This window comes from Deminuibacter soli, assembly GCF_003412455.1.
GTDB lineage: Bacteria > Bacteroidota > Bacteroidia > Chitinophagales > Chitinophagaceae > Deminuibacter > Deminuibacter soli.
This window is the reverse complement of the sequence record NZ_QTJU01000007.1, coordinates 1-57,671: the sequence shown is the minus strand read 5'-3', so window position 1 is coordinate 57,671 and position 57,671 is coordinate 1. Positions and strand designations below refer to the sequence as shown.

The window sequence follows — 57,671 nt, the reverse complement described above, 5'->3', positions numbered from 1 at the left end:
GGCTGCCCACGCACCCGGAACATTTTTATGCGATCCGCCGCATAAGCCTGCCGGCACAAACCGGTTATCACCAGGTATACACCACCGGCAAATGCCACCTGCTGATGGTAGTGGAAGGCGATCATGTTCAGCTGAAAACAAAGCAGGGCAAAACAGTAACCATGCGGTATGCAGAAACCTATGTAGTGCCTGCTGCTGCTGAATATTATGTACTCAGTAACAATAATGAAGCGCCTGCTAAAATTGTACAGGCTTTTGTAAAATAAGCAACGGTTATACAGTCATTATCCTTTGAAACCTTGCCGCGTAAAACGGCATCATTACCAAAACCTAAAGAAGCACGTTGTATGAAAAGAATAGCGATGTCCCTGGTTACTTTCTGCCTGTTTTTCACCGCAGGCAAACTAAACGGGTACGCACAGAACCAACCGGCATTGCTGTGGCAGATAGGCACAGCAGACAACAGCAGTAACGAACTGGCACTGGCGCCGGAGCATTATGCAAAGTTTACCAAAGATGCCTTTTACAGGGTTGGCCGCTCAGTAGCAGCCAAAGACTGGCCTTATGCGCAACCCGGCCCTGATGACGGGTGGGCAGGCAACACCACGCATACCAGTTCCATCTTATTCGCACTTCGTGATAAACCGCTGCCCGGCAATTACCAGTTGCAGGTAAAAACCATAGATGCAGGCCATAGCCAGGTGCAGCTGCGCATCAGCGTTAACGGAAAAATATTCACACAAACGCTGGCTTCCGGCAAGGCAAGGGGTATTCATGGTAACAGGCAGCCAGGCTCGCCTGCTTCATTCGATATCAATATCACTGCAGATGATCTGAAAGCCGGGAACAATATCATCACCATTACCACGGAAAAAGGGAGCTGGTTTGTGTACGACTGGCTGGGTTTCAGCGCCCCTGCAGGTACCAGGCTACAGGCCGTGCAGCCCGGCATTACTGCTGAATCATGGCAAGCCCTTCCCTTTCTGCAGGAAAAGAACGGGCAATCGTTTCAGCCCTGCCTGCTCAGTATTGCCAATAACAGCGATACAGGCAATATAAAGATTGGCTTAGCCGGCAAACCGGGCACCAGCTACCCACTTACAGCCGGGCTCAACAACATAACATTAGCACTTCCTGCAGTTACGCAAGACAGCACGGTAACCATCGCCGTTGCACAGAAAGGAAAGCAGCTGTTTACAAAAGATATCCGGCTGTCACCTGTAAGAAAGATGACCGTTTACATTCTGCCGCATTCACACAACGATATTGGTTACACCGAAATACAAACCAATGTGGAACGCAAACAGATGAACAACCTGTTAACAGGCATAGCCTATGCCAAACAAACCCGCGACTATCCTGCCGGAGCACGTTTTGTATGGAATCTTGAAGGTGTGTATGCCGCCGACTTGTTTATGAACCGGATGAACGCACAGCAAAAAGCCGACCTGGTTGCTGCCGTGAAAGATGGCGGTGTTGCCCTCAATGGCATGTACCTGAACACGCTTACCGGACTTTGCCGCCCGGAAGAGCTTTTGCAGCTCTTCCGTTATTCCAACAAGCTTGCCGCACAATGCGGTACTACCATACAATCTGCCATGATCAGCGATGTACCCGGTTATACCTGGGGCACCGTAACGGCCATGGCTCAGGCTGGTATCCGTTATTTCTCTGCTGCACCCAACTACTTCGACCGCATTGGCGATATACTTGTACAATGGGAAGACAAACCTTTCTGGTGGTTTGGTCCTTCGGGCAAAGACAAAGTACTGGTATGGATACCCTACCGCGGTTACGCCATGTCGCATGGTTTGCCCAATGGTCTCACCACTTCATTCGTAGGCAGCTATATGAAAGAACTGGAGCAGAAAAAATTCCCCTACGATATTACCTATATCCGCTGGAGCGGTCATGGCGACAATGCCGTACCCGATCCATCCATCAGCGAATTTGTAAAAGACTGGAGCAGCAAATATACCTGGCCCAAATTCATCATCTCTTCTACCACCACAGCCTTCCGTGCATTTGAAGACAAATACGGCACACAGCTGCCCGAAGTACATGGCGACTGGACTGGCTACTGGGAAGATGGCGCAGGCTCTTCTGCACTGGAAACCGCAGAGAACCGCGCATCCTCTTCGCGCCTTACACAGGCAGGTGCCTTGTGGGCCATGACTGCACCGGATAAATTCCCGGCAGACAGCTTTCATGAAGCATGGAAAAACGTAATCCTGTATTCTGAACATACCTGGGGTGCAGATGAAAGCGTAACAAGACCATTGACACAGAAAACCATGGAGCAATGGATCATCAAAAAATCATACGCTACCAATGCAGATAGTCTTTCACTGGCACTTACACAAGGCGCACTCAGCAAGCAAAGCGGCACCGCAGTAGCCAATGCGGTGGATATTGTAAACACCAGCTCATGGCCACGTACGGAGTTGGTTACCTTGTCGCGCGAACTTTCAGCAGCAGGCGATATTGTAAAAGATGCTGCAGGCACCATCATTCCATCGCAACGGTTAACCACCGGCGAGCTGGCGTTTGTTGCGAAGAACATTCCGCCCTTTGCCTCCGGCCGCTTCTTCATATCGGCAGGTAAGGCAGCCACCACCAGCAGCTTTACTACCGGGCAATATATGCTGGACAATGGCATTATCCGCTTAACCATCAATCCGCAAACAGGCGCAATCAACAGTTTGAAGCATGCCGCATTGGGTAACGATTTCGCAGATACCACTTCCGGCGAGGGTTTGAATGATTACCTGTACCTTGCAGGCAAAGACACTACTGCCCTGCAGCATATTAAAGAAGTTACCGTACAGCTCCGAGAAAACGGCCCTGTACTTGCTTCACTGCAAATACGGTCACAAGCCCCCGGCTGTACCCAATTGCTGCGCGAGGTAACACTGGTAAAAGATTTCGGCTATGTTGACATTGTGAATCATCTTGACAAGAAACCTGCAGAGCTGAATCCCTATCCCGGCGATTACGGATGGGCCAATACGCAAGGCAAGGAAAGCCTGAACATTGCTTTCCCCTTTCATGTACCCGGCGGTGAAATAAAAGTAAACATTCCCATGGCAATGATACGTCCCGGTAAAGACCAGATACCCGGCGCCTGCAAAAACTGGCTGGAAGTGGGCAACTGGGCAGATGTATCCAACAGCAACATGGGCATATCGTGGGTATCGCTCGATGCACCGCTCATAGAAGTAGGCGGCATCACTGCTAACCTGCTGGGCGGACAAACCAACCCGGCCGTATGGCGCAAAACCATTGAGCCTACGCAGAAATTCTACTCATGGGCATTGAACAATCACTGGGAAACCAATTACAGGGCCTACCAGCTGGGACATATTTATTTCAGGTATGCCCTGCAACCGCATGCCGCCTTCGATGCCACAGCAGTAACAAAGTTTGCAACAGGCAAGGCAGAACCGCTTATAGCAACACCGGCATTGGGCGAAGGCCTGCATACCTCATTGCTGCAACTGAGCAATACACAACTGGTTACCCTGGCGCTGAAACCTTCTGAAGATGGTAAGGCATGGATGGTAACCCTGTACAACCCCGGCAGCAGCGCTGCTGCTACAACACTGCAATGGAGCGCACCTGCCGGCAGCCAGTATTTCAGCAACACAGCCGAACAACCGGTAAAAGAAGCAGGCAAAGATATAACGGTAGATGCGCAGGGCGTTGTAACATTGCGCGTTGAAAAACGCAGCGGTGCAGTCACCACACGATAAACACAAACGAACACACCATACGCTAAACGATTCGCTATGCTATATAGAAAAGCCGTACCCGTATTCCTTGGCTTTTTTGTGATGGGATTTGTTGACCTGGTAGGCATTGCCACCAATTATGCGAAAGTAGATTTTGGCCTGCGCGACAGTGTGGCCAATCTGCTGCCGCTAATGGTGTTCATCTGGTTTGCCCTGTTCTCCCTCCCATTCGGATTGCTCATGAACCGTATAGGCCGCAAAAGCCTGGTAATACTGGGTATGGGATTCACCGCAGCTGCATTGCTGGTGCCTTATTTCCTGTACCATTTCTCCGTATTAATGGCAGGCTTTGCCCTGTTGGGCATTGGTAATACCATGCTGCAGGTATCACTCAACCCCTTGCTCGGCAATGTAGTGCCACCCGGTAAACTGGCGCCTGCATTAACCGGCGGGCAGCTTATTAAATCATTGTCATCCTTTCTTGGCCCGGTGCTTACTGCAGCCATGGTACAAATGGGTGGCAACTGGCGGTTAACCTTTCCGTTGTTGGCCTGCGTTACCCTACTCAATTTGTTATGGCTCACGCGCACCAGTATTCATGAAGAAGCACCCGCAGCAGGCCAGTCTTCTTTTAAAGATTCACTTGCATTGCTTCGCCGGCCTATAATACCCTGGCTGCTGGCAGGCGTAACTGCTATTGTGGCCATCGATATCGGTTTAAATACGACCCTGCCCAAATTGCTGCAAACACGCTTCTTGCTGCCTTTGCCAAAGGCAGGACTGGCCACCAGTATTTATTTCGTAGCAAGAATGACCGGCTCATTGCTGGGTGTATTTTTCCTTTCCTCCTTTAAAGAAAGAAGCTTTTTACTGCTCAGCGCCATTGCCGGTATTGCAGGCATGGCAGGCATTCTATGCTTTCATCAACTATGGCTGCTGGGTGTTTGCATTTTTATAACCGGTATGGCAGTAGCCAATATATTCCCCATCTTGTTCTCTGCAGCACTGCAACGCGTGCCGGGTATGGAAAACCAGGTATCCGGTTTACTCATCATGGGTGTATCAGGCGGTGCATTGTTACTGCCACCGATGGGCCTGCTGGCCGACTGGCAGGGGCAAGCCTGGTCACTATCACTTCCCCTGCTGTTATGGATTTTCCTGGCCGGCGTAGCCTGGCTGTTAAAAGAACGGCAATAACTTTCCGGCTTGCGTAAGTCGTTTTCCTGATTGTATAAATGAGCGTACCGTAATTAGTGCAATTTCGCTGTATGGAAATTTCAATATGAAGGTCATGTAACGATCAGGCCGCTGTAGTCCTGCACCGGCTTTTCAAAACTGCTGCTTCCAAAAAGCTTAAGCCCGGGTATGCGGTATTGATCCTGCCTGAAAGAAATTTACCTGCAGCCCGGCACTAATTTATTTCATCACTGTACTTTCTGCACATCGAATCATGATACACAATAAGCTTAAAAAGGGCGCAAGCGTCCTTTTTAAGCTCCCGCTGCCCTCGCCGGTGTCCCCACCGGCGAGGGCTACCCCCATCACCTCACCCCTTCGTTTTTTCCTTATATTCAGACGGCGTTACCTGCAGCTTGGACTTAAAAACCGTAGAGAAATAAGCCTGGGAAGAGAACCCCACCTTGCTGGCTACTTCAGATATGGAAAGATCTTCATTGCTCAGCAGGTAGCGGGCGCGTTGCAGGCGCACGTTTAATATATAGTCGTTTACGTTAATGCCCAGCAGGGCTTTTACCTTCCTGTTCAGCTGGATGCGCGAGATGCTGATTTCCCGGCAAATTTCTTCCGCAGAAAAACATTCATTGCCGATGTTCTTTTCTACGATAGCGGTGAACTCGTTCAGGAATTTACGGTCAACTTTAGCGCTGGCGCTGCGCGCACTGCCGGTGCCATCGCTGGTGTAATGCTCCTGTAACATTTTACGGCTCTTCAGCAGGCTTTTAATGGTTTCTTCGAGGTGCTGCAGGTTAAAGGGCTTGGAGATAAAGGCATCTGCATTGAGCTTGAGGCTGGCTATCTGTTTCTCCATGCTGTTGCTGGCCGTTAATATGATGACGGGTATGTGCGATGAGCGGATATCTGTTTTCAGGGTTTGGGTAATAGATAACCCGTCTTTCTCCGGCATCAGTATATCGCAGATAATGAGGTCGGGAATTACCTCATAAGCCATGGCCAGACCACTGTTGCCATCCCCTGCTTCAAATATGGTAAAGTTGAGCGACAACCGTTGTTTCAGGAAATTGCGCAGGTCATCACTGTCTTCAATAATCAGTATCGAGTATTCTTTGGCTTCACCTGCTATGTCTTCTGCATGATAAGCCGGCAGCTGTTGTTCTGCCGTGTATATTTTCATTTCCTCGTATACACCGCGTTCACTCACGGGTTCATGTACCAGCTCGTCTTCCTGCAAATGCGCTGCGCCCAGTGGCAGCAATATTTCAAACCGGGTACCCTTCCATTTTTCGCTTTCCAGTACAATTTTGCCGCGGTGCAGCTCTATCAGTTCTTTCGATAAAGACAAGCCAAGGCCCGTACCTTTGAATGAACTGCCACCCTCCTGGTAAAACAGATCGAATGCATGTTTGGCCGTAGCAGGCGTCATGCCTATGCCAGTGTCTTCTACTACAACAACCGCTTCCCTGCCTGACGGGCTTTTGTTAATGGATACCGTAATGTATCCATTTTCCCGGGTAAACTTCAGTGCATTGGATAACAGGTTAAACAATACCTTGTCCAGCATATTGGCATCGAACCATACCATCAGGTTCGGCATGCGGGTGTTCACCTGCAGTGTGATGTTTTTCTTCCTGGCATTTTCTTTAAACGAGTAAGTGATCTCTTCTACAAAATGCACCAGGTCATTTTCGGTGGCGCGCAGCTTCATTTTCTGGTGTTCAATCTTCCTGAAGTCCATCAGCTGGTTTACCAGCCGCAGCAGGCGCAGTGCGTTTTTGTTGATCATATCCAGGTCACTCTTCAGCGAGAAATGCAGTTTGGGATTGGCCATTACATTTTCGAGCGGACCAAAGATGAGCGTCAGCGGTGTTCGCAGCTCGTGCGATATATTGGTAAAGAAATTAAACTTGGCTTCCGTGGCTTCCCCTGCCCGTGCAGTCATTTCAATAAGCTGGTTACGCTGCCGCGATATTTCTTCGTTGGAAGCAGCCAGCCGTTTGTTGATGCGGCGTTTGCTGCGCCAGGCTACCAGCACTACGGCACTGAGAAAAGAGGACAAGATCAATGCAGCAATGGTGATGTACAAAAACGTTTGCTGGCCACGGTAAATATTGCGCTGCTCCTGCAACAGGCTTTGCTGTTTCTCGATGTCTTTTTGCTGTTCATCAATTTTGGCAGATTGCAGCTGCATCAGGTGCACATTGGTAGAATCAATCACCAGTGTTTGCAGCGTATGCTGCTTGTCGAACATTTCACCGTTGAGAATTTTAAACGCTGTTTGCACCGCTTCCTTACCGCCGGTGGGGTAAAACATGGTGGCATTGATAATTTTGTTATTTACCAGGTCAAGTCCGCCGCCAGGCACAGCCGTTCCGTCAACCCCAATGATCTTTACCCGTTTCTCTATACCCAGCTCTTTGCACATATTGTAAGCCCCCAGTGCCATTACATCGTTATGGGCATAAATAAGGTCGGCCTGCAACAACTCATTCTTTATGCCGGTGAGCGCAGTGGTCGCCTTGTCTTTCAGCCAGTAACCATATACTTCGCGCGTAATATGAATGCCGGGGTATTTATCGATGCTTTGCCTGAACCCGTTTTGCCTGCCAATGGCAGGGGTCGATCCCGGCCTGCCGATCACCTCCACAATATTGCCCTTGTGGTGCAGCAGGTCAGCAGCATAATCGCCTGCCATTTTACCCAGCTCAAAATTGTCTGCACCAATAAAACTGGTATACAACTGCGAGGCAATGGTGCGGTCAATCACAATAACAGGAATGCCTTTATTAAACACCTCTTCCACAACACCGGTTAAAGGCTGCGCTTCATTGGGTGAAATAATCAGCAGGTCAATATCCTGCTTCATCATTTGTTTTACCTGTTCTACCTGCAGCTGGCTGCTGTCGCTGGCATCCCTGTATAATAATTCCACATCGGGGTGAAAGGCGAGTTCCCGTTTAATATCGGCCAGCATCTGGCGGCGGTAATTGTCATCTGTACATTGGGAAAAGGCGATTTTATATTTCCGGTGGGTGGTACCCTTGCTGCAGGAACAAAGCGCAATCAACAAAAAGGCAATACAGGCAAGCAGGCAGTTGCGTTTACAGTAGTAAATCATAAGACAAGCATTATTCGTTATTCGTTGGGCAATGTCGTTTAGTGAGCGGCTTCTTTGCGGTAAAAAATATCAATCATACTTAAACTAAACAACATTGATTGGTTAGGCTGCAGGCAAAGGTTGTTCTTTTTAAAGGAACGGGTTTATAAAACAGCAGCAATTTTTTTAGAAAGCCGCATACCCGCACTATGTACTACCTGCACATCGCTTGTACTGATGTTCAGAAATTGAAAATGCAGGTACAGAAATCGAAAACCGCCCAACAAATAAAAACATTGCCATATATAAAAGATGCTACGCACTAAACAATTAAGCCTTTTCACCGGTCATGCGCCATTTTAAATGATTTCCCTGCCCTATTGAAAGGCTCAACCTGCTGCAGCATGTTAAGCTTGTAGTCAAAACAGGCCATATGAACGGGAACAAGATTTTACGCTGGTCTATCGTGATTGCTTTAGGCGGCTTTCTCTTTGGTTTTGATACCGCAGTTATCTCCGGCGCAGAGCAGTACATTCAGCGCTACTGGTCGCTCAACGCCTTTCAGCACGGGTTAACCATTTCCATTGCACTCATCGGCACCATCATCGGCTCGCTTGGCGGTGCCTATCCTTCTGATGCGCTGGGCAGAAAAACGACCCTGTACCTGGTTGCAGCCTTGTACCTCGTCTCTGCTCTCGGCTGCGCCCTTTCTACCAACTGGTACCTGTTTCTCGCTTTCCGGTTGATGGGCGGGTTGGGCGTTGGTGCTTCTTCCGTTACCGCACCGGTATATATATCAGAAATCGCGCCTGCTGCCAAACGGGGCAGACTGGTAGCACTGTTCCAGTTTAACGTGGTATTCGGCATCCTCGTTTCCTATCTATCCAATTACCTCATTGCGTCACTGGCAGGCGAATCGTGGCGACTGATGCTGGGCATACAGGCCGTGCCCTCGCTGGTATTTCTGCTGCTGTTGTTCCGCGTGCCCGAAAGTCCGCGCTGGTTAATCCTGTACAGGAACCGCGTACAGCAGGCCAGGCATATATTAAACACCATTGACGCATCCACTGCAGAAGCCATTGTACAGAACATTGTGCAGGCAGCCACTGAAAAGCAAATGGGTAAAAAACCCAGGCTGTTCAACGCCAGTAACAAAGTGCCCATTGTACTCGCGGTAATGTTTGCGGTATTCAACCAGGTATCGGGCATTAATGCCATCATTTATTATGCGCCGCGCATTTTTGAAATGACTGGTCTTGGTGCCAGTTCCTCCTTACTGTCAACCGTGGGCCTGGGTGTCATCAATTTCATCTTCACCCTGCTGGCCTTAAACCTCATTGACCGTTTTGGCAGAAGAACACTCATGCTCATCGGTTCCTTTGGCCTCATTGTTACGCTGGCCCTGGTATCCTGGTGTTTTTACAGCGGATCAGGCGGCATTACCGTGGCGGTGTTCCTGTTCATCTACATCGCCTTTTTTGCCTTTTCGCAGGGGGCAGTCATCTGGGTGTTTATTTCCGAGATCTTTCCTTCTTCCGTACGCGCCAAGGGGCAAACCCTGGGCAGCACTACCCACTGGCTGATGGCAGCCATTATCGCCTTTGCCTTTCCCTATGTGGCCGAACGTGCAGGCGGCGGTACCACCTTCCTGTTCTTCGCGGTAATGATGATTGCACAGCTGCTGTTTGTATGGCGCGTGATGCCCGAAACCAAGGGGCGCCCGCTGGAGCAGCTCGAGCACCAGCTGATATTGCATTAACCCTACACACTTCACCATTAATCACTACGTATGTCAAATAGTTTACACCAGGTTGTTTGTTTTGGCGAAAGCCTGTGGGATATACTGCCTTCCGGTAAACAGGTGGGTGGTGCCCCTTTGAATGTGGCCTACCACCTGCACAAGCTGGGCCAGCGCCCGGCCATTATATCCCGCATCGGGTTCGACGATCACGGGCAACAACTCATTCAAACAATGGAACGTCACGGCGTATGCACCGACTATTTCCAGGTAGATTACAACAAGCCCACCGGCGTGGTAACAGGCCAGTTAAAAAACGAACAGGAAATGGTGTATACCATTGCACAGGATGCCGCGTGGGACCACATTGAAAAAGAAACAGAAGCCGCACAGCTGGTACAGCAGGCACAATACTTCGTGTATGGCAGCCTGGCTGCCCGCAGCACCGCCTCTGCCGCCACCCTGTTCAGCCTGCTCGACCTGGTGCCCTGCAAGGTGTTCGACATGAACCTGCGCGCGCCCTTCTACAACCGCAATACACTGGAATTGCTCATGAACAGGGCCGATATACTGAAACTGAATATCGACGAACTGGAACTGGTTACCGGCTGGTTTTCCCCGCTGCTCAATATAACAGACCGCATCAAAAGCCTGCAAACCCGCTTCGGCTTTCGCATGCTCATTGTTACCTGCGGAGCAAAGGGCGCCATTGTAGCCTGCGGTGATGAATGGTACAGCTGTAAAGGCCTGCCTGTGAAAATTGCCGATACCGTTGGATGCGGCGATGCCTTCCTGGCAGCACTCCTGTGCAAACAGCTGGAAGGCGCTACAGTAGCCGATTCACTGGCATTCGCCAACCAGCTGGCTGCCTTTATAGGCACACAGCAGGGCGCCTGCCCCGACTATCACCCCGCCGATATCAGCCCCCAACTGCAATAACCCCCAAACCCTCAAACTTTAAACGTTAAACCCTTAAACATCAAACAGTAAAAACGCTTGCCATGCGATATACAAACACATTCACTGCCTGCGGTTGCCCTGCGCACCCGCCACCTTACCCCTGTTGCTGCAAAACAGCGATACCTGCAACCCCCATCCTGATTATCAGAAAACCAAAATTCAACTATTTATGACACGTCTACTGATTGTACTGGCCCTGCTGCTGGTAACAACAGCACAGGCCCAGCAAAAAAACATAAGCGGTACTGTGCTCAGCAAATCAACCGGGCAACCGCTTCCCGGCGTATCTGTTAAAAGCAGTATCACTGCTGTTTTCACCGATACCAGCGGCCACTTCTCCCTTGCAGCTGCAGCGAATGATGTACTCACGTTCGCCTTTGTGGGCATGACAGATCTGCAAATGAAAGTAACCGCGCAAACCCGTGAACTCAACATTGCACTGGAAGAAAGCAGCACCAACCTGAACCAGGTAATTGTAGTAGGTTATACCTCGCAACGCAAAAAAGATTTAACGGGCGCCGTTGCAGTAGTAGAGCTAACCCCTTCCGTGCGCAACAACACATCGGGCAATACGGCACAGGCATTACAGGGCCGCGTTGCCGGTTTGTACATTGAAAAAGACGGCTCACCCAACGGTGCTACCAGCAGGATACTGATACGCGGCGCCAACACACTCGGCAACAACGATCCCCTGTATGTAATAGATGGCATACCCACAACCAGGCCCGAAGTGTTTCAGAACCTGAACCCATCAGCCATTGCCTCGGTGCAGGTGCTGAAAGATGCCTCCGCTGCTTCTATATATGGCTCACGCGCTTCCAACGGTGTTATTATTGTTACCACCAAAAACGGCGGCAATACCAATGGCAAGGTAGAGTTCCAGCTCAATTCCAACATAGCTGCACAATCAGAAAAATCCATGCGGTTTAAAATGCTCAACTCACTTGATCGCGGTAAAGCATTGTGGCAGGCATCGGTAAACGACCGGCAGGATCCAGCTGCAGGTTATGGAGAGATCTACAAATTCGACTGGAACGGCAACTATGATAATCCTGTATTAAACAGCGTGGCCGTACAACCTTTTGTTGGTGGTGATCCCAATACACCGGCAGGCAATACCGACTGGCAATCCGTCATGTATAAAACTGGTCTGGTAACCAACACCAATCTCAACATCTCTGCAGGAAGCAAAAACAGCTCCCTGCAGGTTGGATTGGGTTACCTGAAAAACACCGGCATGCTGCGTTATACCGGTTACGAACGCATCAGCGGCAACATCAACGCCATTACCAGGGCCTTTAACAACAAGGTCACTTTCGGCGTAAACCTCAACATCGCCAACTCTAACGAACTGCTCACCACCAACGACCTGGGTGGCGCAGCAACTACCGGGCTGGCAGTAACCCTTGCCCCCACCATTCCGGTGTACCAGAAAGATGGCGTAACCTTCGCAGGTGAATCGGGTGCCGGTTATTCAGACCGCAACAACCCGCTGCACATGCAGTACCTCGCGCGCTGGAACAATGCCAACCGCCTCAGCACTTTCGGTAATGTGTTTGCAGAAATACAACCTGTAAAGAACCTGTACTTTAAAACCACATTCGGTGCAGATGACGCGCGTTACCTAAGCAAAGTAATTGCACCCACCTTTACCGAAGGCGCACTGAGCAGAACCACCAATAGCCTCACTTACGATCAAAACCATTTCCTCAGTCTTACCTTTTCCAACACCCTGCGGTACGATCTCTATTTCGCCAAAAGCCGCTTCAACTTCCTGCTGGGTACAGAATATATTAAAACAGACCTCGACTTCCAGAACACCGTAAAACAGGGCTTCTCCATACAAACGGAAGATTACTTCACGCTTAATGCAGCCACAGGCAATACCGCGGTATCCGGCAGCACTACCGGCAACCGTTTATTCTCCCAGTTCGCGCGGGTTGATTACAATTTAGATGATAAATACCTCGCTGCCGTAACCCTCCGCCGCGATGGCTCTTCACGCTTTGGTACCAATAACCGTTATGGTATTTTCCCCGCCGCTTCTGTGGGATGGCGTATTGACCGCGAGCAGTTCATGCAGCGCAGCAACCTGTTTTCAGAACTGAAGCTGCGCCTGGGCTGGGGTCGTGTAGGCAACCAGCAGATTGGTGACATATCCCGCTTTGCCCTGTATGAAGCACGTTATGGTCTTACCCAAAACCAGCTCACACCCGGCTTCTGGGAACCGTACATGAACATCGGCACCGCCTACTCCTTAAGCGGTGCCAATACCGGCGCATTGCCTTCAGGCTTTGTACAAACACAGGCAGGCAACCCCGACCTGAAATGGGAAAGCACACAGGAACTAAACAGCGGTCTTGATTTCGCCATACTGCATAACAGGATATACGGATCGTTCGATTATTTTTCCCGCAAAACAAGCGGCATCCTCATTACACCACCGGTAGCATCTGCATTGGGTGAAGGACAAACAAGACCGGTAAACGGCGCCACCAAAACCAACAAAGGCTGGGAACTGGTGCTGGGTTACCAGGGCGAAGGCACAGGTAACTTCAAATATGATATCAAGGCCAACTTCGCCCACTTCAGGGACAAGATTACCGTGCTGCCCGAAGAAGTGCGCCCTGCCTATCCCGGCAACCTGGTGAACACCATTATCGGGCATTCACAGTTTGACATTTTTGGTTACCAGACCATGGGCCTCTTCCAGTCGCAGGCCGAGGTAGACAAAGCACCCACGCAAATTGGCGCAGCACCCGGCAGGATAAGATATGTAGACATCAATGGCGATGGCAAAATAGACGACCTCGACCGCACCTGGATAGGCAGCACACTGCCTTCACTGGAATACGGACTGCGCATAGATCTCCGCTATAAAAATTTCGACCTGTCTGTATTCGGTTCAGGCGTAACCGGCAGAAAAGGATTTGATGTGTACTCACTGTACAACAACCTCATGAGAAGCCGCGAGAATGTTGGCCCCGGTGTATTTGACGGCTGGACACCACAGCATACCAACACCAAAATACCTGCACTCACCCTGAAAGACGACAACAACGAAGGCCGTACATCAGACTACTTCATGGTAAACACATCCTACTTCAAAATGCGCAACATACAGCTGGGCTATAACCTGAAACCCCGCAGCGTATTCAACAACCTGCGTTTCTACCTCATGGCAGAAAACCTGTTCTGGTTTAAAAGCAGCCAGTACCAGAGCCCCGACCCCGAGCGCATAGATCTTGGCCCCGTGCCCATTCCCAAGACCTACACCTTTGGTATCAACGCATCCTTTTAAGCAACCAAAAACATCACACAATGAAAAAGAGAACAACGATCTATATTTCCGCAGCGCTGCTGATGCTGGCCTCCTGCAAAAAAGCGCTGGACTATACACCCGCCGGCGTGCTGTCTTCTGCTGACCTCACTTCTGCCACTGCAGCAGAAGGATTGGTAACAGCCGCCTATGCTGCCATCGGCAACGGCGACCCCATTGGCCCCATCTTCAGCAAATGGGCTTACGGCAGTGTACGTTCCGACGACGCCTACAAAGGTGGCGGCGGCACCGGCGACCAGGTAGAAGTAGACCAGATGGAACACTACAACACCGTAACACCCACCATGGGCATCTACATCAACCGCACCTGGACCAACTACTACAAATCTATCTCACGCGCCAATGTTGGCCTGCGTGCAGTAAATGCCCTTTCTGAAGACGTGTTGCCCAAAAAGAAAGTGCGCCAGGCAGAACTGCGCTTCCTGCGCGGGCATTCCTTCTTCTCACTGAAGCAGCTGTATAAAAACATCCCGATTTTTGATGAAACTGCTACCAACGATGACATCCTTAAAGTGTCCAATGATTTAAGCAATGATGCAGCATGGGATAAAATAGCAGCCGACTTTGAGTTTGCTGCACAGAACCTTCCCGAAACACAGTCAGAGCTGGGAAGAGCGAATAAATACGCAGCAGAAGCTTACCTGGCCAAGGTAAGATTGTACCAGGCATACGAGCAGGATGACCGCCACCAGGTAGTCAACATCAACCAGGGCAAACTGCAGCAGGTAGTATCGCTGCTGGAAGACGTGGTATCATCCGGCAAATACTCGCTTGCACCCGATATCAGCGACAACTTTCTGCCTGAAACAGAAAACGGACCGGAATCCGTATTCGCCATACAATTCACCATCAACGACGGCACCATCAACGGCCGCCTTGATTATGAAGAAGGCGTTACCTACCCCAGCGGCGCACCGCAATACGGCTGCTGTGGTTTTCACATGCCCAGCCAGAACATGGTGAATGCCTTTACCACAGATGCCAATGGCCTGCCCAACTTCAACACCTTTAACAATAGCATTGCCGACTTCACAGCACAAACCTTCGATGTGCGTGTTGACCACACCGTAGGCGTTGACGGACACCCCTATAAATACGACCCCACCACGCCATTCAGCAACAGCTGGATACGCGACCCGGGTGTATACGGCAATTTCCACAGCATGCGCACGCAATTACTTTCCACCAGTTCCTCCTATTACAAATTAGGCCCCTTTATGGGCTCTGCCTTAAACGTGGTAGTTATTCGCTACGACGATGTATTGCTGATGCTTGCCGAAGCATACATCGAAACCGGTCAGCAGGATAAAGCCCTGCCATTGATTAACCGCATCAGGGCACGCGCAGCCGCCAGTACAGCCAGGCTCAAAAAAATAGACGGCACCTTCGCCACTGTATACAATGTAAAAGAATATCCCGGTACAGGCTGGACACAGGACTATGCACGCAAAGCACTGCAATGGGAACGCCGCCTGGAATTTGCCACAGAAGGCTCACGCTTCTTCGACCTCGTGCGCTGGGGCATTGCAGAACCTACACTCAACGCCTACATCAACGTAGAAAAAAACAGGCGTACCTTCCTGGCAACAGCAAAATTCACCGCAGGCCGCGATGAGTACCTGCCCATACCACAGGCAGAGATTACATTCACCAAGGGCCTGTATAAACAAAATCCCGGCTACTGATAAACAGGTTGGCTTATATTTAGCACCACGGTTTGTATGGACTATTCAATTTGCCTGAAATGAAAAAGCTTGTCATACTTCTATCGCTATTGTTGTGCACCTGCATTATATGCAGTGCCCAAACACCACCGCCTACCATCACCATGGGCAGCCTGCTGCAGGAGATGACCGATGCGGAAACAGTTACCCGTTACCCTTCTCCCGCCTACACGCTGAAACAGGCAAGCAGTTACGACCGCAAATCTGTTTCACCCGACCAACCAGGATGGTTTGCCAACGGAGACGCCAACCAGTTTATCAGGGAAGAAAAGAAAGCAGCTCACAGCGAGTTTGTGTTGCTGGATGCAGATGGCCCCGGTGTAATTGTACGGTTCTGGTTAACCACGCTCGCTAAAAAAGGCATCATGCGTTTTTACTTTAACCATGAACCCACACCCTCACTGCAAATACCTGCATTTGATTTAATGAAAGGCGGCTTCAATGCAGGGCAGGGATTACTGATACCACACTCCAGTTACGAACCGGAGGGCAAAGGCGGCAATACATTATACCTGCCGCTGCCTTATCAGCAACATTGCAAAATAACCTGGCAGTTTGCAGACAGCGCCAACCGTAAAACACCACACTACTACCAGGTAAACTACCGTACCTACGCACCAGGCACAAAGGTGGAAACCTTTACGCCTGCACTGCTGCAACAGTACAAAACAGCAATCGATAAAACCAGCACGCTGCTGCTGCACCCCGCTGCACCGGAAGGCAAATCCGTTTCGCAGCGGGTACAGCTGGCGCCCGGCGATTCCATCGCCATACCAATGCCCGCAGGTGCTGCAGCCATTCGCCAACTGCAGCTGTCACTTGCTACAAACAACGAAGCAGGCAAAGAACAGGTATGGCAATCCACCATACTCGGCTTACAATTCGACGGGCAACAAACTGTACTGTGCCCTGCAGGCGATTTTATCGGCAGCGGGTATGGCGGCAAACCTATCACCAGCTGGTACAGGGAGCTAACCGCTTCCGGTACACTCACCAGTCGTTGGGTAATGCCCTATCAGCACACAGCCACGCTCACCGTAAAGAACAACGGCACCGGCACCCTCACCGTTCAGCTACAGGCAATAGTAAGTGCGTATACATGGAACAACCGTGCTATGTACTTTCACGCTGCGTATAAATTTGAGCAGAACATTAAAGACGCCAAATGGGACTATGACCTAACCAAAGTAGCCAAACAGGATACTGCCGCACCCATTGACTGGAACTTTGCCACCATACGCGGCAAAGGCGTATACCTTGGCAACACCCTGTCCGTTAACAACCACATGAAATCATGGTACGGCGAAGGTGATGCAAAGGCATATGTAGATAACGAAGCCTTCCCTTCTGAATTTGGTACTGGTCTGGAGGATTATTACAACACCTCCTGGGCGCCCGTAGTATTGTACCAGACACCTTTTGCCAACGCACCGCGTGCAGATCAGCCTTCTTCAACCGGGTACAATACTTTTACACGTACACGCATATTAGATGCCATACCCTTTACCAACGCCTTTTCATTCGATATGGAAATGCTGAGCTGGGATGGCGGCACCATTGATGCTGCCGCTACCACGTATTGGTATGGCTTCACCGGATCAACAGACAAATAACCTTTATTATGAAAAAATTACTGCTTTATTGCTCGGCCTGGTTCTCCTGTTTTACCCTGGCCGCACAATCAGACACACAACCAACACCGCAGTGGCGGCCTGTTTATCACTTCACCCCTGCAAAAAACTGGACCAACGACCCCAATGGTTTGATCTATTTTAACGGTGAATACCACTTGTACAACCAGCAAAACCCTTTTGAAAACAAATGGGGGCACATGAGCTGGGGCCATGCCACCAGCAAAGACCTGCTGAGTTTTAAACACCTGCCCGTAGCCATACCCGAAACCATTGACCGTGATACCAACTGGCGCTTCTCCGGGTGCGTGGTTTACGATAAAAACAATACCAGCGGCTTTGGTAAAAACGGCGCGCCCCTGGTGGCCATATACACCGTTGCACAACCCAACAAACACCTGCAAACACAATGGGTAGCCTACAGCAACGACGGTGGAAACAACTATACCAACTACGAAAACAACCCGGTACTCAACCTCAATAAAGAAGACTTCCGCGACCCCAATGTGCGCTGGAATGAACAGCTGAAAAAATGGGTAATGGTAGTAGCCATGCCTGCCGAACATGCCGTGCGTTTTTACAGCTCACCCAACCTGAAAGACTGGACCCTGCTCAGTGAATTTGGCAATAACAAGGAAGGCTTTCATGAACGCGCATGGGAATGCCCCTTCCTGGTGCAACTGCCGGTTGACGGCAATGAACACAACAAAAAATGGGTATTGTTCGTCTCCAGCTGGGGGTCGCACGAAGGGCCATTTATGCAGTACTTCACAGGTGATTTTGACGGTACCCGTTTTATCAACGACAACCCCGGCACAGCTTACCTTACCGTAGATGAGGGCAATACCTTTTACGCCGCCATCCCCTTTAACAACCAGCCGCAGGGCAGGGAAATACTCGTTGGCTGGATGGTACCGCTGAAACAGCCTACCTACCCCTGGCGTGGCCAGTTCTCCATACCGAGAGATTTAAGTCTGCGCACCACCGGAGAAGGGCTCAGGCTGGTACAGCAGCCATCTGCCGTAGTAACTGCTGCACTCGCCAAACTGCCCGCAGCAAAAAAACAAGTCAGCAATAACCTGTTCATCAACAACGGATCTGTTAACCTTACCAAAGGCAATAGCTTCAGCAGCAACGCCCTCTGGATACAGGCTACCTTCACCCCTGGCACCGCCAAAACAGTCGGCTTCCGGTTAACACAAAACGGTGACAGTGCTACTACCGTAACCTATACCACCGAAACCGGCGAACTCAGCATTGTACCGGTTAATGGTGAAGAAATCCACCCCTTAAAAGCAACGGTAAAACCACAGAACGGCAAACTCACCCTGGAAATACTGTTGGATAAATCCACCCTCGAAGTATTCGCCAACAACGGAGAAAAAGTATTTACCACACTCGTCTTCCCCGGCCAGCAGGCAAAAGGCTTATCGGCATTTGCCACCGGCGGCGCCGCAAAGCTGGATGTAAAGCTGTTTGACCTGGATAAATAACACCTGTACCCATAAAAAGGCAACACCGGTGAGCCATTCAACGGTGTTGCCTTTTATTCAAAACGACAGAACAATACCCGAAAGAGACATCAGGCATTGCCGTTACAAAATTTCGCCGTAACTATGTTCCAACAACGAAATATCCTTAGAAAAATCCAAGAAGCAATATCCTTTAGAAATCCAATTAAGTGTTTTAACCCCCTGGACCATTTAACCCTAAGCCCCGGTTTATAAAAACCCGGGCTTTTTTTATGCATTTACTGTAAGCACCTGCCTGTTTTCCCTTTGCTCCCCGCCTTCATGTAGCCCTGAATAGATCTTATCCCTGCTATTGCGCAAACTTTCTTATGCCACCATTTCCCGATGTAATCATGAGCTACTCATGAGCTACTCAATATTTTTCCATGTTCTGCTCCTGCTCAGTCATTTTTCAATGGGTAAACATGAACTTCCTTAAACATAACCGTTCCATGGGTGGCATACAACCACAGGTAGCAATGGTCACATGCAGCGGTTTATCCAGGCCATCCACACCGCCAATTGTTGTATTGCCAAGCGAAACCGTATGATTGGGTGCGGAGAATTGCAATCGGTAACCACCACCTTCACCCTAGCCCGCTGCACAGGGAAAGGCCCAATGCTTTGCTATAGAGCCAGGCTCCAAAAAAACCTGGCACTATGCTGCAATATAAGCTGTAGCAAATTGTAATCTATTCACTTCGCAGGCTCTTTACGGGTTTAGCCAGCGCAGCCCTGATAGCCTGGAAACTGAGTGTTACCACAGCGATCAGTAAAGCAAACATACCCGCCAGCGGAAATACCCACCAGCTTACGGGGCTGCGGTAAGCAAAGTTTTGCAGCCAGCTGTTCATAAAATACCAGCCAACAGGTGATGCAATCAAAACAGCAATCACCACAAGCCGGATAAAGTCTTTCGCCAGCAAGCCGGTTACGGAAAACACACTTGCCCCCAGCACCTTCCTGATACCGATTTCCCTTGTTTTTAATTGCGCTGTATACGTCATTAAACCGAAAAGACCAAGGCACGAAATAAAGATGGCGATAAAGGCAAACACCTTAAACAGGGCACCTGTACGCTGGTCGGCCGTATACATTTTGTTATACACATCATCCAAGAAAACATAGGCAAACGGGTAACCGGGATTGTAATTGTTCCACACCCGCTGCACCGCAGCAAGCGCATCCTGTGTATGCCCTGCTGCTGCTCTTACATACAGCTGGCCCAGCCATTGCGGTTTCCATAAGATAACGCACGGACCAATTTTAGCATGCATGTTCAGGTAATGAAAATCCTGCACAATACCCGCAATAATACCCTTGGTTTGATATAATGTAAATGATTTCCCTATCGGGTCTTTCAACCCCATCTCCCTGATGGCTGCTTCATTCAGAATAAAATAATTCGAATCTGCTGCAGTACCGCTGAAGCCTTTGCCTGCTACCAGCTTTATACGCATGGCAGACAGGAAATCCCTTTCCACCGGCAGCGTAAATATCAACTGCGGCTTTGCCGGATCTTTACCCGGCCAGTCATTCGTTGTAGTATTGGAACTCACCTGCAACACATCCTGCCCTGCGGCTGTAACACCCGCAATGGAAGGCTCCCGCAGCAGTGCATCTTTAACCGCATCATACCGCCCGTACATATTTTTAAGATCAATGCGAAACACATTCTCCCGGTCAAGCCCCAGGTTCATTTGCCGGATATAATTCAATTGCCTGCCGATAATGATGGTGCAAATAATAAACACCACGGAGAAACCAAACTGGCTTACCACCAGCAGCTTTCGCAGCAAATGATTACCGCGCCCGATGGAGAACCTGCCCTTAATGGCCTGCAGCGGGCGGAACGAAGACAGCAACACCGCCGGGTAAACAGCAGACGCCACCAGTGTTACAGCCATAGTAATACACAGCACCTTTAACACAGCCGTATCGAAGAGGTTAAAAGAAAGCGCCTTCCCCGTTAAGGCATTGTACATCGGGAACACCAGCTTTACCAGCAGCACAGAAACAACCATCGCCATCAAAAACACCAGCACAGATTCACCAACAAACTGGAAAAAAAGTTGGCGTTTGCCCGCGCCGATAATCTTGCGCACACCTATTTCCCTTGCACGTTGTGCAGCCTTGGCAGTGGTAAGATTGATGTAATTGATGGAAGCAATGAGCAGTATCACAAAAGCTACCCAGGTAAAAATCCGCACCATCGTGATCAGGCCATCTGAGCCATCAAGATTATACAGATGCACCTGTGACAGCGGTTGCAGATGGTATTCCAGCGTGCGCGTAATGTTGTCAGAAAAGTTTGCCTTCTGCAGCCGCGTTAATGCAGCAGCCACAGCAGCAGGTGTGGTGCCCGGCGTTAACCGCAGGTACATCTCAAAATCGTAGTTATTCCAATCCGCATCTTCTCCTGTCGGGCCGTTGGTGCCGGCTGCCGTAGCTGCGGCAGATTCGTTGAGTATATTGAATGGAATAAAATAATCGAAGTGCACCTGCGAGTTATGCGGCATTTTCACAACGCCGGTAACTGTATAACTTTCCTTTTTATCCTGCCGTGTTATCACCTTTCCTAAAGCGGCTTCGTTGCCAAAGTACTTCTTTGCATATGCTTCCGTCAGCACAATGGAGCGGTTGTCATGGAAAGGCATTTGCCGGTTGCCTTCTATAAAAGCAATATCCAGCACATCAAACAGCGCCGGATCAATAAAGGCGGAATTTCTTTCAGAAAAGACTTTATCCTTATAGCCAAGTACCATCTCATTCCAGTTCGTGGTAATGCGCCCTGACTTTTCTATGCCCGGCACCTGTTTGGCCACATAACCCAGTGCAGGCGGAACAGTGGGGAAATAACTCTTATTGCCGCCCGACATAAAACCCGGCACTGCCCGGTAAATATTGGCCGCGCCCTTAATAGATTGATTATAGCTTTTCTCATCCTGGCACCAGAGCAAAATCAATATGCCTGCCGTAAGCCCTATGGCCAGTCCGAAAATGGAAATGAACGACGTAAACTTATTGTTCCGGACACTCCGGAAGGCAGTCTTCCAATAGTTCTTAAACATAAGAAGCGGTTTGATGCAATTGGCACATACACTATTGTGCCAATTGCACAAGTAATTGCCAGCCAGCATATTGAAAATAGCCAGGCGCCAATCAGGCACCCAAAAGCGAACAAAATGAGTGCGGTTTTGATACAGGGAATTATGCCCGAAGCCTTAGATTTTAATTTGCATTACCATGAGGCTGTTAGTATTTTGTATTGCACAATAAATTAACCTATGGCACTGGCAGTAAACCTGAATTTGGATGATGTTTATGAAATCAATCCGTTATCAGAAGATTTGAGAGTTAGCACATTTATCACTGATCTGCAGGATGGTACTTCCATACCACTGCAGGTCGAAATCAGCAGCGAGCCGCATGCCTTACTTTCTTCTGTTTTCAACCTGGCCTTTGGTCCTTTGAATGCAAGAGGACAAATAGACGATATAGCAGAACTCGCACATGAAGATTATTCTAAAGTATTTTCGTCAATCCTCTTTGCAGGAGTAACCTATCTTACAGATCATCGTGACCATTATTTAGGCATCGACGGATCAAACGATTTAAGAGCATATCTCTACTTTCGACACCTTCAACGCAACTTCACCTATCTCGATAACCTATTCGAAATGTATGGCCTGAAATACTATGTAAGAATAAATAGGTTTGGCAAGAATCAGTATGACAATCCCTTTGATTTCAATGATGTTATTCCCTCGCCCGTTGGAATAAAAAGAAGAGAGAAATGGCAGGATGCTATGTATAACTATTTCATTTTCAAATTAAAATAGTTGTCAACATGATATGCCGATCATTTAAAAAATAGTAGTAATTTTGGATATGACAAAAAGCATTGAAAGCAAAATTGCAGCCTTGAAGGCAAAAGCCAGGCAGGTAGGCAAAAACGATGTTAAACCTTCCAGCGCCAGCCGCAACGGATCTTCTTTGCATAAGATCATTAAAACACCCGAGCAGGCAAAGGCCTTTATGAAAGCTTTACAATCTGCGTAATCGTAGTGCCTTATTGCCTGTATGTAGCCAGATTGATCGATAATCGGGCTATCCACCGGTATGTATCCATTATTTAAATATTCTTTTACATTACTTGTAAATAGGTATTCACTCCCGCCTTTTACTAACACATACTGATGATTCAAATTGGCTTAACACCCATCGTGCATTCCCCTCATGCACTTTGTTCATTTTGCATGCTGTAAGCGATAGTACGCACCTGCCCTGGCCGTTTTAATTATATTTGTCCGCTACAATTCCCCTCTTACACCAACGCCTGTTGTTTTAACTGCTTAACTATAAAAACCCAACGACTATGAACATGACAATGGAAGCACCTGTTGCTGCCCAAACTTCATCCAGGCTGGCAAACATTACTGAGTTTAGTTTAAACTGGCCCCTGCTGCCAGGCGAAACCGCAGGCTCTACACATGAATTGATCATTGGCCATGAGTTTATTTTTGTTACCGGCCAGAACATGAACCAGGTAGCCAAGTTTAATTACGACGGCGACCTGCTGGCTTATTACCGCATGCCTGCCAATAGCGGTCCGCACGGCATTTTGCTGGATGCCCGGCAACGGTTATGGGTATCGCTTGAATTTGCAGGTGAAGTGGTGCGACTGGATGATGACGGACATATTGTGCAAAGCATTGACGTGAAAATGTATCCCAACAGCGATAAAACAAATGGCATCAACACCGCACCGCATGGTATTGGTCTTGATGCAGATGGCCAAACCATCTGGTTCACCGGTAAACGCACCAGCACCGTGGGCCGCATTACACCTGATGGTACTGTAACCCATTACCAGTTAAACACACTGGCATCCCTGCCTATCTTTTTGTCTGCAGGCGGCAAAAACAGCATGTGGGGAACAGAGCTGCTGGGCAACTGCATTTACCATGTAAACTACAATGGCAAGGTAAACGAATACACCATACCTACCGGCAACAGCAGGCCCATTGCCGTGATCAAAGACCCCGAGAATGACACCATGTGGTTTACCCAGGAAGCAGGCGTTAAAATAGGCAGAATTGACGCAGCAGGCAACATCAGTGAATACCCCATACCTGCTATACAACCCAACGACATTATCGCTTCGCTGTGTTTTGACAACGATATGAATTTATGGGTACAGGTATATGTTGATTTCAATAACCCCACCCCAACAGGCAATGATTACCTCATACGCTTCGACAAATCGATACGCCATAACATAGGCATTAACGCCACCGGCGTACCTTACAGCACACATATTGTGCCCAGCCGCCAGGTAATGATGCACCGCATCCGCAAAGACAAAAACGGTAATCTCTGGTTTACCGAGATGATGACCGATAGGCTAGGCAGGATCTTGTTGCATAAAACATTTTGAGAAGGATGGTTTGATGGTGCTATGGTTTGATAAGTTGAGCGTATTGTCGGTTTTGTTCTATTTCCCGTTAACCGGGCCTGGTAGCTTTGATGAAAATTACCAGGATGACAATAAACAACAACTCCGCCGGCATACTCGTGTTGGGCAGTACCGGCAAAACAGGCAGCCGAGTGGCTGCACGCTTACAGGCATTGAACATTCCCGTGCGCATGGGCTCGCGCAAGGCGGCTATACCTTTTGATTGGGATAACCAGGCCACCTGGCAGGCGGCCCTGCAGGGCATTACTGCTGTGTACATTGCTTTTGCGCCCGATCTTGCCATACCCGGCACTGATAATACCATCCGTTTGTTCACCCGGGTAGCAGTTCAACAGGGCGTACAGCAACTGGTGTTGTTATCCGGGCGCGGCGAGCCGGAGGCTGCACGCTGCGAAGCCATTGTACAACAAAGCGGCCTGCAATGGACCATCATTCGCGCCAGCTGGTTTATGCAAAACTTCAGCGAAAGCTACCTGCTGGAACCTGTATTGGCCGGGCATATGGCCCTGCCTGCAGGCGATACAGGCGAACCATTTGTTGATGCAGATGATATTGCCGATGTAGCTGTAGCCGCGCTTACACAACCTGGTCATGCCAACCAGCTGTACGAAGTAACCGGCCCGCGGCTGCTGACCTTTCGCGAAGCAGTGGCTGAAATAGCTGCAGCAACCGATCGTGCCATACAATACGAGCAGGTAAGCAGCGAAGCATACGCCTCCATGCTGAACGAATACGGTGTGCCTGCAGATGTAACGGCCCTTCTTTCCTATTTATTCAGCGAAGTGCTCGATGGCCGCAATGCTGCAACTACCAACGGCATACAACGCGCCCTGGGCCGGCTGCCCCGCGATTTCAGGCAATTCCTGCAAAGTGCCGTTGCCACCGGCCAATTCCGGGAAACCATTGAACAACTAACCATTGTCCCCATGCCAATGTAGCTTACAATCCTGCATATATAGTCTGCTTTTTTTTCAATATCCTTGCAAATACTGTGATGCACCTGCATGCACAGTGATGCAAAACCATTCATATGAGAAAAAAACTGTTATCGATTGTATTGTTGTGCGGTTTGTACCTGTGTGCTGCAGCGCAGTCCTACACGCCTTCTCCCCAAAACGAGCAGGCCAGGCAATGGTTTACCAACGCGAAGTTTGGTTTGTTTATACACTGGGGACCATTCAGCATACCGGGCTCAGGCGAATGGGTAATGAACAACCGCAATATCACGGTGAAGAACTATACACGTCTCGAAAAGTTTTTCAACCCGATTGATTTTAACGCGCAGGCCTGGGTTAGTCTGGCCAAAGGCGCCGGCATGAAGTACATTACACTGATTACCCGCCACCACGATGGCTTCAGTATGTGGGATACGAAGTATTCTGATTTCAGCATTGCACATACGCCTTATAAAAAAGACATCGTGAAACAAATGGCAGAAGAGTGCCACAAACAAGGCGTTAAGCTGTTCCTGTATTATTCGCTGTTAGACTGGCGCCGCGACGACTATTCCTACTGGACAGGCCGCACCGGCCAGGGCACCGGCAGAACCACACGGGGCAAGTGGGAAGACTACATACAGTTTATGAAAAACCAGCTGACCGAACTGCTCACCAACTATGGCGAAATAGGCGGCATCTGGTTCGACGGTTACTGGGACCAGATGAATGAAGAAAGCAAAGACCGTAAAGACAACGACGTGCGCATAGACTGGCACATGCGCGAAATTTATGACCTTATTCATCGCCTGCAACCGCAATGCCTCATTGGCAATAACCACCACATGACACCTTTGCCCGGCGAAGATTTCCAGATGTTTGAGCAGGATGTGCCCGGTGAAAACACCAGTGGCCTCAGCTTCCAGAAAATATCGGCACTGCCGCTGGAAACCTGCGCAACCATCAATGGCTCGTGGGGCTTTAATTTAACAGACACCTCGTACAAAACACCTGCGCAGCTGGTGGCACTACTGGTAAAATCTGCCGGCAACGGCGGCAACCTGTTGCTGAACATAGGCCCCATGCCCAACGGCGAAATACAGCCCGAGTTTATTGAACGCATGAACTGGATGGGCAGCTGGCTCAAAACCTATGGCCCAGGCATTTACCAAACAAAAGCCGGTTACCTCCGCCCGCAATCCTGGGGCGTTTTAACACAGGCTGGTAACAAATTGTATGTGCATATACTAAAACAGGAAGCAGGCGATATTCAGCTGGCGCAGTTCCCGTATAAGCGCATCACAAAAGCCTACCTGCTGAAAACAGGCGCCGCAGTAAAGGTAACCCTGCAAAACGGCACGGCTACCATTCCGGCACAAACACCTACCGCTACCGATCCCGACCAGGTAGTGGTACTGGAAATAAGCGAATAATCTATCAGCCCGGAGGTTGTCAACAGCAACCTCCGGCTAATACTGCTTAATTTTTCCTGAATAATGGGTATAGCCAATCAGCAAGCCGATGGAACCAAAATACTGTGCAGCTATTCTATATATAAGCGTGCCACATAGGCAATACCACCGCCAATGGAAGGTGATTTATAAGTTGTTTTCAACTTACCCTGCCGGTCGTTTGCAACATACTACCTGCCATTCCTGTCTTTTGCATAAAACAAGTTTACGATGATCAAAAACATGTAGAAGGATAGCCTTGCCAGGTAACCTGCGCTCAACCCCAAAACCGGTTGTACAGCAGCTTTCAGTCTGCTCCCCCGTCTACGCTATCAAAGGTTTCCCTGGCCTTTGGCTTAATACTATACCTGAACGATACCATGGGCCCGTAATAAACATCGAACTGCGTTCCATTGGTTCGCAATTGCAATTGCCCTATCAGTCCCGCCAGGAAATGAAGATTCTGTGTAATACCAGCACTGTAATAAACAGATAACCGGAAAATATCAAAATGATCTGGCGCATAGTCTTTCGATGCAAACTTTAGCATCAGTTCTGTGTAGTAAGAAATATTGGGTGCTTTAAACAACGGCTTCGCGGCGTGCTGGTTAAGAAAATGATTCACGCCAAACCGTGCCCGTAACCTGGGAACAGTCTGGTGTGTGCCATCCCTGTCATCAAAGAATTTTGTTTCAAAACGCAGTTGTTCAAACAAACTTCCCTTGGGCATATTTTGCGAATAGGTGCCCATAATAATCAATCGCTGCTCAAGGGTTTCATAATTGCCGGCTTCTTTTATTTCATACTTCTGGTTGCGTGCATAGCCCAACCATAGTTTCATGTTCTTAAAGCCGTCGTAAACAATCCATGGCCTTAACACGAATCGCTGTGCATAAGCAAAGGGATTTTTATTGGTATAAGCGCCCTGGGTCACCAGCTGTACATCTGCCTGCCCGCTCAGGTGCCATTTTTCATAAACAGGAAAGGCAACATCAGTTTCCGCAATAGAAGCAGGAATAAACCCCATTGAATAAGGCGCGGGTGCCGGCGTTTGCGATTGTGCCCGCAGCACCATAGTAATCACCATGCCGACAATCAAAACGAATATCTTTTTAAACAAATTCATAATGCAGTGTTACATGATAACATTTATAAGCATAAACCTGTGCCAACGCTCGTTTACGGGCACAGCAAATAGTACGACGCGGCACAAGTCGGTATCACCTGGTGATTCTACAGGCAGCATTAAAAACATTCTTTCACGGGAAGATAAAAGCCTGGCAGCGTTAAGCAATTAGTGTAACGTCAAGTTACAACTATTACAAAACACACATTGCATTGTAACGGTTACGATAGTACTTCACAAGTATAAATTGCATACCCCAAACAACAAACAGTACGTAATTGCTTATGGCACTCAAACCCCGGATGATCGACCAGGATACCCTTTCGCAGGCACTTGTACTATTCAAATGTTATTTTTATTTTACTGTAACCAGCTAATCTGCCCGGCCAGCAAAGCCTGAGATGGAAACACACCGCTTACAATTAAACCGGCCCATTATGCTTACCACTGAGCAACTAAAGTATAACCTTACTGTATACCTGGATAAGGGCGACAAAGAGGAAGTTATCGGCTTTACATTTTTAGTGCAAGAGCCTGGCATAAACACAAGGTACGTCTGTCACATTCCGCCTCCCGGAATGGCACATTTACACTGCATTTGCACAGGCCTGGTTAACGAGCTTTGTAACACAATAAACAAACGGAGGCTGATACCATGAGAAAAATAATCGTACTATCAATGCTTAGTCTGGATGGCGTAATGCAGGCGCCCGGCGGACCAGAAGAAGATACTTCAGGCGGCTTTCAATACGGCGGCTGGGTGGCACCCATGGGAGATGAACTGTATAGCCAGGCATTGAGAAAACAATTAAAACCTGCCGACCTGCTGCTGGGCAGAAAAACATACGACATCTTTGCCGGCTACTGGCCACAGCATGGCGACTTTTGGACGGGTGTTAACGATGTTACCAAATACGTACTCTCCAACACCCTCAAAAATCCCGAATGGAATAACTCCATTGTTCTGCAAAACGTGGCAGATATTGAAAAGCTCAAAAACACCGAAGGTGGTGATATACAGGTGCACGGCAGCGGCGAGCTGGTACAATTGTTACTCAAGCATGACCTGGTAGATGAACTCTGGCTCAAAATCCACCCATTAATCTTGGGCAAGGGAAAAAAGCTTTTCAACGACGAAGCCCTTGCACGAACATTCGCCTTAACAGAACATACCATTACTACAAAAGGCGTTATCATTGCGAATTACCAGCGCATTGGGCCGGTGCAGACGGGAACGATTGAGGTATAACAACGAGCCCTGACTTGTAGCCACGCATGTGGTGGGTTTGCCAGGGCTTGTTTAAAGCATGTTAAACCGTAAACAACAAATAAATTACAAAAGTCAAGCTATGCCGCACTTTTGCATCATTTAAGGCTATTCAACTTCTTCAAAACAATTTTAATACGCCTTTCTAGTTCACTGTCATCATAATAATTAACATCCTGATTCCTTAACCTTTCATCGGGCTCATAAAAATCAAGATCATAAGCTATTTCTCGAAGACACTCCTGCTCTAAAGTATTAAACTCAATTTTATCATCCCAAACATTTTGTTGAAATAACCTTATTAATTCTTTACGATTACTTTTGCTTAATAATATTGCATTTAAAATTTGCATCTATAAAGGTATAAATCGAGCATTCATTAATTTCGATCCACGTATTACCGTAGTAATATTTCCACTTAAAGGATTTGTTCCAACCAGTAGATCCTTTCCAGACGCGAACCCATTCCTAAGAATGTAATTTATGGTTTTATTTTTAGGATCATAAAATTTAGCCCCCTTGTTAATTGCGGCCTCCACCATATCTTTCGTTATGCCTCTTTGTGCTAGACGTTCAGCAGCATGTTCTGTGAGATTTATGCCAGTTCTGACTAATCCCATATTGCTTACTTCTGCCACCTCCTCAATGCCCTTACCTTCCCTAAGTAGCCTCGCAAGTGCAGGTAAAGACCTAACTCCGCTATTCGCTATACCAGTAATTGCAATAACATCTCCAGGTAAGGTAAACAGAGAAAAATATATTAAATAAGCATCACGTTCAAACTGCTCAGCTTCTTCCTCTCGTTGGTACCATTCGGGCAACCTGCCATTTAATACGTCTTGTACGTAGCTATACCTATCACCTTTTTGAAATACATCTTCTCCATTCCGAACTCTATAAGTAAAAGTTTCTAGGTTACTTTTAAAATGCGTATCTATTCTTATCGATCCACCATACCACGACATTCTCTGATAACGACGATTGGAGGTTGTTACTGTTAAATTACCTAAATCATTAGGGTTGTCTTCGTTTACAGCTTTTTCCTTTAATCCTAATGGATCGTTATGCAATATTGGATTATTAGCCGCAAATCCATACAAAGACATATCGTGACTAATATCTCCTAATCTATCAATCTGTACAAATCGACCTAGCTGCGGATCATACATACGATGCACCGCATCGTATAAGTCTAGGCCGCTTCCATCATCAAACTCTCTACTCTGTAATTCGTTACCACTATTATACTTAAACCTATTCTCCAACTTACCAGCTGCCTTACTACTTATCCCCGCCATCGTTAACCCAAACGGATAATAATGCGTTTCTTCCAGCAATGGCCCGGGTGTATGTGTAATGCTCAGGTTGTCAAACGCCACCCCGGTGCTGCTTACATTGCTTTCATAGATGTAAATATATCCATTTACCGGCATGGTCAGGTTGCCGGATTGCAGCACTTTGTAGGTTTCATTTACACCTACTACCGGTACCTGCCTGTAGCCGCTGATATCTGTCCTGTTTTTCAGTTGCTCTTCATCGAGTAAAATCCAGTTCAGGAAGGCTTTGGGGCGACTATCATCTGCCGCCTCCGAGCTTACAAATCCCTGTACCGGCCCGTTCAGCAGGCTGCTGGTACCTGTTCCGAGATTGGCGGTATTAAAGTGACCGCCGGCAGCACCTACTTCACCGGTAAATAGGTTCACCAGCTGCGCAGCAAGGTTGTTGGCAATGGTGTTGTTGGCAGGCTGGTGCTCCTGGTTGCGGTACCAGGCTTGTGCGGATATAGACACCTGGTCACCTGCCATTACTTTCAGCAGAATACCCGGGCCAATTTTAGGGGTGCCATCTGCCCCATCATTTTTTAGCCAGGTTACAGTGGTATTACTGGCATCGTTGTCAAAACCAGGTATCTCGCTTTTGTTTCTTGCCGTTTGTGCCAGCTGATCGTTAAACAGCTGCTGCTCTGTGGTACGGTATTGCGGTTCTACTGTCGCCAGGTAGCGTTGACTGTTGAACTCATCTGTAAGTACAGTGCGCGTATTACCCAGGTGATCTTTCAGGAAATAATCATAGGCATAACCGGTTTGCACTCCGCTGCCATCACGCAATACGCGTACACGGCCTTCTTCCTGACTGAAGAACTGCAGCTGGTTATTTTCATATATAAAACCGCCCAGGTAATCGGTTGTGGTAGTTTTGCTTCCCTCTGCAACACGCTTTTCCAGTTTATTGCCCACAGCATCGTATATGTAGGTGATGGTGCCTTTGCCCACAACAGTAAGTTTCCAGGGCAGGTTCAGGTGGTTATACACAATATCCTGCGCACCTGCCGGTACATCTGTACCAACTGAAGCACCGATATTTTTATTCTTGTCAGCTAACAGGTTGCCGTTTACATCATAACCATAATCATTACCTGTTTTATTATTGTCTGTAAAATCACCCAATTGGGTAGCAGCACGACTATCAGAAACAGCAGCCAGTTTATTGGAGCCCTGGTTACCGCCATAGTAACTATACGTGAGATCATCTACAATGTCGCTTGCAATGCCAACCAATCCCTTCTGCCACATAGCCTGGATATTGCCATTGGCATCATAGGCACTGCGCCAGTTAATACCATCACCCATCCGCATACTAAAATCAATGCCGGCACTGGTGCTCCAGCCACCATCAAACTGTGTAAAATCAGCCTTTAATAACCTGTTGGCACCATCATAAGCATAACCATAGGCTCGCTCTTTGCTGTCACTGCCGCTCGCCCAGCGTATACCGGCAATATTGCCGTTGTATTGATTGCTGCCAAAACCCCAATCATAACCCAGGTCTATACCAAACCATTTGTTATCGGCATTAACACCTACCCCACCATTATCATTCCGGTTTATCCCTTTTAACCAGCCACGGATATTGTACGAGTACTTGTCATCTTCCATAACAGTACTGGTGAGGTTGCCCTGATTATCGCGTTTCTGGCCAATCGTTTTCTCTTTTACCTGTCCCAAAGCATCGTAAGACAGGGTGCTGATCAACCGCTTATTGGCAACATCATCTCCCACCTGTTTGGTCACGGTCAGTAAACGACCGGTATGATCATAGAGAAAGTCTGTTTGAACACCAAGGGCAGCTACGCCACCTGCGGGGTTATTGTGTACCAGGTAGCTGCTCACCACCTTACCTGTAAAGTCATAGCGGTTGCTCACAATATCTACACCACCCTTGTAATTATCCGATTGCACTTGCACAACACGCCCCTTATCATCGTAATAAGTCACAGTCTCCAGCCATTTGCCCGATGGCAGGTTGTTGAGATCTTCCATCGCCAGCGCCCGCGTTCTTGTAGACAGGCCCTGGGTAGCTGTACTTGCAGCGGCCGCCGTAGCTTCGGCATTATTGTTACCGCCTGTACCGGGCTTTGCCGCATAGGCTGTATTGAATGTTTTGTTTACCCCCTGGTAGTTATCATAGTAAGTATAGGTTAATGGCGTAAGAGAAGCCCCAGTTAACAGGCCAGAGCCGCTACCACTTCCCATACCAGATGCGTCTGCAATCTCCAATACTACACCGGCTGCAGACCCATCCACTGAAAAACCTTCCAATGCAGTTATGCTATTGCTAGCGATGTAGTCGGTTGTTACCCCATCCCAGCTGTTCAATATAATATCTGAAACCGACGCAGTCTTCTGTATAGCCAGGTAACCCTGTAAATCGGCAGCTGTTCCATTGAAGCCGCTCATGATACCTGTTTGAACCGGCCTGTTAAGATCATCATACAGGGTATACAACCACTGCGCCTTTGCTTTCAGGTTACCATCCTGGCTGTATGTTAACCGGTCGCGTTGGTCGTATACCATATACACCCAGGCTGCACCGGGTACTTTTTTGGCAATCATACGGCCTCTTGTATCGTACTCATATCGAAAACAAAGCTCATTCAGTGAAGATGCGGAAGGTTGCACTGTTCCGGAAGCGGGCAATGCTTCAACGGCATTAGGTGGCAGTACACAGCGCAGTTCGCCAAGATCGTCATATACATAATAGGTAGACAACCATGTGCCGGCATCATCTGCCTGCACTTGCTTCAATATCACATGGCCCTCTTTATCCTTAAACTCCCTGATCTGTTTGCCATGCTCATCCACCGTAATTGTTTTGATAAGCTGCCCAGCCTGATAGATACCGGTACTTTGCGGAACATTCACGGTAGCATTGTCAGTACCATAAACAAGACCTGCAAATCCAATCGACCATATGCGCACATTATCGTCTGTGTTTACCAGGTATTGCAGCGCCACTCCCCTGCCACTGCCTACCCAGCTGTTACCGGCTGCATAAGTTTTCAAGGGGCGGTTCAACGGTGACAGTTCATAATCGGTTTGGCTGTAAAAGAATTGCTCGCCATTAAAAGCAGGTTGCTCCGCCGGATAAGCTGATGTATAAAAACTATGCTGATCGGCAAAAGGGTTCAGTTTAAAATTACCATCGCTGCTATTATTATCTGCATAAGGCAAATATTTAGATACCTCTCTGCCAAAAGCATCGTATACTACCGGTGCAACAAGATCTTTTGTGCCCGGTGTTGCCTGCCAGCTCACCGTTTGCAATGGCCGGCCTAATCCATCAACATATTGTGTGGTTCGGTTCACCTCGCTTACCTGTCGTGCAGTGCTGGTTACATCACTGGCACTGGTAAAAGGCTGGCGGGGCTGCCAGGTACGAATATAATTCTGGCTCGTCGCTGTGTAGCCCGAAGGCGTACTCTCAGGCGTAAGGCTGGCCGCAGGAACACTGGTTATACTCTGTGGAATGTTCGTTTGTGCCGCTGCTATTCCCCCCGCAAGCACGAAAAGAAAAACACCCATCGAATGAAGAAAACGCATATGTAAAAAGTTTCTTAGTAAGTGATATCGGGTTGCTCTGTCCTATGATTACAAGGATGCAATCAGCTTGCACCAACAACTACTGTCCCTGGTATTTATATTCTAAACTCTTAATGATATTGCCATCCTGATCTCGGGTAAGCTTTAAACGCCCAAGCGCATCATATTCAAAATAAACAACATGGCCACTTGGATCCATCTGACTTATCATCCCAACGTGTGGCACATAACAGTATGTTGTCATTTGGGTACCAGAAGGATAAAGCCTTACTTCATCCATATTGGCACATTGTACAGTTATATTATTCACTCCAGACAAATCCCATTTATATAAACGCCAATTCCCCCTCGTTGCAGTAAGCGTACCCTGACTGCCATTCACAACCGGAGCAGACACGCCGATATTGCACCATAGTGTAACAGTATATTGCCCAAGGCCAACTGTTTTAGAAAGAGTACCATTGTATGACTTATCCCCGGTTAGTCCTCCATTATTAATAAGATTGCCATTTGCGATCCAATTTCCAAAACCATCTTCTTCAAATGAAGTAGCGGCTATATTCGCGTCGCTGGCTCCGTTCACCATTGCTATTGGATAAGAATATTGATATCCCCAGATGTAACTTTGCGAAGCATCGCCAACTTTATTAACGTTAGTTAAATTATAACTCGGATCATAATTATTAAACTGTATCCGTTTCTCAAAAGTGCCGCTCCCTCTTTTCACTTCAACGTAATCTGGAACCGCAACAGCCCCATTATTCCTGTAGTGATTAATAGTGCTTATGCCTACATTATTCTTCAGTATTGTTTTTTGAATAACTGTTGTAATAGCGTGATTATTTTGCAGGTTATCCATTACACTCTTTTCCGTTGATGTAAGATTGTCTATAATATCTTTATCAGCAGGGTACCGAATCACTGTTACCATATTTTTGTTATCACTTGTAGTACTTGATATAGAGGTAGGTTGTAAATGATCCAGATTTTCATAAACATAATGTTGACTTTCTAAAGCATATTTTGTCGGGTCACTAGCATCATACAGGTAAGTATCTACATTACTAAGTTGTACTGCGCCCGAGTAAATTGGATAGTCAAAGGCATAATACCAGGTTGGATCACTCTGATCATAACAACCCGAGAAAGAATAAGAAAAACCTATTTTGGATCCACGCCCTTTTTTAAGTTGAGTATTTGTGTAGCTATTTACTACTTTTTTCACAGGATAAAATGTACCAGTCCTTAAAGCATAATCAGTTTGAGACAACAGCAATGAACCAGGCCACCCATCGTTTGTTATATAAATACCATTACAGTATGCTTGCGGCACTGGTAAAACACTATTGGATACGGTGCTATAATTATACACTGTTTTATCCTGAGTAGCTCCCATAATATTCAACCGATATTTTGCTACTTCTGTATAGTTTATCTGAGCATTTGACAGATTGAATACATCATAAAGAGATGAACTGTTAAATGTCATTGCTGTTCCCATAGAAGGAACACAAGACACACTACCTGTAGAGCCAGCTGTACCTGTATATGTCTTTGTATTTTGTATATATGTGCCCAAAGCAAATGTGGGACCGGTTAAATTTCCATTTCCGTTCTCATTGGCTCCATAACGATATGCCTCTCCTCCAACTATATTGTTATTTACATCATAGTTTGTTACCTGCTTTATGCGTAAACCTCCACTATTCGTTATAACTGGTGTAGTTGTTATTTGGTTCCAGGTTATAGTAATGCGTGCAAATACCTTGCTATTGTCGAATGCCCCTGCAATCATCTGGTATGTGTGCCCTGCTACCAAAGGAATATATGAGGTAATATTTGTTGTATTATTAGGGCTACCGATAGCCTGTGCAGGTGTTTGTCCGGCTGTAAGATCGGCTATCGATGCATACGGCCTGGTTTGAACACCTGGATAATTGTAGGACGAAATTGTTATCGAAACCATCGCATCACCAGAAATCCCTGACGGAGCAACAAATGTGGTTTGCGCATTTTGATTCATTTGGCCTGTTGCGCTGGCCGATTGACTTACTGGAGTAATAACAGTTTTGTTATCAGCGTATCTATTTATTTCATAGTCAAAATTAGTATAACCTCCCGTTGGGTATTTAATCTGTTTCAAAATACCTGCCTGAGTGTAAATTTCGTTAGCCCCCCTGTCGGCACCTCCTATTGTATAAGGATAACTATCATAATTACCAGTCGTCTGAGGAATTAATCCTGAATTATTTTTTCCATTATAATATCCAAATAAATCCTGAGCATTGCTTCCCCTATACGGAAGAGGAGTGCCATTATAGGAAAAATTATGAGATTTTTTTTGACTATTGTCAATTGCTATTTCTTCTAGAGATTCAAGCCGCATACGATACCCTGGAGAACTAATTGACAAAGGATTATCGGTTGCACTTGCTCCAACAGTTGTAAAATTTCCATAACTAAACCTGTACCCACGCTGCCTATTGTAAACCCTGGTTGCATTGTCATAACTAAATAGCCTGATAGAATCAAGCCTTGACTGCTGATCCAAATCAAGTCTGGAGCCTGAAGAATAAAAAACAAGCTTCCCGTTGGTAAAGTTAATTTCTTTCAATCTTAAGGGAGCCGACTGCGTAAAACTCATTGATGATGGCCCGTTATTGCCGTAAACATTTCCATAATTATTTATACTCGCCGAATAATTAAGTGCATTTATTGTTAATGGCGGATCAGTAGAATAAATGAAATTAATCGTTTCCGACTTATCATAAGATACAATCTTAGACAGATACCAACTTGACACATAATTCTGCGCATTGTGTGGAAATGGAGAATCTGCCTGCGTGGTATAATAGCTGTTGGTCTGCTCCTTGTCCGAAAAATAAAACTGATTCCCTTGTCCATCTAGGATTACAAAATACCCATCGGTGAAATGTTGTACCTTCAGAGGATCTTGATAAGAAATAATAAATGGCTCCTTATCTTCTGTAAATGAATATTTTCCGGAGTGTTCAAGAAAATTATAGAAAAAGTAGTCTGGCTCAACATCTGTAAGATTCATCGCTGCTTGTTGCAGAAATTGCCAATTGTTTTGACCTAACAAAGTTTCTGCAAGTGGAGGGGTCGCAGAGGTATAATATCCTTTTTGTCCAAAATCATCACGTCCGCGAATTGCTCTTGTAATAACTCCTCCTGCATTTAAGCTCCATCCTAATCCTACCCAACTAGCTATATCATTTACCTTTATGCCAGAAGGATAATAACTTAATGAGATGGGAAGTGACAATTTTGCTGTTTTAATATTAAACAGAGGTATAGAAATATTAGCCATACCAGAACTTAAATTTACCGGCACATCACCATATTTACCTAAACTTGCTGCATCAGGAGGAGGAGGCACTATATTAGGCAAAGAATAATCTTGTCCCCAACAAACGCAGTCAACCAAAAATATTAAAGCAGTCAGTATTAGACGCAAACAAAACAGTTTGTTTTTCATCGCATTGATTTGAATAGTTATTTGCACGAAACAAGAAGCCGTTTATATAACCAAAACCCATTAATATTCTCTACACTTTGGTAAATAGCACCCCTTACAACCCATACCCCACCCTAAACTTCAGTGCCTGTGCCTGTGGCACCTGGCTGTAGCTCAGGAAATCCCACAGCAGCTGCAATTTGCCTTCTTTCTTGCCAATTTTGTATTTCTTGGTTAAGCCAATAAGGCCGCTTTTCTGCCATACATCTATGTTGCGAATGGTAGCCGTTAAGCTGTTGAAAGATTGCATGTAATTGAGTTCATACCCACCGGTGATCCAGATGCTGCCTTTGGCTTTGATGTCAACAAAGCTGCGCAGTCCAATACCTTCGCCGGTTAGTTTAATGTGGTTGAACAGCTTGCCCCAGCCCTGTTTGTAGCTTGCGCCTACGCCAACAGTAGCTTTATCGCTTAGTTTATAGCCCAATGACAAGCCCAGTTCACTGATGGAGGGTAACAGTTTGCTGCCACCGGAAGACTGCAGGTTAAACCCGTATTCCAGGCGTTGCAGGAAGGATTTAGTTTTTTGTTTGTTGGGCGTAAAATCAGGCATATCCATATCGCTGCTGCCGCTATTGGTGCCAAGCTTATTCGCCTTGTCTTTCAGCTGGTCTAACTGCCCCTGTGCCTGTTGTATCTGCTGCTGCATCATGCCTTCGGCACCGCCACCAGCTGCACCACCTGCGGCGGCTTGTGTGGCAGCACTGCCCATACGCTGCGCCACAAGACTTTGTACCTGGCTGCGGGTTTGCAATCCAGCCAAAGCCTGCGCGCTTCCATAATTATCCGGTACGCCAAACAAGGCACTCAGGTAGCTGTTTTTTTGCATAAAATTCTTAAAGGCCGGCAGTGAGCGTACAGCACCCATAATCTGCTGCTCTCTTTTTTCAGGATCGTTGATGGCAGCTTTTACATCGTTTAACCGTTGCTGGTAGTAATATGCTTCCTTATTGATAGCAGTGAGTTCTTTTGCCATGCCCATTTGCTGCAACTGGGCTTTCAATGCATCCTGCCGTTGGCGTATATAAGCTTTAATATCGGCTGCCTGCTGCAGTTGTCCCTGCAGTTGTTGCAATTGCTGACTAGCGCCTTGCAGCTGCTGCAGCCTGGCTGTGCCATCAGGTAATTTTCCCTGCTGCTGTTGTAAAAAACTAAGTGCAGTTTGCATACTGTCTGCACCAGGCAGGTATTCTTTTAACGGGAACTGGCTGGTGACTGCTGCCGTATCATTCAACTTACCTTCGAGCTGCTGGTATTGCTGCTGCGATTGTGCAAATAAAGCTTTGGCCGCAGTGCTGTCTTTTGCCATCATTTTGGCACGCAGCTTGGCTTCTTTACGCTGCATACGCTGCAGTAGTTTATCACTCTGCTTCTGCAACATACGGGTAAGCTTGCTGTATTTGTTTTGCACAGCATCAATGGCGCTGCTGCTTACAGCAGTTGCTTTATCTACATCCACGGCGCCGCTTGTTTGGGCATGAAGGTTTAGTGCACAAACAAGCAGCAGCAAGCAGAGGCTTTGTTTTAAAATGGTTGGCATATGGAACTCTATAGGGATGAATGTTAAATTCAGTTGTTGATTACTTATTTTTTATCTCGCTCTGTAGCTGCTGCATTTTCTGCTCCAGTTCACGGTTCTTCTGCATTAACTGGTCATTCTGCTTTTTCATATCAATCATGTACAGGGTCAGTTCCTCCATCTTTTTCAGCAACACTGCCTGGTTGGCTGCCAGGTCAACACCGTGTTGCTGCACTTCTGCAGCGGAAGGCACTTCGGGCAAATGTTTATTCTGTTGAATGTAAGCAGCTACTGAATCCAGGTGTGGCAATTGATAAGTTGAATCAAATACGTAATCCGGCCAGCTTTGCCGGGCTTTCACTACGGCTTTTGTAAACAAGGCAGCACCATCAACCGCAAGTTTATATCCTGCTGCAGCGTCAGCTGTTCCGATGCTGATACTGCCTGCCGGGCTGGCATACATAATATTGGAAGCAACAGATTGATAAGATTTAAAAATAGTACTGTTACTTACACCAGATTCCTGCACCAAACGCGGAAGCTGACCATCTGCAATCGCATTCCACCAGTAACCGGAAAAATTGATGGCAGCGCCTGACCCATTGATATCTCTCATTTTTACCGCAAGCCAATCATTGCCCAGGTATTTAACGGTATATAGAGTAAGCACAGGACTTGTTTCACTTAACGGAATAAGATTAGCATAGGTATTTGAATAAGCCGACTGGATGTTTACATGATAGTCTGTGGCTGAATTAAGTGCGCCGCCATTGCCCCTGTAAAATGTCAATGTACCATTCATGCCTGCACAGTTATTCCCGGTTGTTGAGGTGATAAGTGCAGGTACCAACAACAAATATTCAGCAGGACTTCCTGCACCAATATCATTGGAATGCCCGATAAACAAGGGTGCAGTAAATAAGGTACCCTTTGCACCTTCATATTCTTCTATACCTTTTCTCACTTCAAGCATGGTTTTGGGAGCGTCGGTTGCAGACCCAATCATTACAGGACCAGTCCAATTTTGCGCATGCCCTTTTATTACTAAAAAAAGTATCAGCAGCAGTGCCAAGATTCCGCTTATCACATGTTTTTTTATAGTCATTTATTTTCTTTTATCGCATATCTGGAATCAGTTATAATATCACTACACAGTACTTACTGCTTATTCTTTAGTTGCAAAATTTCCTCCTGCTGCAATACAATTGTACGTTGCAAAGCAGCCATTTTCTTATCCTGTTCAATCATGTACAGGGTCAGTTCTTCCATCTTTTTCAGCAACACCGCCTGGTTAGCAGCCAAATCAACACCTCGCTGCTGCACTTCAGTAGCAGAAGGTACTTCGGGCAGATGTTTATTCTGTTGAATAAATGCAGCCACTGAATCAAGGTGTGGCAGCTGGTAGGCGGAATCGAATACATAATCCGGCCAGTTAAGCTGTGCTTTCACTACTGCTTTGGTGAAAATTGCAGTGCCATTTACCGCAAGCTGGTAGCCTTTTGTATCTCCGGTGTTAATACCAATGGTGCCGTCGGATTTTATTCGCAGACGCTCCTTCAGGTTATCGGGCGTTCCTGCATCAGACGTACAAAAACTAAGCTCCACCGGCTGAATCAGGGCGCTGTTCGGCTGCCACTTATTGATGCGTTCCGCACGGATACGCGCACCAACCTGATAAGGATAGTTATCACGATAGGCCGGAAAGTCTATATTGTAACCGCCGGTAACGGCGCCCAAAGGGACGTTTAAATTACCAGGATCACCCTGTACACCAATCTGCATACCGGCAACACCCGGTGCCACACCTGCTATCATTAGCTTACCCACACTCACGTCGCCATTCGAGCCTTCCGTTACCAGTCGTTCCCAGCTTTCCCACGAACCCTGCGGCAAACCTGCGCGATGATAAATACCACCATCGTTAAAATTCAACTGATGGCTTTTGCCGCCGGTATTATCACCCCATTGTGCAAAAGTCATCATGCCTGAATAAGTGCCGCTACCCGGTACATTTACTACCGAGCGCGTTTTAAACTCAAATTGAGCAGTCCCCGAATACGTGGAAGGTGCAGCGTCTACGGTATTGGTATTTTTTACCAGTACTTTATCCGCATTTTGTGCAAATACCGGTTGCACAAAGCACACAGTCAGCAGGGCAGGCAATAATTTCTTTTGATTCATATTTACAATGTTTCGTAATTCATTATTTCATGTAACAGGCGAACTACCTGGGTCCGCCAGGATTATTTCCAGCGTAACATGTGTTAAGCATTTTTATGAGGGATAAGTAACTACAATGATATTGGTCATGCAGCTGTCATCAGCAGAACAGCTCATACCGATACATGATAAGCCTTTTATTAAACTAAAAAAGCAATGGAGGCAATTGATGTGCAGAGCGCACCTTACTTAAAGAATGTGTTTCGGGATAACAGAAGCAGTTTATGGTTGACATACAAAACAGGGATTAGCGATTGATGTAATTCCAGCAAAAAAAAGAAAAAGATCCCGGATAAACAATAGTGAAAACACCAATGTACATATTAAAAACACCATCTACCCGGATAATCAGTACCTGTAGATTGTAATCTATTGACAATAACAGGCTTACCGGCAGAAAAAGGCCATAACACAACCGGGGATATTTTATGCAATCGCTTCTCCCGGCAATGGTAAGGGTGTTTTACTGCATATACTGCCCAATCCCCTGCCCGAACGACCAGTTATCGCCTGAATTCTCCGACAACACGATAATCACGTCGTTTATACTGAAACCGGTATTCGCTGCAATGGCGCCGGCAATCGCCTTGTACAGGGCCTTTTTTAAATCGGGCGAACGGCCTTCCCTGGCAGTGATGTGTACATACACCAGCTTCGCGGAATGTTGTATACCCAAATAGCTGTCGGCATAAAACAAGTCCTCTGCAGGAACTGTACGCACCACCTGGAAAAAATCATCCTGCGGAATCCTGAATACATTTACCAGGCTTTCATGCACAGCGGCAGACAAGGCTTTTTTCTCTTCAGCTACAGTTCCTTCCGGAATAAAAATCTGTACAAATGGCATAGATGTTTTTTATCCCGGTAAAGATAAGACAATCATGTTGCAGGGACAGGTAACACCAGTCATTACTACTGATCATTTCAACTATCCGGGCATGACTGCATGCGCTTTATCTGCACCCGTTTTGCGCAATATTGCACTACCGCATTGTGCAACAAAGCATAGCCGTAACTTATTCGCTGCTATAGCATTTTTTCACACAACTATTTCTTAATTTAAACTGTTGATCAAAAAATTTCCATTGCCGGGAGATTGCTTGCCCTTCTGCTATATCGTTTTTCTCTGGAAGCCTGGCTTCCGGGCAACACTTGCCGGGTTATCTTAACCATAACATCAAACAGCTTACCCATATCCACTCTCCCAAACAAAACTCTAACTACTATGACGACCAAAGTAAAAACACTGCTAACGGTTGCTGCTATGTTATGCGCCCTGCTTGCCTTATGTAAGAACACCGCACAGGCGCAGATTAACTGGCCACAAAATCAGTTGCTGCCATCCTTTCCAACAACTGCCACTAACCAGGATTTATTTACCTTAAACGAAAAATCATGGCGATGGGAAGGCGAAGGGGCATCGCTCAGTCACCACACCGGCCGGTTGGAAACAGATGGCTGGCTTTGCCAAACCGGTATAGATGCAGCCAATCAACACATGATCTTCGGCCCTTACGACACCAGTTTAACTGCCGGACCCAATGTTGCAGAATTCAGGATGAAGATTGACAACAACACTGCCAACAACGATTCTGTTGTAGACATTGATGTACGTGATGCTGCCACCGGCGCTACGCTTGCGTTTCAGGCTGTAACACGCCAGCAGTTCACCGTTGCATCCAACTACACCAGTTTCAACCTGCCCTTTACCATGCCGGTTGATCACCACCCAATTGAGTTGCGCGTTTTCTGGCGTGGCGCTGCTTACATTAAAGTAGATTATGTAGCCGTACGCCAGGATAATACGGCAGAGATGTACTTATTTTCTTCACTGAAAGGTGTGGTGAACAGAACCCGGCCGCGTATCTTTTCCTATGAAGGCGATGCTTTTGCAGAAGGCCCTTATGCATGGCCGCAATCACTGGGTTTAACCTGGACGGAATATGCCAACCGCTGGGACCTGGTAACCAAGTACAAAAGCGAAATATCCGGCCTGATTGTTTATGACCCCGCACAGATACATACAGTTAACCTGGCCACTACACTATCCAAAGACAAAAAGGCCCTGGTGGTATCACCCACCCTGTTGTCACGCTTAACAGCTGCGCCGTATAACTTCCCGGTATTGGTTGACCTTCGCAACCAGTTTACCAGCAAGCTGCAGGTATACCAAACGCTGTACAATACATACTGGCCATCTATAGATCACCGCATGTTAATCGGGTTAAGTCCTGACGCGCACCGCGCCGGCTTACGCGAATATGCAGCAGCGCTGGGCGCCGCGGTTATCTGGCTCGATCCCAATGTAGCTGCTGAAAGCACGCTGTTGAACAGCTTTCTGTCATCTATGCCGCCAAGCGCCACATTTATGGGTTGGTGGCCTGAAGAAGGTTCCGGCATTACACGCGCATCCAGCTATGGCATTGCCACGGTTGCCAGCGACTATTCTACCAACCTCACCGTGCACAGCGGTATGTCAAGAACAGTAAATGTAAAACCTATACCTGCCAAACCCACTTTGCAGAACAAAATATACGTAGCGTTTATCTTAAGCGATGGCGATAACCTGCAGTATGTAGAACACCTGATGCGCAAGCTATGGGCCAACCCCGATCGCGGATCTGTACCCATGGGCTGGACTTTATCACCTGCTATGCTCGATGCTATGCCGGGTGCCCTGAATTATTTTCACCAGAGTTCTACCGATAACGACAACCTTATTTCAGGACCCTCAGGTTATGGTTATGCGTATCCCAATAATTTCCCCAACGCAACCAGCCTCGACCAATATGTTGCCAAAACAGAAGACTACACCAAACGCGCAGGCTTTAAAGTAGTAACTGTGTGGAACACCATTACCGGTGGCATTAACCAGAATGTAGGTGAAGCCTTTGCAGCCAATGCACCGTCATTACTGGGTTTAACGGCACAGAATACCGGCGGGCCGCTTACCGTATACAGCAATTCATTACCTGGCCAGCCGCTTTCATGTAACTACTGTACAGGTGAGCAGGCTATGGAAGATGCGATAGCCTCCGCTTCTTCGGGCTGGAATGGCACCAGCCCGCGTTTTGTAATTATACAGGCGCAACCCTGGACAGACGTTAAGCCCACCAATTTTAAAAACGTAATGAACTCACTCGATGCCAATCACATTGTAGTACGCCCGGATCACCTGTTTCAGCTGATGCGTGAAGCGAATGGCCTGCCTGTTAACCCGGGTGTTAGTTATGGCACTGATATTACCGATCTCGGCGGCACAGTAAGCGCACAATACCAAACCGGTTCACCCGCAGGCGAGGAATACACCAATCTTACCGACAACAATGCCAATACCAAGTATCTCACGTTTAATGCATCGGGCTGGATACAATACCAGGCAAGTACCAACTATGTGGTAAAAAGTTATACCATCACTTCAGCCAATGATTCACCGGAGCGTGACCCGCTGAACTGGACTTTGCAGGGTTCTACCAATGGTTCTACCTGGACCACTATTGACACCCGCACCAATCAGGATTTCCCGCATCGCTTCCAGAAAAGGATTTTCAATTTCACCAATACCGCGGCCTACAACTATTACCGTTTCAACTTAACCAATAACAGCGGCACCATTTTGCAGCTCGCAGAGATTGAGTTATTCGGTCAGGCACCGGGCAGCGGCGCACGCATCGGTAATATTATTGCCGCCAAAGCAACAGATTCAGTAAAGGTGACCACTGATGCAAAGGCTGTTTCTATTTATCCCAACCCGGCCAACAACCGGCTTTATATAAAAGGATTACTTCAACCCACACAACTGGAAGTGTACAATAACAACGGCCAGCGCATGCTTTCCGCCAAAGGCACATCGGTTGATGTAGGTAAATTAACACCAGGCATGTACTTTCTTAAAATAAGAGACGGGCAAAAAACAAAAAGCTACAAATTCATCAAGCAATAAAAAAAAGCGGGCTCCGGCCCGCTTTTTTGTTCCGGGTTTCTTGTTTTACGTTTATCATGGCCGGTAAAAACTATCTGCAAAAGTCACTGGTTGTATTCCAGTTTGCACTGGCATCGTTTTTAATCATCGCCACATTGGCTATCTTTTTACAGTTCAATTATCTTACTAAACAAAGCCTGGGTTACGATGACAACAATTAAATCACAGTTAACAAGCCCGGCATGACGCGCAGTGAAGCAGCATTATTCAAGATGGCTTTGATGAAGAATGCTACCATCATTATGGCAACTTGTAAATGGCTGCCTAAAGCCCCCCATCAGACGTATGAACTTATGGGCAAAATAAGGCCCCCTAACTACAGGTGTTGAGTAAATTGAATCTCTTTTTCCAACGAATGAACTGCCAGGGACAATCGATGAACATACCTATCTTTCTGCCTTGATCAACTGCCTTAACGAGAAAATCCGCTGCGTCTTGCTCGGTGCGTAACCATTTCTGCCAAAGATTCCAAAGGTCTAAAAACGGCCTCAGCTGGTTTTACAGTGATACCAACATCCAAATATGGATGTTTATAGAAAATCGTATTGTCAACAATCCGGTAAGTGGTCAATTATGACATATCCATTTACTAAGCCATTAGATTTCGAAATTACGCTGTCCGAATCGTAAAAGTGATACCAGAATTGGGGCACGTATAACGATAGGCTCGCTCCCCGATTACTGATGTACAGCCGTCGCTTTGACCACATTATAATAAATTCGCTGCAAAAGCGTCATGTCTTTTGTTATGATAATCGCCTTTGCCTTTAACCCTTCCCTATACACAATATTGCGCTTATTGTTTGTGACCAGTCCGTGGCTCAGCTGCACAGTCGCCAAAAAACCGCTATCGCTGGGCAGGTTTGAAATATAGTTCAACCTTCCCTGTAATACCCCATTTTCCTCAAATGGATAAGCATCGAGCCTTAATTGTACACTAAGACCAGTATCAATCTTTCCAAAATTCGCTTGTGGTAAATACAGCTCAGCGTAAATATCGATGTTATTGGGGGTGATGAAACAAATTTGCTTTCCCGAACGCAGGTATTGATTCTCTTGTAGCGGGGCCGTGAACATAATAATCCCATCTATCGGTGCAATTAAGATGAAGTTTTTCTTCCAGGTATCAACATGACTTTTCAAAGACAACAACGACTGCCGAAATACAGACAGCTCCTCATTCTTATCGTGCTCAAGCTGGTCAAGATCTTTTCGCTTCGCTCTGGCCTGGGCATCAAGTGCTAATAACGAAGCATCCAATTGAGGAATCAGTAATTTTTTATTATCCAATTTGCTCTCTTCTCCCCTGAATTCGTCTTTCGATATTACTTTCTGTTCAAAGAGCACTTTCTTCATCCTGTAGGACTCCTCCGCCAGCTGAAGATCATGCTCTGTGAGCTGCCTTTGTTGAAGGACCATAGCTCTATTCGCGTCCATCGACACTAAATCACGATCGACCACCGCCTTTTTTCTTTGGTAAAAGCCATTGAGCACGTAGTCATTAAACAACTGCAAAGCGGTAGTGTATGCCTTATATTCATCTTGTAGTTCCCCAAGATCAATGTAATTTGTATGATATAGCCCTGCCAATCTTTCAAAGTCCCCCTTATTTAAAAGGGCGATACTGCTATCAAGCATTTTAGATAGTTCGAGAATCTGCTGATGACTCCCTGTACATTCAACCCATCCAATTACCTCGCCCGAATGAACCTGTTGATTGCTTTGCACAAAGAGTTTTGTAAGCCTACCGTCCTGGTGAACTACAACCTCCTTGGCAGAATTCGATGAGGTTAAATTAGCCTTCGCCTCGATAGTATCGGGATAACTTATCAGTCCCGTAGCGCCAAACAAACAAACAAGTACAACTAATAGTACCAATAGCGCCCATTTCTCCAGGAAAGAAGGCTGATGCGAAATAATCTCTTGCGCCATATCCGATCGCTGATACAACCCTTCATCAATTACTACATCCCTCACAGCCTGTATCTCATCGTTTTGATCAATTGTAATGCTCATATAGGTTAACTTTTAGCGGCAATAAATTACTGGTAACGTTAAGATCCAAGTTCTAATTGGTTTTTCACTAATTCATAGTAACGCCCCCGTTTGCTACTTAATGTCTTGTGATTACCTTCCTCGACAACCTTACCCCGGTGTAGAACAACAATCTTATCTGCATTCTTCACGGTGCTCAGGCGATGAGCTACAATTACAACAGTGCGTCCTTCAAAAAATGCACTTAAATTTTCAACAATACATTTTTCATTCTCAGCATCAAGGGAATTGGTAGCTTCATCAAAAAACAGATACTCTGGATTTATATAAGCGGCTCTTGCAATAAGCAATCGCTGTTTTTGCCCTTGACTTAACCCTGTTCCGTCAATCCCCAATTTAGTGTCAAAACCATTTGGCAAAGTCTCAATAAACGCGAGTATATTGGCTATCTTACAACATTTTATCAACCTTAAGTGGTCCACAAATTCGTCCCCCAATGCGACATTCCGCGCGATGGTATCATTAAAAATATAGCCATCTTGCAATACCGAGCCACACTGGCTTCTCCAAAATGAGGGACTCAAATACCTAAAATTATTTCCTCCAACATCGATATGTCCTTGGTATTGATCGTAGACCTTGAGTAGCAACTTGAGTAAGGTAGTCTTACCACTGCCACTTACGCCGACTATTGCCGTAACTTTCCCTGCAGGTATCGTAAGAGAAATGTTATCCAAGACAGGTTGGTGCACCGCTCCAGGATAAGCAAAAGAAACAGACTCGATATGTATTGATTTATCATCGGGTAAATAACGGGTAAATGTTTTTCCAGCGGGCTCTTCGGAATCCATAAGGTGGATTTCATTTAGGCGCTCCATGCTAATTTTTGTATCCTGAACGCTTTGAACAAGTCCAATAAACTGCTCTATCGGGCTACTCATCTGTCCGATGATATATTGTATGGCTAACATCGCCCCAAAGGTTAGTGTCCCCTCAACCACCATTCGGGCAACTAAAAAGCTGATCAAAATATCCTTACCGTGAGAGATAAAAACAGCACCGGCAGATTGCAATTGGCTGTAGTTCAGATTGCGAAAATTGAGCTTTAGTACCTTGGATTGAATATTTTCCCATTCCCACCTTTTTAACCTTTCAGCTCGGTTTAATTTTATGTCCTGCATCCCCTGAATCAACTGTAGGGTAGCAGTATTTTCATAGGAGGACAGGTGAAAAGTTTGATAGTTAATTTTTCTCCTTATGCGTAAAAATAGCTGTATCCAGATAAAGTAAAAAAGATTCCCAACGGTAAATACCAAAAAAAGAGATGAGTTGTAAAACACAAGCACGATACTGTACACAACAAAGTTGAGCATCGAAAACAAAGTGGTAATAGCTTGCCCGGTAAGAAACGATTCAATTGTTTTATTGTCATTGATGCGTTGTAGTGTGTCCCCTACTTGCCTTGAATCAAAATAAGAAAGAGGAAGATTGGTAAGCTTAATCCAAAAGTCCGATAGAATAGAAATATTGAGGCTATTAGCTATTCTCAACTGAAGTCTACTTCTAATGAAGGAAACGAACGTGCTGCTCAAAGTCAAGGTTAGTTGAGCGACAAGCACAATAGTGATATACTGCATATTTCGGGTATTAATACCCGTATCGACCATTGTCTGTGTTAAAAAGGGGAAAATAAGCTGTAAGAGGGACGCGACCAGCAAGGTTACAACAACCTGAAAAACCTGCCAACGCTGTGGATGCAAATATCGGGAAATAACACCCCAATTCAATGCCTTTGCCTTATCGCCTTCTTGTTCGTAGAATGCTGGCGTAGGCTCCAGTATCAAGGCTGAACCGACATCGCCAACACCTTCCAACTTACTTGAAACCCATTTTTGTAGAAACTCCTCTTTTGTAAAATTTACCAAACCCGCTTTCGGGTCTGCAACTGAAATCCTTTTGCTTGATGCTGAAATCAGCACCACAAAATGATTTTGATTCCAATGGAGGATTGCGGGAACAGGAAGTTGGAGTAATTTTTCAAACGGAACCCTGACACCCCTTGATCTAAAGCAAAATTTCTCGGCAGCCTCACTTATATCAAATAGCGTCGCACCTTGCCTGCCAAAATTCATCTGCTTCCGGATAGTCTCACTAGTGAAATGCTTTCCGTAATATCTAGCTATCATTCTTAAACAGGTTGGACCGCAGTCCATCGCGTTAAGTTGCTTGTAAAAAGTAAATGGCATGAAGAATCGTTGTATAGACATGATTGTTACTGAAAGATAAATAAACTCACATAGTATTATGTGAAACAAAAAATTAAAATTTTGCTCAATAATTTTTTTTTTGAAAACATATTTTATATTTGAATATAGTATGTAAGCTGCTTCATCATTGAATAAGATCAACGAAAGTATCATTACAGCTATCGTCACAGCATCCCACAATCACTATCTACCTTACACGCACCGGTTTCTACCCGCGCAACCTATAAGACATTATAATAACCTAGCCATATGCTTGCTAATCTGGAAGACCCCCGCTTCGCGGAGGCAAACGCCATTGCGGTCACGCGACACTTATTAAGACTGTTGAAGATAAAACTATCAAATTCAACGCTGGTGCGCTCTTTAGAAGAGCATCCAGCATTCCCTAGCCTGTTGAGCATTAGCGATGTTTTATCAAATCATCGAATTGACAATCTAGCCGCGAAGTTTGACCGAAATAACTTTCTAATAATACCTACTCCATTTATCTCTCAAATCATTGTTCGAAATGGCACCGCACCGTTTACCATTGTCGATGAAACAACCGATGAGCAAGTACATTTCTTGGACCCCGAAACCTCGTTATGGTCCTGGTGTGAAAGAGATGCTTTTATAGGGCGTTGCACGATGATTGTACTCGCGGCTGAACCTTCGGATGAATCCGGAGAGGTTGACTACGAAAAAAAAATAGCGGCGGAACGAAGAAAAAGGCTTGCTCAAGTCTCCGCGATACTTCTGCTGCCAATTGCGACAACCATTTTGGCTGTTTATACGCTTGTCACGCAAGGCCTGTCGGTTACCATACCCGTCCTAAACACCATGCTATCGGTCTTTGGCCTTTTTGTTACTTCATTGCTGCTATCGCACAACCGAAGTGAGATAGGCCAAATGTTGCGCCAGGTATGTAGCATCAATGAGAAAACCGACTGCCACGCGATTCTACATTCCAATGCTGCCCATATTGCTGGCTTCAGCTGGAGTGAAATAGGCTTCTCCTATTTTGTAGGTACGCTACTATTACTCACTTTCAAGGGTCTGACAAATCCCCAGGTAGGGGCATTATTAAGTTGGATGTCGATTTTCTCCCTACCCTTTATAGGCTATTCAATATTCTATCAGTGGCGCATTGTACGGCGCTGGTGTGTCTTGTGCCTTTGTACACAAGCGATTTTGCTACTACAATTTACTTTGAATTGCATCACGAATCTCCCATCCTGGAACCAACATTCTTTCACAATCTTTAACATCGACATGATGGTCACGGCGGGGCTAGGTTACTTACTACCACTAATTGTAACGACTACCCTTATAAGACTCGACAAAAACGCTAGAGAGGGCCAGGCAAGTAAAATGGAATTAATCAGAATGCAACGAAATAGCGAGATTTTTCAGGCCCTGCTAATGAGACAAAAGCGGTTAACAGAAGATCCAGGGAGCATGGGAATAGTGATTGGAAATCCCAATGGCAAGCATAAACTGATTAAAGTCTGCAATCCATATTGCGGTCCCTGCGCCGAATCGCATTCTTCGTTACATCAGCTCGTCGAATCTATACCTGACCTCCAACTCCGTATAATATTCACGGCATCTAGTGCACCCGAAGATTCTAAAGCCGAACCCGTTAAGCATATTTTAGCGATCGCGGAAAAAAATGATGAGCACTTGCTCAACAAAGCATTGGATGATTGGTACCTAGCGGAAAAAAGGGATTATGCAGCATTCGCAGAAAAATATCCGATGCGAGAAGAATTGAATGATTCTGCATTAGTCGACAAGATAACAATGATGCACAGCTGGTGCGAAAAAATTAAGGTTGATTTCACGCCTTCCTTTTTTGTAAATATTCCTTCCGATGCTGCCGGCGACGAGTCATTTTACGAATTACCTCCCCAGTATAAAATCAACGATCTAAAATATTTTTTTGAAGGTTAATTCAAGAAGCAATGTTTTTTCTTCACCAAATCAATAACAATGAAAAAAGCATCACTAAAATCAGTCGCGCTAAGCGCCAACGAGCTGCTTACGAGGGAAGAGATGAAATTAGTCAGTGGCGGAAGTTCTGGCGGAGGCTGTGCATCTGGACCATGCACAATTGACATTCAGACACCAAACGGAAGCTGGCTACCAATGAGTGGAAATTGTAGTATTGGACTTCTCCAGGGAACATTTTACACCTTTTGCTATTGCGAAACTGGACTGGGTCCGATAAACATCACGAGCAATGGCGGTGTAAGCAGGTGTACCAATTAGTTCTTTTTCCGCAGGGTGTCGTTACAATTTGAGTTTGATTCTTTAAAACAGGGCGACACCATTATGTGATACTGCGCGATTCACTATCACCTTCAAATAAAATCACAACAATGAAAAATGCAAGGTTGAAAGCAGTTTCACTCAACGCGAGTGAACTTCTGACAAAAGAAGAAATGAAACAGGTTTCTGGAGGCAGCTCCGGCGGCGGTTGCTCTTCTGGCCCCTGCACGCTCACCATTCAAGGGTCCAACGGTAGTTGGGCAACATGGTCGGGCTCCTGCAGTTCTACAGCAATTTTGGGTACGGACTTCTTCCAGTGCTATTGCGAGACAGGCCTCGGCCCTGTGAACGTAACAAGCAATGGAGGGGTAAGCAGGTGCGGTAACTTCGGTTAAATCTAAAGGCTAAAATATACCTGGTATATTTTAGCCTTCAAATATGACTATAAATATTAGCTATATGGCATTCACCGAAACACTAATCAATCTTCTTTCGGATCGCAACCACTGGGCACGTAGATCAACGGTATTGCTCTATACAGCAGTGATACTTACAATATTCGCAGGACTTTCATGCAAGACAAATATGGGCGGAGAAATGAAAATAACCGGACATTTAAGCGGATTACCTGATGGTCATATATACCTACTGGACCAAAACCGTAAAATTGTAGACTCTTCGGCCACGGCAGACGGCAATTTTGAACTTGCAGTGCGCCGAAGTATGTATCAGGAACCACCCTACCTGACGCTGGAGCATCGAGATAAAAATGGCCATAAAAGAATGTTCAATTTCGTTACGAATAAGCTAAAAAATGGCGGAGGTTTACATTCCCAGTTTTTCATGTTGGAGGATACAAGTGATATCCAGATAACCGGAGCGTTAAAAGACTTCACGCCCAAAGATTTTGTTCTCCCCGATTCAGTGAAATTGGTGTATCCGGAAGATCCCATACATGCTGGCAAGCAAACCGCAGTGCTGTACAACATCTCTTTTGAATTTGATCGCATGACGGATAGCACCTTCCAACGCATCAAGAGTTGGGTAAAAAAGTATCCCTACTCCTATTATTTGCTGTACGAACTGAATAAAAATCAGGGTAGCCTATCAAACCCACAGGTACAAAGTTTACTCAATGATTTCAACCCAGAGCTGCGCAAGTCTGCTACTGCGCAAGAAATCGCCAAGAGAATTACCGCAAGAGAAGAACAAAAACTTGGGATAAAAACCAAATTGGAAAACACTAGTGGATCGCTGCAGCCTGCACTTGATCCATCCAAAGAGCTAAATGTGTTAATTCTCTGGGCCTCCTGGTGCGGTCCATGTCGGATGGAGATTAAGGAACTGAAGCCACTGTACGAACAATTTTCTAAAAACAGCCATGTGCGATTTGTTTCCGTGTCTATTGACCAAAATAAAAAAGATTGGCAAAAAGCGGTGGATGAAGAAAAAATGCCCTGGGAACAGATGTGGTTGCCCTCGAATTTAGCTGCTTACAGTCGGGAGATATTCGGTTTTAACGGAACGATACCTGCAACCTTGTTTGTAGATAACAAGGGAAATGTGTTTAAACGCTTTTCAGGATACGCTCCGGGGGTAAAAGATGAATATACCGCCGAAATAAAACGTTATCTGGATAGTAGCGGACTGGCAATGAAATAGAGATATTTTAATCACTGGCCCAATAACTATTTAAGTGCATGAGAATAGTACAAACTTTTTGGTCTTCCGGTAAGGACTGGAAGACCTACAATTTTGGATGGGATTCCCCCAAATTTCACCTGATGGGATGGGCATTGAGTTGCCTTAAACTTAAAGAATTCTATCCTGACGTCCATTTGTATACCGACACTGCAGGTGCTGAACTACTTATAAACAGGCTCAATCTCCCCTATACGGCAGTGCATATTTCCCACGATGACCTAAACCATGCATTCAGCACACACTGGGCAATCTCTAAAATCAAGACCTATGCTTTGCAGGAAAAGCCATTTTTGCACGTTGATGCAGATGTGTTCATCTTTGATAAGTTTGCAGATAAACTAGAAAAAGCTGGTCTGGTTATGCAGAATTTTGAAATGGGCACAGCCGTCTACAGGAAGCTGACGGATACGGTCTACAGCAACCTGTGTAGTGTTCCAGCTTATCTGGACACAGACCTTTGCAAAAACGCTATCCCATCCTGCAATGCCGGAATATTTGGCGGCCATGATTTAGATTTTATTCGGGAGTATACGAACGTTGCAACCAATTTTTTTGAGGACAATGTCGCAGCTTTTCCAAACGATATTGCCGATGGCTTCAATATTATTTGTGAACAGATTCTCTTTCATTCCCTTTGTTCAAATAGAAATAAGCAGATAACTTATCTTTTTGACAAACAGTATCAAGACGATGGGTATGTGATGCATGAGTTTGCCGATTTCGCGCTAACACCTACGAAATTAAAATACCTCCACTTAATTGGTAAACACAAAAGAACCAAAGACATTGTCGAGCTAATGGCGCGAACGCTACTGAAAGAGTATCCAGCTTATTTTTATAAAATATTGGAAGCGTTCGATGATGAACACAAATATTATCAAGCAAGAATGGCAAAAGACAACACTGCTGCGCAGCCGCAATCTGGCGCACTCCCCATTTACCAAAGACGACATTCAATCACGCACATCAAAGACAAAGAGCATTGGGGTGCATTTCCAAGGAATAGTAAAAACGAGACGACAAAAGAGCAACATTTTATTAAAGAATTACAAAAATACGAGACCCAGCTGAGCGAATTAACCAAATCCTGGAAACAGGTTCCGGGCAAGGACCTGTTGGAAATGGAAACTAGCTCCCTTGCACAATTTGAATTCTTTTTACTGCCCCTTTCAGAGCAAAATACATTTTTCATCAGCAGGCATCCTTGGCTTGATACAATTGAAAGTCCTTTCAACTGGTATATGCCTATCGAAAGCATGGATGGTCAACTCAAAGAAGAAGATAAGGAAGTGATCATCGCCTGCACTCCGGAAATATTTTATCATGAATGCAGGGAAGTCGTCATTGATGAACTAGAATATAATATCCTGGCGCTGCTGGATAAAGCAATAACGTTTGCTGACCTCTTGCGACAAGTGCACGAACTTTTCCCTTCCGACAACCCGAATAATGGCCCGGATGAAGTCCTAATTCTAACGCTTATAAAAATAAGGCGGCTTTTGGCTAATAAATTTATCTCTATTTTCAAACCGGTAGAAAACTAAAGCTGAGGCCTTCCAAAACTCAAGGGTGATTAAGGGCCTTCCTAAATCGGCAGCATTGAAGCCTCAATGTCTCATACAGTCCTTGAATATACATTCGCTATAAACTAATCCAATTGGTTGCACACTTGCCTATATTCGCAGGAATACGCTAATTTTCAGCCCGTCTATACGAAAAGATGATTTATCACAAACAGGCAATCGAACTTATCAGCCGTTTAAGGGCCCAATTCTCCGTTCAAATCATTAAAAACAATAGCCCCTTTCATAACAAAGCGGCTGAGCTCTTGCCGGAAGAAGATCATTTCCGCCTCGACATTATGTTGAGGAATTCTGTTTATCGGGAGGAGATTGTCGGTGCGACTTACCAAGAGCTAACCCTCACGCTAGAAAAAGAAACACTGATAGCAAACGATGTGTATATACTTCAGGCAAGCGGCCCCTCAGCCACTGCCCAGGTGGGAAACCTGGCCTCGGCTGGTTTTAAACCAAAGGGTAACTACTATTTTCGGCTGCTGATGCCTTTGCAAGAACAGATATATCTTCATTACAGCCTGGAAGAACGCCACTTCGAATCAGACCTTGGCTTTATTTCACGACTCGGAACCGCAGCTGTAATAAACGGCGAAGAATTGACAATATGTACATTTCCGGTCGAGGATAAATGGTACCTTTCTATCGAATCCCCTGCAAAACAGGATCTTGACAGCTTCGCGGATAAGGCTTTTGCAGTCCTGTGCGGTTTGGGCTTTATAAGCGGTCATTTAGCGGGTGAACAAGGCTGGTATTTCGCCTATGCCAATCCGGAGATGCGAGAAATAGTCGGCTGGCAGTTCTGGCAAAAAAGAAAAACCATCAGAACCATCTACAAGCCGGTATATACGAACCCATATGCGTTTAAAGATATTCCCAAACATATACAAGACGATTTCCATGAGCAAAACAGGCTTAGAACCATTAGCCTGCCAGAGTTTTCAAAACTCTGCGAACATTTGTATCACAACGCTTCCCTGCGCGGGGCAATTATTCTAACGCTGGAGTCGTTGACTGGCAGCCTGATACTGATGCCCGCCGGTTTATCGGTTGTTTTGGAAACGCTTTCTGATGTTATTTTGGGCGATAAAAAGCTGGATTTAAAACCCATACAGACAGAAAGATTGAAGAAAGAGATATTGGGAGAATTTAGGAACACGCTTTCTAAGTTTCAGGAAGCACTGGGGCCTGATGGCTATAATATTCTGCGTGGCAAAATCGATAACATCAACCAACCGACCAATAGAACAAGGCTCACCGCGCCATTCGAGGCCGTTGGTATTAAACTATCGCAGGAAGATTTCAAAATGTTAAACGCACGTAATGATTTTCTCCATGGCCGCACGATAGATCTCGCTAAACTCGGTGAAGATCGTAGCGACGACAAAAAAGACCAGGACACTTATTATGCGGCAACCCGGCTCTATACGCTTATTAGTATGTTGATTTTAAGATGGGTGGGATATGATAACTATGTCGTCAATCATTGCGTCACGCAAAACCAAATCGCGCAGCTCGATATTACAGAAGACGCGTTTCGAGCACTATCGTAGCACTGGAAATATGCAGGGAAACATTGCAGCAGCATGCAAATAAAAATAACAATCGGGGCAAAATACTTCCAAATAAATGCTGCGCCAGTAGTAGGGTCAGTGCCCCCTACCGATTACAATTAGGGACGAGAGAAATATGTCCCGGCACCTATGTTTTTAAAATGAATCACCCAGGAAACAGGCTGAATGGCATAAATTAGGACCTCAATAAAGAATCACATGCCCATGCATGAACTATTGTCGGAATGGTACAATAAGGCGATTCTTCATTCCAGCGACCTACATATCATACGCCCTATAGAAAAAAACAAAATTGAATTTATCAGGGGCACGCTCCTACGATATTTTCCAGCCAAATATTCTCAGTTAAAGGAAAAGCAAGAAATATCCCTGGAAAAATTAATTGGTTAAAATCCTTATTACTGTCGCCAGGCCATTTGGGAAGTGTAAAAGCGTTGTATGAGGTTTGCCTATTGATCAGTTATTGCAAGGCCAAAGCGCACGAACTTTGGGAAGAATTCTCAAGTTGCGAGCTACTCTCCAATGGTAACTTTGCAATAGACATGTGCGATAGACTTGTTTTTCGAATTACGTCGAACAAAAAAGTCCATGCCAAATGTGCTCATGACAATTCATTTTGAGTTTGATTAATGCTGTTTGCTTCGATTCCTGCATCGCGCCTGGTTGAGCAGGCTTTCTTGATATACCAAACAGCATCAAACACCAACAAAATGAACGGTCCATTCAGTTGACAGTGAGGTTATTAGGAGGAACTCTTGAGTAATTCCTTGAGCAAATTTAAATGCTCAAAGTGCTCAAGGAATTACTCACATTCAGAATGGTTCTACTTGATATAAATGATGAAGACTGTAAACGAAAAGAGGCTGTCTCAAAAGATGAAGTGCCCCCTTAAAGTTAGACGCTTTTAGGGGGCACTTCAAGAAAGAGGCAGCCTCATTTTGTTTTTATAGTTATACACCTGATCTGGATATTTTTTCGTTGCAG

General features: G+C 46.2%; 33 protein-coding genes (1 of these 33 running past the window's edge). 21 read left to right on the top strand and 12 right to left on the bottom strand.

The features are described 5' to 3' along the window. The 3 genes from DXN05_RS17420 to DXN05_RS17410 form a co-directional block, all read left to right on the top strand. On the top strand, nucleotides 1–266 hold the end of the coding sequence (locus DXN05_RS17420) for an ROK family protein (RefSeq protein ID WP_158559295.1). It extends 2,428 nt beyond the left edge of the window; 266 of the gene's 2,694 nt are visible here — the last part of the coding sequence; its start codon lies beyond the left edge, outside the window; it ends in the stop codon at nucleotides 264–266. An 81-nt stretch (nucleotides 267–347) separates the two neighbouring features. After that, nucleotides 348–3,752: a polysaccharide lyase family protein gene (locus tag DXN05_RS17415; protein WP_116848560.1), complete on the top strand. Its 3,405-nt coding sequence runs from the start codon at nucleotides 348–350 to the stop codon at nucleotides 3,750–3,752. 36 nt (nucleotides 3,753–3,788) lie between these two features. Continuing rightward, nucleotides 3,789–4,928, top strand: a complete 1,140-nt coding sequence (locus DXN05_RS17410) for an MFS transporter (protein WP_116848559.1) — start codon at nucleotides 3,789–3,791, stop codon at nucleotides 4,926–4,928. A 349-nt stretch (nucleotides 4,929–5,277) separates the two neighbouring features. Here DXN05_RS17410 and DXN05_RS17405 read toward each other — a convergent pair whose 3' ends face one another. Continuing rightward, the gene (locus DXN05_RS17405) at nucleotides 5,278–8,043 is read right to left on the bottom strand and encodes a hybrid sensor histidine kinase/response regulator transcription factor (protein WP_116848558.1); all 2,766 of its coding nucleotides are present in this window, start codon (nucleotides 8,041–8,043) and stop codon (nucleotides 5,278–5,280) included. A 412-nt stretch (nucleotides 8,044–8,455) separates the two neighbouring features. Here DXN05_RS17405 and DXN05_RS17400 point away from each other — a divergent pair, with 412 nt between their 5' ends. The 6 genes from DXN05_RS17400 (at nucleotide 8,456) to DXN05_RS17375 (ending at nucleotide 18,908) form a co-directional block, all read left to right on the top strand. Beyond that, nucleotides 8,456–9,781 carry a sugar porter family MFS transporter gene (locus tag DXN05_RS17400; protein WP_116848557.1) on the top strand — a complete coding sequence of 442 codons (1,326 nt, stop codon included), beginning with the start codon at nucleotides 8,456–8,458 and terminating at the stop codon, nucleotides 9,779–9,781. Between the two features lie 30 nt (nucleotides 9,782–9,811). Then, complete coding sequence (locus DXN05_RS17395) at nucleotides 9,812–10,699, top strand: carbohydrate kinase family protein (protein ID WP_116848556.1); 888 nt, start codon at nucleotides 9,812–9,814, stop codon at nucleotides 10,697–10,699. A gap of 190 nt (nucleotides 10,700–10,889) precedes the next feature. Then, nucleotides 10,890–14,021, top strand: a complete 3,132-nt coding sequence (locus DXN05_RS17390) for a SusC/RagA family TonB-linked outer membrane protein (RefSeq protein WP_116848745.1) — start codon at nucleotides 10,890–10,892, stop codon at nucleotides 14,019–14,021. A 20-nt stretch (nucleotides 14,022–14,041) separates the two neighbouring features. Continuing rightward, nucleotides 14,042–15,745, top strand: a complete 1,704-nt coding sequence (locus tag DXN05_RS17385) for a RagB/SusD family nutrient uptake outer membrane protein (RefSeq protein ID WP_116848555.1) — start codon at nucleotides 14,042–14,044, stop codon at nucleotides 15,743–15,745. 59 nt (nucleotides 15,746–15,804) lie between these two features. Further along, on the top strand, nucleotides 15,805–17,397 hold the full coding sequence (locus DXN05_RS17380) for a glycoside hydrolase family 172 protein (protein ID WP_116848554.1): 1,593 nt from the start codon (nucleotides 15,805–15,807) through the stop codon (nucleotides 17,395–17,397). Nucleotides 17,398–17,405: 8 nt separating this feature from the next. Then, a complete protein-coding gene (locus DXN05_RS17375) occupies nucleotides 17,406–18,908 on the top strand; it encodes a glycoside hydrolase family 32 protein (protein ID WP_116848553.1) in 1,503 nt (500 codons plus the stop codon). A 710-nt stretch (nucleotides 18,909–19,618) separates the two neighbouring features. Here the strand turns inward: DXN05_RS17375 and DXN05_RS17370 are convergent. Next, nucleotides 19,619–21,997 (bottom strand): ABC transporter permease, encoded by a 2,379-nt coding sequence (locus DXN05_RS17370; protein ID WP_158559294.1) that lies wholly within the window; start codon nucleotides 21,995–21,997, stop codon nucleotides 19,619–19,621. A 216-nt stretch (nucleotides 21,998–22,213) separates the two neighbouring features. On the opposite strand from DXN05_RS17370, the gene DXN05_RS17365 reads away from it, so the two are divergent. The 5 genes from DXN05_RS17365 to DXN05_RS17350 all read left to right on the top strand — a co-directional run bounded on the left by DXN05_RS17365 (nucleotide 22,214) and on the right by DXN05_RS17350 (nucleotide 26,773). Further along, nucleotides 22,214–22,768 carry a DUF6934 family protein gene (locus DXN05_RS17365; RefSeq protein ID WP_116848551.1) on the top strand — a complete coding sequence of 185 codons (555 nt, stop codon included), beginning with the start codon at nucleotides 22,214–22,216 and terminating at the stop codon, nucleotides 22,766–22,768. A gap of 49 nt (nucleotides 22,769–22,817) precedes the next feature. Further along, the gene (locus DXN05_RS24745) at nucleotides 22,818–22,988 is read left to right on the top strand and encodes a hypothetical protein (protein ID WP_158559293.1); all 171 of its coding nucleotides are present in this window, start codon (nucleotides 22,818–22,820) and stop codon (nucleotides 22,986–22,988) included. Nucleotides 22,989–23,304: 316 nt separating this feature from the next. Then, nucleotides 23,305–24,366 (top strand): Vgb family protein, encoded by a 1,062-nt coding sequence (locus DXN05_RS17360; protein ID WP_147313964.1) that lies wholly within the window; start codon nucleotides 23,305–23,307, stop codon nucleotides 24,364–24,366. A 104-nt stretch (nucleotides 24,367–24,470) separates the two neighbouring features. Further along, a complete protein-coding gene (locus tag DXN05_RS17355) occupies nucleotides 24,471–25,343 on the top strand; it encodes an NAD(P)H-binding protein (protein WP_116848549.1) in 873 nt (290 codons plus the stop codon). Nucleotides 25,344–25,435: 92 nt separating this feature from the next. Next, complete coding sequence (locus DXN05_RS17350) at nucleotides 25,436–26,773, top strand: alpha-L-fucosidase (protein ID WP_116848548.1); 1,338 nt, start codon at nucleotides 25,436–25,438, stop codon at nucleotides 26,771–26,773. Between the two features lie 325 nt (nucleotides 26,774–27,098). Here DXN05_RS17350 and DXN05_RS17345 read toward each other — a convergent pair whose 3' ends face one another. Further along, nucleotides 27,099–27,917 carry a DUF2490 domain-containing protein gene (locus DXN05_RS17345; protein WP_116848547.1) on the bottom strand — a complete coding sequence of 273 codons (819 nt, stop codon included), beginning with the start codon at nucleotides 27,915–27,917 and terminating at the stop codon, nucleotides 27,099–27,101. 655 nt (nucleotides 27,918–28,572) lie between these two features. On the opposite strand from DXN05_RS17345, the gene DXN05_RS17335 reads away from it, so the two are divergent. Further along, nucleotides 28,573–29,166 carry a dihydrofolate reductase family protein gene (locus DXN05_RS17335; protein ID WP_116848545.1) on the top strand — a complete coding sequence of 198 codons (594 nt, stop codon included), beginning with the start codon at nucleotides 28,573–28,575 and terminating at the stop codon, nucleotides 29,164–29,166. 116 nt (nucleotides 29,167–29,282) lie between these two features. Here DXN05_RS17335 and DXN05_RS17330 read toward each other — a convergent pair whose 3' ends face one another. The 7 genes from DXN05_RS17330 to DXN05_RS17300 form a co-directional block, all read right to left on the bottom strand. Beyond that, nucleotides 29,283–29,537 (bottom strand): hypothetical protein, encoded by a 255-nt coding sequence (locus DXN05_RS17330; RefSeq protein ID WP_116848544.1) that lies wholly within the window; start codon nucleotides 29,535–29,537, stop codon nucleotides 29,283–29,285. Beyond that, nucleotides 29,538–34,064: a DUF6443 domain-containing protein gene (locus tag DXN05_RS17325; protein WP_116848543.1), complete on the bottom strand. Its 4,527-nt coding sequence runs from the start codon at nucleotides 34,062–34,064 to the stop codon at nucleotides 29,538–29,540. Nucleotides 34,065–34,143: 79 nt separating this feature from the next. After that, complete coding sequence (locus tag DXN05_RS17320; RefSeq protein WP_116848542.1) at nucleotides 34,144–37,563, bottom strand: RHS repeat domain-containing protein; 3,420 nt, start codon at nucleotides 37,561–37,563, stop codon at nucleotides 34,144–34,146. A gap of 94 nt (nucleotides 37,564–37,657) precedes the next feature. Beyond that, nucleotides 37,658–39,142 (bottom strand): hypothetical protein, encoded by a 1,485-nt coding sequence (locus DXN05_RS17315; protein WP_116848541.1) that lies wholly within the window; start codon nucleotides 39,140–39,142, stop codon nucleotides 37,658–37,660. A gap of 40 nt (nucleotides 39,143–39,182) precedes the next feature. Beyond that, complete coding sequence (locus DXN05_RS17310; RefSeq protein ID WP_147313963.1) at nucleotides 39,183–40,127, bottom strand: hypothetical protein; 945 nt, start codon at nucleotides 40,125–40,127, stop codon at nucleotides 39,183–39,185. 152 nt (nucleotides 40,128–40,279) lie between these two features. Then, complete coding sequence (locus tag DXN05_RS17305) at nucleotides 40,280–41,302, bottom strand: hypothetical protein (protein ID WP_116848539.1); 1,023 nt, start codon at nucleotides 41,300–41,302, stop codon at nucleotides 40,280–40,282. A 502-nt stretch (nucleotides 41,303–41,804) separates the two neighbouring features. Next, nucleotides 41,805–42,188 (bottom strand): tautomerase family protein, encoded by a 384-nt coding sequence (locus DXN05_RS17300; RefSeq protein ID WP_116848538.1) that lies wholly within the window; start codon nucleotides 42,186–42,188, stop codon nucleotides 41,805–41,807. 378 nt (nucleotides 42,189–42,566) lie between these two features. Here DXN05_RS17300 and DXN05_RS17295 point away from each other — a divergent pair, with 378 nt between their 5' ends. Beyond that, a complete protein-coding gene (locus DXN05_RS17295; RefSeq protein WP_116848537.1) occupies nucleotides 42,567–45,284 on the top strand; it encodes a T9SS type A sorting domain-containing protein in 2,718 nt (905 codons plus the stop codon). Nucleotides 45,285–45,340: 56 nt separating this feature from the next. Continuing rightward, on the top strand, nucleotides 45,341–45,484 hold the full coding sequence (locus DXN05_RS24740; protein WP_158559292.1) for a hypothetical protein: 144 nt from the start codon (nucleotides 45,341–45,343) through the stop codon (nucleotides 45,482–45,484). Nucleotides 45,485–46,001: 517 nt separating this feature from the next. Here DXN05_RS24740 and DXN05_RS17290 read toward each other — a convergent pair. Continuing rightward, entirely contained in the window at nucleotides 46,002–47,339 is a 1,338-nt protein-coding gene (locus DXN05_RS17290) for an HlyD family secretion protein (RefSeq protein WP_116848536.1), read from the bottom strand. Between the two features lie 38 nt (nucleotides 47,340–47,377). Next, entirely contained in the window at nucleotides 47,378–49,564 is a 2,187-nt protein-coding gene (locus DXN05_RS17285; RefSeq protein WP_116848744.1) for a peptidase domain-containing ABC transporter, read from the bottom strand. 270 nt (nucleotides 49,565–49,834) lie between these two features. Between DXN05_RS17285 and DXN05_RS17280 the strand changes: the two genes are divergently transcribed. From DXN05_RS17280 to DXN05_RS17260, 4 genes are all read left to right on the top strand, one after another. Next, nucleotides 49,835–51,517, top strand: a complete 1,683-nt coding sequence (locus tag DXN05_RS17280) for a vitamin K epoxide reductase family protein (protein WP_116848535.1) — start codon at nucleotides 49,835–49,837, stop codon at nucleotides 51,515–51,517. Nucleotides 51,518–52,294: 777 nt separating this feature from the next. Further along, a complete protein-coding gene (locus DXN05_RS17270; protein WP_158559291.1) occupies nucleotides 52,295–53,497 on the top strand; it encodes a TlpA disulfide reductase family protein in 1,203 nt (400 codons plus the stop codon). 38 nt (nucleotides 53,498–53,535) lie between these two features. Further along, nucleotides 53,536–55,083 carry a DUF6734 family protein gene (locus DXN05_RS17265; protein ID WP_116848533.1) on the top strand — a complete coding sequence of 516 codons (1,548 nt, stop codon included), beginning with the start codon at nucleotides 53,536–53,538 and terminating at the stop codon, nucleotides 55,081–55,083. Between the two features lie 176 nt (nucleotides 55,084–55,259). Beyond that, a complete protein-coding gene (locus tag DXN05_RS17260; RefSeq protein ID WP_116848532.1) occupies nucleotides 55,260–56,666 on the top strand; it encodes a hypothetical protein in 1,407 nt (468 codons plus the stop codon). Nucleotides 56,667–57,671: the final 1,005 nt, after the last annotated feature.

Coding starts and splice junctions, on each gene's coding strand:
- DXN05_RS17330 (WP_116848544.1), bottom strand. CDS start 29,537: ATGCAAATTTTAAATGCAATATTATTAAGCAAAAGTAATCGTAAAGAA.
- DXN05_RS17325 (WP_116848543.1), bottom strand. CDS start 34,064: ATGCGTTTTCTTCATTCGATGGGTGTTTTTCTTTTCGTGCTTGCGGGG.
- DXN05_RS17385 (WP_116848555.1), top strand. CDS start 14,042: ATGAAAAAGAGAACAACGATCTATATTTCCGCAGCGCTGCTGATGCTG.
- DXN05_RS17270 (WP_158559291.1), top strand. CDS start 52,295: ATGGCATTCACCGAAACACTAATCAATCTTCTTTCGGATCGCAACCAC.
- DXN05_RS17265 (WP_116848533.1), top strand. CDS start 53,536: ATGAGAATAGTACAAACTTTTTGGTCTTCCGGTAAGGACTGGAAGACC.
- DXN05_RS17355 (WP_116848549.1), top strand. CDS start 24,471: ATGACAATAAACAACAACTCCGCCGGCATACTCGTGTTGGGCAGTACC.
- DXN05_RS17285 (WP_116848744.1), bottom strand. CDS start 49,564: ATGCCATTTACTTTTTACAAGCAACTTAACGCGATGGACTGCGGTCCA.
- DXN05_RS17405 (WP_116848558.1), bottom strand. CDS start 8,043: ATGATTTACTACTGTAAACGCAACTGCCTGCTTGCCTGTATTGCCTTT.
- DXN05_RS17315 (WP_116848541.1), bottom strand. CDS start 39,142: ATGCCAACCATTTTAAAACAAAGCCTCTGCTTGCTGCTGCTTGTTTGT.
- DXN05_RS24740 (WP_158559292.1), top strand. CDS start 45,341: ATGGCCGGTAAAAACTATCTGCAAAAGTCACTGGTTGTATTCCAGTTT.
- DXN05_RS17350 (WP_116848548.1), top strand. CDS start 25,436: ATGAGAAAAAAACTGTTATCGATTGTATTGTTGTGCGGTTTGTACCTG.
- DXN05_RS17320 (WP_116848542.1), bottom strand. CDS start 37,563: ATGAAAAACAAACTGTTTTGTTTGCGTCTAATACTGACTGCTTTAATA.
- DXN05_RS17335 (WP_116848545.1), top strand. CDS start 28,573: ATGAGAAAAATAATCGTACTATCAATGCTTAGTCTGGATGGCGTAATG.
- DXN05_RS17305 (WP_116848539.1), bottom strand. CDS start 41,302: ATGAATCAAAAGAAATTATTGCCTGCCCTGCTGACTGTGTGCTTTGTG.
- DXN05_RS17360 (WP_147313964.1), top strand. CDS start 23,305: ATGAACATGACAATGGAAGCACCTGTTGCTGCCCAAACTTCATCCAGG.
- DXN05_RS17395 (WP_116848556.1), top strand. CDS start 9,812: ATGTCAAATAGTTTACACCAGGTTGTTTGTTTTGGCGAAAGCCTGTGG.
- DXN05_RS17370 (WP_158559294.1), bottom strand. CDS start 21,997: ATGTTTAAGAACTATTGGAAGACTGCCTTCCGGAGTGTCCGGAACAAT.
- DXN05_RS17400 (WP_116848557.1), top strand. CDS start 8,456: ATGAACGGGAACAAGATTTTACGCTGGTCTATCGTGATTGCTTTAGGC.
- DXN05_RS17300 (WP_116848538.1), bottom strand. CDS start 42,188: ATGCCATTTGTACAGATTTTTATTCCGGAAGGAACTGTAGCTGAAGAG.
- DXN05_RS17380 (WP_116848554.1), top strand. CDS start 15,805: ATGAAAAAGCTTGTCATACTTCTATCGCTATTGTTGTGCACCTGCATT.
- DXN05_RS17410 (WP_116848559.1), top strand. CDS start 3,789: ATGCTATATAGAAAAGCCGTACCCGTATTCCTTGGCTTTTTTGTGATG.
- DXN05_RS17290 (WP_116848536.1), bottom strand. CDS start 47,339: ATGAGCATTACAATTGATCAAAACGATGAGATACAGGCTGTGAGGGAT.
- DXN05_RS17295 (WP_116848537.1), top strand. CDS start 42,567: ATGACGACCAAAGTAAAAACACTGCTAACGGTTGCTGCTATGTTATGC.
- DXN05_RS17260 (WP_116848532.1), top strand. CDS start 55,260: ATGATTTATCACAAACAGGCAATCGAACTTATCAGCCGTTTAAGGGCC.
- DXN05_RS17415 (WP_116848560.1), top strand. CDS start 348: ATGAAAAGAATAGCGATGTCCCTGGTTACTTTCTGCCTGTTTTTCACC.
- DXN05_RS24745 (WP_158559293.1), top strand. CDS start 22,818: ATGACAAAAAGCATTGAAAGCAAAATTGCAGCCTTGAAGGCAAAAGCC.
- DXN05_RS17280 (WP_116848535.1), top strand. CDS start 49,835: ATGCTTGCTAATCTGGAAGACCCCCGCTTCGCGGAGGCAAACGCCATT.
- DXN05_RS17365 (WP_116848551.1), top strand. CDS start 22,214: ATGGCACTGGCAGTAAACCTGAATTTGGATGATGTTTATGAAATCAAT.
- DXN05_RS17390 (WP_116848745.1), top strand. CDS start 10,890: ATGACACGTCTACTGATTGTACTGGCCCTGCTGCTGGTAACAACAGCA.
- DXN05_RS17375 (WP_116848553.1), top strand. CDS start 17,406: ATGAAAAAATTACTGCTTTATTGCTCGGCCTGGTTCTCCTGTTTTACC.
- DXN05_RS17345 (WP_116848547.1), bottom strand. CDS start 27,917: ATGAATTTGTTTAAAAAGATATTCGTTTTGATTGTCGGCATGGTGATT.
- DXN05_RS17310 (WP_147313963.1), bottom strand. CDS start 40,127: ATGATTGGGTCTGCAACCGACGCTCCCAAAACCATGCTTGAAGTGAGA.